The organism is Runella limosa DSM 17973 (assembly GCF_000482465.1).
GTDB lineage: Bacteria > Bacteroidota > Bacteroidia > Cytophagales > Spirosomataceae > Runella > Runella limosa.
The window spans coordinates 33,054-90,724 of sequence record NZ_KI519433.1 but is presented as its reverse complement, the minus strand read 5'-3'; the positions used below and the strand labels follow the sequence as shown (position 1 = coordinate 90,724).

Annotated in this window: 43 protein-coding genes and 3 tRNA genes (1 of these 46 only partly in view); 14 read left to right on the top strand and 32 right to left on the bottom strand. The window is 43.7% G+C overall.

Annotation, left to right across the window (positions count from 1 at the left end; all coding sequences use genetic code 11):
• The 4 genes from K339_RS0131755 to K339_RS0131740 all read right to left on the bottom strand — a co-directional run.
• On the bottom strand, nucleotides 1–998 hold the 5' end (the start) of the coding sequence (locus tag K339_RS0131755; protein WP_051398404.1) for a TonB-dependent receptor. 1,336 nt of this gene lie to the left of the window's left edge; 998 of the gene's 2,334 nt are visible here — the first part of the coding sequence; the start codon lies at nucleotides 996–998; the stop codon falls past the left edge of the window.
• A 10-nt stretch (nucleotides 999–1,008) separates the two neighbouring features.
• Nucleotides 1,009–1,692: an HAD family hydrolase gene (locus tag K339_RS0131750; protein ID WP_028527189.1), complete on the bottom strand. Its 684-nt coding sequence runs from the start codon at nucleotides 1,690–1,692 to the stop codon at nucleotides 1,009–1,011.
• 31 nt (nucleotides 1,693–1,723) lie between these two features.
• Entirely contained in the window at nucleotides 1,724–3,889 is a 2,166-nt protein-coding gene (locus K339_RS0131745) for a DUF5916 domain-containing protein (RefSeq protein WP_037302413.1), read from the bottom strand.
• A 111-nt stretch (nucleotides 3,890–4,000) separates the two neighbouring features.
• A complete protein-coding gene (locus tag K339_RS0131740; RefSeq protein WP_028527187.1) occupies nucleotides 4,001–4,855 on the bottom strand; it encodes a fumarylacetoacetate hydrolase family protein in 855 nt (284 codons plus the stop codon).
• Nucleotides 4,856–5,136: 281 nt separating this feature from the next.
• On the opposite strand from K339_RS0131740, the gene K339_RS0131735 reads away from it, so the two are divergent.
• Nucleotides 5,137–5,209 (top strand) — tRNA-Lys (locus K339_RS0131735).
• Nucleotides 5,210–5,266: 57 nt separating this feature from the next.
• Here the strand turns inward: K339_RS0131735 and K339_RS0131730 are convergent.
• Complete coding sequence (locus K339_RS0131730) at nucleotides 5,267–5,725, bottom strand: hypothetical protein (protein WP_028527186.1); 459 nt, start codon at nucleotides 5,723–5,725, stop codon at nucleotides 5,267–5,269.
• A 152-nt stretch (nucleotides 5,726–5,877) separates the two neighbouring features.
• Between K339_RS0131730 and K339_RS0131725 the strand changes: the two genes are divergently transcribed.
• Nucleotides 5,878–7,419, top strand: a complete 1,542-nt coding sequence (locus K339_RS0131725; protein WP_028527185.1) for an alpha-N-arabinofuranosidase — start codon at nucleotides 5,878–5,880, stop codon at nucleotides 7,417–7,419.
• Nucleotides 7,420–7,570: 151 nt separating this feature from the next.
• Here the strand turns inward: K339_RS0131725 and K339_RS36455 are convergent, their stop codons facing one another.
• The 8 genes from K339_RS36455 to K339_RS0131685 form a co-directional block, all read right to left on the bottom strand.
• Nucleotides 7,571–8,833 carry a DUF11 domain-containing protein gene (locus K339_RS36455; RefSeq protein ID WP_051398402.1) on the bottom strand — a complete coding sequence of 421 codons (1,263 nt, stop codon included), beginning with the start codon at nucleotides 8,831–8,833 and terminating at the stop codon, nucleotides 7,571–7,573.
• A gap of 71 nt (nucleotides 8,834–8,904) precedes the next feature.
• Nucleotides 8,905–12,672, bottom strand: a complete 3,768-nt coding sequence (locus K339_RS0131715) for a beta strand repeat-containing protein (RefSeq protein ID WP_028527184.1) — start codon at nucleotides 12,670–12,672, stop codon at nucleotides 8,905–8,907.
• A gap of 40 nt (nucleotides 12,673–12,712) precedes the next feature.
• Nucleotides 12,713–21,469 carry an Ig-like domain-containing protein gene (locus K339_RS37415; RefSeq protein ID WP_169731925.1) on the bottom strand — a complete coding sequence of 2,919 codons (8,757 nt, stop codon included), beginning with the start codon at nucleotides 21,467–21,469 and terminating at the stop codon, nucleotides 12,713–12,715.
• Nucleotides 21,470–21,545: 76 nt separating this feature from the next.
• Nucleotides 21,546–23,186, bottom strand: a complete 1,641-nt coding sequence (locus K339_RS0131705; RefSeq protein ID WP_084332386.1) for a fused MFS/spermidine synthase — start codon at nucleotides 23,184–23,186, stop codon at nucleotides 21,546–21,548.
• 121 nt (nucleotides 23,187–23,307) lie between these two features.
• Nucleotides 23,308–25,848 carry a SprB repeat-containing protein gene (locus K339_RS0131700; RefSeq protein WP_037302409.1) on the bottom strand — a complete coding sequence of 847 codons (2,541 nt, stop codon included), beginning with the start codon at nucleotides 25,846–25,848 and terminating at the stop codon, nucleotides 23,308–23,310.
• 418 nt (nucleotides 25,849–26,266) lie between these two features.
• Entirely contained in the window at nucleotides 26,267–27,322 is a 1,056-nt protein-coding gene (locus K339_RS0131695; RefSeq protein ID WP_157607846.1) for a hypothetical protein, read from the bottom strand.
• 242 nt (nucleotides 27,323–27,564) lie between these two features.
• Nucleotides 27,565–29,661, bottom strand: coding sequence for an ATP-binding protein (locus K339_RS0131690; RefSeq protein WP_028527179.1), 2,097 nt, complete (start codon nucleotides 29,659–29,661; stop codon nucleotides 27,565–27,567).
• A gap of 48 nt (nucleotides 29,662–29,709) precedes the next feature.
• Nucleotides 29,710–31,599, bottom strand: a complete 1,890-nt coding sequence (locus K339_RS0131685) for a tetratricopeptide repeat-containing sensor histidine kinase (protein ID WP_169731924.1) — start codon at nucleotides 31,597–31,599, stop codon at nucleotides 29,710–29,712.
• Between the two features lie 385 nt (nucleotides 31,600–31,984).
• On the opposite strand from K339_RS0131685, the gene K339_RS0131680 reads away from it, so the two are divergent.
• The 3 genes from K339_RS0131680 to K339_RS36450 all read left to right on the top strand — a co-directional run bounded on the left by K339_RS0131680 (nucleotide 31,985) and on the right by K339_RS36450 (nucleotide 34,264).
• Entirely contained in the window at nucleotides 31,985–32,716 is a 732-nt protein-coding gene (locus tag K339_RS0131680) for a LytR/AlgR family response regulator transcription factor (protein ID WP_028527177.1), read from the top strand.
• A 109-nt stretch (nucleotides 32,717–32,825) separates the two neighbouring features.
• Entirely contained in the window at nucleotides 32,826–33,671 is an 846-nt protein-coding gene (locus tag K339_RS0131675; protein ID WP_157607844.1) for a helix-turn-helix domain-containing protein, read from the top strand.
• Nucleotides 33,668–34,264 (top strand): helix-turn-helix transcriptional regulator, encoded by a 597-nt coding sequence (locus K339_RS36450; protein WP_028527175.1) that lies wholly within the window; start codon nucleotides 33,668–33,670, stop codon nucleotides 34,262–34,264. Before K339_RS0131675 ends, K339_RS36450 begins: the two co-directional genes overlap by 4 nt.
• Before the next feature lie 121 nt (nucleotides 34,265–34,385).
• Here K339_RS36450 and K339_RS0131665 read toward each other — a convergent pair.
• Nucleotides 34,386–34,459: transfer RNA gene (locus K339_RS0131665), tRNA-Pro, on the bottom strand.
• Nucleotides 34,460–34,536: 77 nt separating this feature from the next.
• Nucleotides 34,537–34,893 (bottom strand): winged helix-turn-helix domain-containing protein, encoded by a 357-nt coding sequence (locus tag K339_RS0131660; RefSeq protein ID WP_028527174.1) that lies wholly within the window; start codon nucleotides 34,891–34,893, stop codon nucleotides 34,537–34,539.
• Nucleotides 34,894–35,184: 291 nt separating this feature from the next.
• Between K339_RS0131660 and K339_RS0131655 the strand changes: the two genes are divergently transcribed.
• A tRNA-Glu gene (locus K339_RS0131655) sits at nucleotides 35,185–35,256 on the top strand.
• An 80-nt stretch (nucleotides 35,257–35,336) separates the two neighbouring features.
• Here K339_RS0131655 and K339_RS35560 read toward each other — a convergent pair.
• Nucleotides 35,337–36,134: a polysaccharide deacetylase family protein gene (locus K339_RS35560; protein ID WP_084332384.1), complete on the bottom strand. Its 798-nt coding sequence runs from the start codon at nucleotides 36,132–36,134 to the stop codon at nucleotides 35,337–35,339.
• A 136-nt stretch (nucleotides 36,135–36,270) separates the two neighbouring features.
• Here K339_RS35560 and upp point away from each other — a divergent pair, with 136 nt between their 5' ends.
• Nucleotides 36,271–36,915 carry a uracil phosphoribosyltransferase gene (upp, locus tag K339_RS0131645; RefSeq protein ID WP_028527173.1) on the top strand — a complete coding sequence of 215 codons (645 nt, stop codon included), beginning with the start codon at nucleotides 36,271–36,273 and terminating at the stop codon, nucleotides 36,913–36,915.
• Nucleotides 36,916–36,992: 77 nt separating this feature from the next.
• The gene (locus K339_RS0131640; protein WP_028527172.1) at nucleotides 36,993–38,066 is read left to right on the top strand and encodes a phosphotransferase family protein; all 1,074 of its coding nucleotides are present in this window, start codon (nucleotides 36,993–36,995) and stop codon (nucleotides 38,064–38,066) included.
• Between the two features lie 61 nt (nucleotides 38,067–38,127).
• On the opposite strand, the gene K339_RS35555 is transcribed toward K339_RS0131640, so the two are convergent.
• Nucleotides 38,128–38,793: a murein L,D-transpeptidase catalytic domain family protein gene (locus K339_RS35555; protein ID WP_229598858.1), complete on the bottom strand. Its 666-nt coding sequence runs from the start codon at nucleotides 38,791–38,793 to the stop codon at nucleotides 38,128–38,130.
• Nucleotides 38,794–38,942: 149 nt separating this feature from the next.
• Nucleotides 38,943–39,284 carry a hypothetical protein gene (locus K339_RS0131630; RefSeq protein WP_028527171.1) on the bottom strand — a complete coding sequence of 114 codons (342 nt, stop codon included), beginning with the start codon at nucleotides 39,282–39,284 and terminating at the stop codon, nucleotides 38,943–38,945.
• Between the two features lie 102 nt (nucleotides 39,285–39,386).
• Between K339_RS0131630 and K339_RS0131625 the strand changes: the two genes are divergently transcribed.
• The 3 genes from K339_RS0131625 (at nucleotide 39,387) to K339_RS0131615 (ending at nucleotide 40,988) form a co-directional block, all read left to right on the top strand.
• A complete protein-coding gene (locus K339_RS0131625) occupies nucleotides 39,387–39,845 on the top strand; it encodes a hypothetical protein (RefSeq protein WP_028527170.1) in 459 nt (152 codons plus the stop codon).
• 21 nt (nucleotides 39,846–39,866) lie between these two features.
• Nucleotides 39,867–40,346, top strand: coding sequence for a response regulator transcription factor (locus tag K339_RS0131620; RefSeq protein WP_028527169.1), 480 nt, complete (start codon nucleotides 39,867–39,869; stop codon nucleotides 40,344–40,346).
• A 114-nt stretch (nucleotides 40,347–40,460) separates the two neighbouring features.
• On the top strand, nucleotides 40,461–40,988 hold the full coding sequence (locus K339_RS0131615; protein WP_028527168.1) for a DUF4199 domain-containing protein: 528 nt from the start codon (nucleotides 40,461–40,463) through the stop codon (nucleotides 40,986–40,988).
• 60 nt (nucleotides 40,989–41,048) lie between these two features.
• On the opposite strand, the gene K339_RS0131610 is transcribed toward K339_RS0131615, so the two are convergent.
• From K339_RS0131610 to K339_RS0131595, 4 genes are all read right to left on the bottom strand, one after another.
• On the bottom strand, nucleotides 41,049–41,951 hold the full coding sequence (locus tag K339_RS0131610; protein ID WP_028527167.1) for a sugar phosphate isomerase/epimerase family protein: 903 nt from the start codon (nucleotides 41,949–41,951) through the stop codon (nucleotides 41,049–41,051).
• 7 nt (nucleotides 41,952–41,958) lie between these two features.
• Nucleotides 41,959–43,242 (bottom strand): Gfo/Idh/MocA family protein, encoded by a 1,284-nt coding sequence (locus K339_RS0131605; protein WP_028527166.1) that lies wholly within the window; start codon nucleotides 43,240–43,242, stop codon nucleotides 41,959–41,961.
• Between the two features lie 163 nt (nucleotides 43,243–43,405).
• On the bottom strand, nucleotides 43,406–44,248 hold the full coding sequence (locus tag K339_RS0131600) for an amidohydrolase family protein (RefSeq protein ID WP_028527165.1): 843 nt from the start codon (nucleotides 44,246–44,248) through the stop codon (nucleotides 43,406–43,408).
• A gap of 323 nt (nucleotides 44,249–44,571) precedes the next feature.
• Nucleotides 44,572–45,516 (bottom strand): Kelch repeat-containing protein, encoded by a 945-nt coding sequence (locus K339_RS0131595; protein WP_051398400.1) that lies wholly within the window; start codon nucleotides 45,514–45,516, stop codon nucleotides 44,572–44,574.
• Between the two features lie 170 nt (nucleotides 45,517–45,686).
• Between K339_RS0131595 and K339_RS0131590 the strand changes: the two genes are divergently transcribed.
• Nucleotides 45,687–46,250, top strand: a complete 564-nt coding sequence (locus K339_RS0131590) for a T9SS type B sorting domain-containing protein (protein WP_028527163.1) — start codon at nucleotides 45,687–45,689, stop codon at nucleotides 46,248–46,250.
• Between the two features lie 149 nt (nucleotides 46,251–46,399).
• Here the strand turns inward: K339_RS0131590 and K339_RS0131585 are convergent, their stop codons facing one another.
• From K339_RS0131585 to K339_RS0131565, 6 genes are all read right to left on the bottom strand, one after another.
• Nucleotides 46,400–46,849, bottom strand: coding sequence for a nuclear transport factor 2 family protein (locus tag K339_RS0131585; protein WP_028527162.1), 450 nt, complete (start codon nucleotides 46,847–46,849; stop codon nucleotides 46,400–46,402).
• Between the two features lie 58 nt (nucleotides 46,850–46,907).
• Nucleotides 46,908–47,492, bottom strand: coding sequence for a c-type cytochrome (locus K339_RS0131580; protein ID WP_028527161.1), 585 nt, complete (start codon nucleotides 47,490–47,492; stop codon nucleotides 46,908–46,910).
• Nucleotides 47,493–47,548: 56 nt separating this feature from the next.
• Complete coding sequence (locus K339_RS37410; protein WP_157607842.1) at nucleotides 47,549–47,731, bottom strand: hypothetical protein; 183 nt, start codon at nucleotides 47,729–47,731, stop codon at nucleotides 47,549–47,551.
• Nucleotides 47,709–48,743 carry an acyltransferase family protein gene (locus K339_RS0131575; RefSeq protein ID WP_028527160.1) on the bottom strand — a complete coding sequence of 345 codons (1,035 nt, stop codon included), beginning with the start codon at nucleotides 48,741–48,743 and terminating at the stop codon, nucleotides 47,709–47,711. Before K339_RS0131575 ends, K339_RS37410 begins: the two co-directional genes overlap by 23 nt.
• A 183-nt stretch (nucleotides 48,744–48,926) precedes the next feature.
• Nucleotides 48,927–49,604, bottom strand: a complete 678-nt coding sequence (locus tag K339_RS35550) for a LytR/AlgR family response regulator transcription factor (protein ID WP_169731923.1) — start codon at nucleotides 49,602–49,604, stop codon at nucleotides 48,927–48,929.
• Nucleotides 49,605–50,068: 464 nt separating this feature from the next.
• Nucleotides 50,069–50,479 (bottom strand): VOC family protein, encoded by a 411-nt coding sequence (locus K339_RS0131565; RefSeq protein ID WP_028527159.1) that lies wholly within the window; start codon nucleotides 50,477–50,479, stop codon nucleotides 50,069–50,071.
• A gap of 208 nt (nucleotides 50,480–50,687) precedes the next feature.
• On the opposite strand from K339_RS0131565, the gene K339_RS0131560 reads away from it, so the two are divergent.
• Nucleotides 50,688–51,746 (top strand): hypothetical protein, encoded by a 1,059-nt coding sequence (locus K339_RS0131560; RefSeq protein ID WP_028527158.1) that lies wholly within the window; start codon nucleotides 50,688–50,690, stop codon nucleotides 51,744–51,746.
• Between the two features lie 3 nt (nucleotides 51,747–51,749).
• On the opposite strand, the gene K339_RS35545 is transcribed toward K339_RS0131560, so the two are convergent.
• The 4 genes from K339_RS35545 to K339_RS0131540 form a co-directional block, all read right to left on the bottom strand.
• Nucleotides 51,750–52,319 (bottom strand): DUF4956 domain-containing protein, encoded by a 570-nt coding sequence (locus tag K339_RS35545; protein WP_037302407.1) that lies wholly within the window; start codon nucleotides 52,317–52,319, stop codon nucleotides 51,750–51,752.
• 24 nt (nucleotides 52,320–52,343) lie between these two features.
• Nucleotides 52,344–53,090, bottom strand: a complete 747-nt coding sequence (locus K339_RS35540) for a polyphosphate polymerase domain-containing protein (RefSeq protein WP_051398398.1) — start codon at nucleotides 53,088–53,090, stop codon at nucleotides 52,344–52,346.
• A gap of 141 nt (nucleotides 53,091–53,231) precedes the next feature.
• Nucleotides 53,232–55,757, bottom strand: a complete 2,526-nt coding sequence (locus K339_RS0131545) for an ATP-dependent Clp protease ATP-binding subunit (RefSeq protein ID WP_028527157.1) — start codon at nucleotides 55,755–55,757, stop codon at nucleotides 53,232–53,234.
• Between the two features lie 163 nt (nucleotides 55,758–55,920).
• On the bottom strand, nucleotides 55,921–56,547 hold the full coding sequence (locus K339_RS0131540; RefSeq protein ID WP_028527156.1) for a WbqC family protein: 627 nt from the start codon (nucleotides 56,545–56,547) through the stop codon (nucleotides 55,921–55,923).
• A 199-nt stretch (nucleotides 56,548–56,746) separates the two neighbouring features.
• Here K339_RS0131540 and K339_RS0131530 point away from each other — a divergent pair, with 199 nt between their 5' ends.
• Nucleotides 56,747–57,589 (top strand): lysophospholipid acyltransferase family protein, encoded by an 843-nt coding sequence (locus K339_RS0131530; protein WP_028527155.1) that lies wholly within the window; start codon nucleotides 56,747–56,749, stop codon nucleotides 57,587–57,589.
• The last annotated feature ends 82 nt before the right edge of the window (nucleotides 57,590–57,671 follow it).

Here is a 57,671-nt window from a genome sequence, read left to right as displayed (position 1 = left end):
AGTCCTCCCATTCCCCACAACGATAAAGTACTATTTTTAGAAGTAGGAAAAAAGAATTTAAACGCGCCATCCTGAAAGTCGGGAGCCGCATCTCCGACAATCTCAATTCCTGCTCGTTTTATCATTTCGAGCGTCGAATAGCGGTAATTCACCAAGTAAGAAGATTTCCCCGACGGCTTGAAAGGGCCTTCAGCGGCAATATCCGCTCCCAGCACCCCTACCTGCACCGAATATTCGCGTTTTTCGTGGTTTCCTTTACGTAGTTTTAGGTCAAAAACCCCTGATGTGGCATTGCCGTATTCGGCAGGAAACGCCCCCGTAAAAAAATCCGAATTGCTCAACATATTGACACTCAAAGCGCTAATTCCCCCTCCCGTTGCCCCTTCTTCGGCAAAGTGATTGGGGTTTGGAATCTCCACACCTTCCATCCGCCACAATACACCTTTGGGGCTATTCCCTCTGATAATGAGCGCGTTGCTTTGTTCATTATTATTAGCCACTCCTGCGTAAGTAAGCGCCATACGTGCGGGGTCATTAATGGCTGCCGCATAGCGTTTTACTTGTTCTACCGAAAAAGAACGTGCCGAAACGGTAGCCATTTCGTTAAGCGCAGTTCCGTTTTGCGGTGAAGCTTTTACCGTAACCGTTTCCAATTGCTGAAGCGATTCGGTTAGCCGAATAGTAAGGTCAATTTCCTTCCCAGCTCCCACAACTAGCTCTTGAATGAGGCCATTTTCGTACCCCAAAAAAGATACTTTTAGCGTATGACGCCCCACGGTGACACCCGTAATTTTGAAAAAACCATTAGCGTCGGTTTGCCCTCCCAGCAGCGGCTGTGTGGTCACTACCACCACACTTGCCCCCACCAAAGGCTGTCTGGATTCTGCATCAATCACCTGGCCTTTAATGGTTTGAGAAATATTTTGTCCCAAACCATTCATTGACCAGCATTGCAGTAGAAATATACAACTTATGACCAACCAGTATCTTTTAGCCATTGCTTTTACATTACAAATGTGCCAGCACTTCTTTCAATGAAGTAAACTCCTTGAAATTAGCATGTTCGATGCGATGGTCGATTTGTTCAAAAGCCCAAGTCGTATGAAACGGCACGTGAAATCCGTGTCCTCCCATGGTCAAAACTGGCAATACGTCAGATTTGAGCGAATTACCTATCATCACAAATTCTTCGGGGGCAATGTCGAGGTGTTTGATGAGCTTTCGGTAATCGGCTTCGCGCTTTTCGCTCATGATTTCGATGTGGTGAAAATAGTGCTCCAAGCCCGATTTTTTCAATTTCCGTTCTTGGTCTAGCAAATCGCCTTTGGTGGCCACCACCAGCCGATACCGCCCCGAAAGCGAATGTAAAACATGTTCAACGTCGTCCAGAAGTTCAATCGGTTTTTCGAGCATTTCTTTGCCAAGCCCAATGATTTTTTCAATCACATCTAAACTAATGGTTTTCTCCGATACCGACATGGCCATCTCTATCATACTCAAAATGAAACTCTTCACCCCGTAGCCGTACAGCGGCAGGTTCTGAATTTGCATTCGATACAACTCTTGAGAAACCGTGTGGTGGGGTAAATAATCCTCCAATAAGGCACAGAGTTTTCTTTCTGTTTCGTAAAAAAAAGGCTCATTTACCCACAATGTATCATCTGCGTCAAACGCAACAACTTTTATGCTCATTTACGTATTTTTTTGCAAAAATACACAACCATTAGATATTCCACCAATACGTCAGCTTGAGCACCAACGCCCGATTTTTTACCATGAGGTTTTCGGGTAGATAATTATCGGTATAAACGATAAACAAATCAGACGCAGGCTGATAACGCCACTGCAAACGCGTGTTTAGGTTGACATTATCTGCTTGATTGTTGTATTGCACAAAAGTCGTCCAGAAAAGATTGTTGCGGAATGTCACATCCACCCGTGGCCCTAGCAACAACAACTCCACAGGTTTTTGCAAATAAGGTACTTTGATGATGTTATAATCCACCGAAAACTTGGTAGCTACGTACGGCTGAAAGCGATAGCCCAGCGTCGTTCTTAAATTGAGGCGAGTTCCATCGGCATAAAAGCCACCATAGCGCGTGCCAAACGAATACGTAAATCGGTTTCGAGGGCTTGACGTAAACTCCGTTCCAAAAGAATTCCAATAATGCTTCGTCCCTGCGGCCAATTTTTCACGGCCAGTGTTGGTTGGGTCAAAAGGTGCCAGTAGTTGCACGTAATTCGTAGCCACCCAAGCCATTCCTGTTGCACGGTTGCGAAAATTGAAATTATAGGCCATAAACGTCTCATTATCTGTCAAACGGCCTGATTTGTTCCAAAACAATGTTGACTGTAGCAAAGGCCCGTGACTGATTAATAGCGGGGAATTTACAAAAAACAAATACCCCACGTTCGGGGCCATCATCTGATACCCACGACGAGCGGCATTGGGGACATAACCTACTTCGGCATTGTAATTTTCTCCCACATATTCCTGGCGCCACTGCCAAAAGAAATTGGCTTTGTTGTAGTTCAAAATGCTTGCAATAGCTACGTCATTGCCTGAGACGTTTGGACTGAATGATTTCAAAACGGTGGCTTTCCCCGTCCAGATATTATTGGCCGAGGCTAAGTTAAACTCCGCTCCTACGTTTCGATTAAACGCCGATGCGCCTTTGTGAACACTTTCATCGAGGTTTAACGACTGTTTATTCACCATCAGCAAGCCTACGTTCGAGCGGGCAAACACTTTTCGTTGCAAGGCCACCACCGCAAAGTTTTGGGCGGGTGTTGCACCGTCCTCTTTGGTTTGCGTGTCCAACACACCAATTCGCCAATTTTTATCCAATTTCCCGCTCAAACGCGCTCCAAATAACAACGGTACCCCTAACCCTATCCGACGCGAAAAGAAAGGCCGCAACGTGGCAAAACCGAAGTTGGCGAACAAATCCGCGTTTTCGAGGAAAAACTGACGACGTTCAGGGAAAAACAACTCAAAACGGTCGAGGTTGGTTTGTTGCACGTCCACTTCTACTTGAGAGAAATCAGGATTGACAGTCAAGTCTAAGTTGAGCGACGAATTGAGGGCAATTTTAGCATCACCCCCGATGTTTGGTTTAATATCAGCAGGCGTTTTGGCCAGTTGATTTTTAGAAATACTCGTCAAGGCGTAAGGAATCAAAGAAATATTTTTTCCAGCAGGAGGCAAAGGCTTATCCCACACCAATACTCCAGCATACCCTAAGTTAGCCGACTGAAACTGACGTGGAACGGGCGCCCAAGCCGATTTTTCGTTGGTCGCCAAGTCCAAACGACTACCGTTAATACCCCAGCGTAAATTATCGGGGCGATAGCGAATGGTTTTAAACGGAATAGCTGCTTCCCACACGTAGCGGTCTTCATAGTTCCGCGTTACACAATGCCATTTATTATCCCAGTTGAGGTTTATCATCGTTCCGTCAGCCTCTTGTCCGTCCCAAATCGCTCCTGCGGCACTTGCCCCAAACGAATAGCCATTGGTGAGGTCTTCAAAAGTATCAAGTACCACAAAAAAGTTATCGTTGAGCCCAAAATTAAAGTCCCGTTTTAACGATTCAACCACAAAAGAACCTTTTACGGCCTTGTAGCAAACCGCAATGATGTACAAATTGTGCTGATCGTAGCAGAGACGCATTTCGGTTTTGTTACGCGCTAGGCTCGTGTCCATGGGAGTCACCATGTAAAAATCTTTCGCCAGCTCTGTCTGCTGCCAAGCGGCATCATTTTCTAAGCCATCAATTTTGATAGCTCCTTTGGCTTCAAAAATGTGGTATTGGAATTTTTCGTTTTTCTTTTGGGCAAACGTAAGAAGAGAAGTGCAACAAAGCAGTAAGCACAAAAACCGATACATGGTCTGATGATTGGATAGATAGGTTGAAATCAATGAAAAAATATGCGGCTTAATGGAGACCATCAAGCCGCACAAAATGAAAAAATAAAATACTAAGGTTTTTTACTCGTCTTACTGATACGCTTCTGCCACTTGGCGTTGCGTCCCGAGCCCGTCGATGCCTAATTCGACAACATCGCCTGCTTTGAGGTATCTTGGCGGCTTAAAGCCTAGCCCTACCCCAAACGGCGTTCCTGTTGAGATAACATCGCCAGGAAGCAAGGTCATAAATTGGCTTAGATAGCTTACCAAGGTTGGAATTTTAAACACCATGTCATCGGTATTTGAATCTTGCAACATCTCATCATTCACTTTCAACCAAAGGCGAAGTGTATGAGGATCAGCGATTTCATCTTTGGTTGCCATGAAAGGCCCAAGCGGGGCAAAAGTATCATTGCTCTTACCTTTTACCCATTGACCACTGCGTTCGAGTTGAAACTCACGCTCCGAGTAATCGTTGTGTAAGATATAACCCGCTACATAATCCATGGCATTGGCTTCATCCACGTAGCTGGCTTTTTTACCAATCACGAAGGCCAACTCTACTTCCCAGTCGGTTTTGACAGAATTGCGCGGAATAATTACGTTATCGTTCGGGCCGCACAAAGCGGAAGTTGATTTAAAGAAAATAACGGGTTCTTTTGGCACATCCATCCCCGACTCTGCCGCGTGTTTGGCATAGTTCAAACCGATGCAAACAATTTTTGAAGGGCGCGCGATGGCCGAACCAAGGCGAACATCCTCCGAAACCTCAGGGCAAGTGTCTGCATAAATGGTGAGCCAATCGGCCAAGCGAGAAAGGCCATCGTTGGCAAAAAATGCCTCGTTAAAATCTTCGCCAAACGCTGCTACGTTTACTTTACGGCCATCCGACAAAATAACTCCCGGTTGCTCTTGTTCAAATGTGCCAAAACGAAATAGTTTCATTATGGAAGTGGAAATAAATGAGTGATGATTGATTAACTTTCAATACTACGAATTTATAAGCATTTCGTACCAAGAATCTAACCACAAATCGGAGTCGCAAAAAAAAGTTAAAAATATTTTCAACTTTAACTCACTCACTGTCTGACATTTAAAAAATATTTTAAAAATATTTTCACATCAGCACTTGCGTCGTATTGTCAAACCACGTACTTTTGCACCACGATTTCAGAACAACGCAGACAACGAAACGAAAAAAGTTGAAAGCAGTAATGAAAAAGTAAGATTCCGTAGCTCAGTTGGTAGAGCAATACACTTTTAATGTATGGGTCCTGGGTTCGAGTCCCAGCGGGATCACAAAAAGAAAAAAAAGCCTCAAAACGCACTGTTTTGAGGCTTTTTTGTTGCATTATTTCAGCGCCCGCCTTGGTACAATACCTTCTTTTTTTCTTCCAAAGTATATACACCTTTCCATTGCGTTAGAAGATAATTGCCATTGCTCCAAGTTCCTGCACCGTTGTCTTTGAGTGGCGACAAAATAATGGAACTATCTGCCAGCGTTGGCAAAAATAATTCCACCTCCCCCGCATTTTCTTTGGCATCATCTGCAAAAATCACAAAGGCCGAAACCGTCTGATTTAGCGTCGTATCTTGAGGGTTAAGGCGAACACCTTGCTCAAATAATCGCACACAATTATTTTTTACCGACGACCAAGTATAGCCTGCCGAGCCTTTGCAACCATGTTTGTCAAGATCACCGCCAACAATCGGCACCTCCGCTACTTTGGTTGTATCATTTTGGGTACTTTTATCTTGCTGCGTTTGGCACGCACCTAAACCCATGAGTAGCGCCCAACAAATTGTCTTCTTCATTTTTCTTTTTGTTTTGATAAGCAAATTAGGTTCTCCCTAGCGAAGTGGTAAAAAAAATAAATCTTCTTGATTTCAGGGTATAGAATCAAGAAAATATCATTTTCATCTAGTAATAGTAAAAATAACCATATTCTAATCTACCAAGTAAATCAATGAAGAAAATACTACTATCGTTGGTCGCCTGTTGGCTGATACTTGAGGTAACAGCCCAGACAAAAATTACGCTCAATAGTGACTTAGCCAAAACTCAAATCAACAAACACATTTACGGGCATTTTGCCGAACACCTTGGGCGTTGTATTTATGGCGGCATTTATGTAGGCGAAGGGAACACAAAAATTCCTAATACAGCAGGGGTTCGTAACGACATCATTCAAGCCTTAAAAGACCTCAAAATCCCCAACCTTCGCTGGCCTGGGGGATGTTTTGCCGATACATACCAATGGAAAGATGGAATTGGTCCAAAAGAAAAACGTCCTAAAATGGTAAACGTTTGGTGGGGAGGCGTAACAGAGGACAATAGCTTTGGTACGCACGATTTCCTCGACCTCTGCGAGCGCATTGGCGCAGAACCTTACTTGGCAGGCAATGTGGGTAGCGGCACTGTCAAAGACCTGGTCGATTGGGTGGCTTATGTTAATCACCCAGGCGGTAGCCCTATGGCCGAACTTCGCAAACAAAACGGCCGTGAAAAACCTTGGAATGTTCAACTCTGGGGAGTTGGCAACGAAGCCTGGGGCTGCGGTGGCAATATGACTGCTGAATATTACGCGAATATTTACCGCCAATACGCCACCTTTATGGCCGACTGGAACAACACTGGCAAACTCTATCGGATTGCCTCAGGAGCAAGTGACGGCGATTATCAATGGACAGAGACGTTGATGAAAAATATCCCTCACAATATGCTTTCAGGCGTTGCATTGCACCATTATTCCGTCATTAACTGGAATGACAAAGGCCCTTCGGTTAATTTCAACGAGCAGGAGTATTTTAAAATCATGGATGAGGCTTGGAAAATGGAAGAACTTGTGACACGACACAGTACTGTCATGGACAAATACGACCCCGAGAAAAAAGTGGCCTTGATTGTCGATGAATGGGGCGGCTGGTACAGCGTAGAACCTGGTACTAATCCTGGGTTTTTGTACCAACAAAATACCATGCGCGACGCGATGATTGCAGGTCTAACGCTCAACATCTTCAATAATCACGCTGATCGTGTACGAGGAGCCAACCTCGCCCAAATCGTCAACGTGCTTCAATCGGTTATTTTAACCAATGAAGAGAAAATGTTGCTCACCCCAACGTACCACGTGATGAAAATGTATAACGTTCACCAAGATGCGCTGTTGGTACCTATCAGCATTGAATCATCATCTTACGAGTTTCAAGGAAAAAAACTGACGGCAGTTTCTGCTTCTGCTTCAAAAAATGCCGCTGGTGCCATGACAATCTCTCTGACGAATATTGATTATAGCAAGCCACACGAAGTAACCATCAACCTACGAGGTGACGAGTTTTCAAAAGTATCAGGTCAGATACTCGCTTCTGCTAAAATCAATGATTATAATAGTTTTGAACAACCCAACAAAATCACAGTAAAGGAATTTGCAGGCGCGAAACTCGACAAAGGAGTGTTAAAACTTACGATTCCTGCTTATAGTGTTATTACGTTAACACTCAAGAAATAATTTTTTGTAGTTAAATCAATCAAGTTAAAGTCCCCATCAGCATCGCTCATGGGGACTTTTGTGTTATATAACAGGGCATCTAATGATTCCGTGTTATGATATATTACTTACCCTTATCTATTAAATGTTGTCAATTGCATTGCGCAACAACCTACTTCCTTACTTTTTTTATCGTGAAAGGCACACATATTGGCTTGGTAGGACAGCAGTCTCCTTCAAAGAAAATAAATGAACAACACCCTGCCGTTGGACAGGCAACATTGGTCGCTGTAAAGCGATAAGTACCTGCTTGGGTCACTTGAAGAACGGAGGTAGTTGCATTCTGAATAGGTTGGTTGTCTTTGTACCATTGAATGTTGGTATAACCGTTCGGAATCGAAAGTTCAAAGATTTGTCCTGCACAAATAGGAGCGGGCACCGTCACGCAAGTTCGGTCGAAATCATCTTCAGTTTCGATACTATTGTTGGGAGTAGAATCGATGTCACCTTGGTCTGCTTTAGACACTTCTGCGGTAAAATATTGCACGCCAGTCTGTGTTACTTGGACTCCAATAGACAATGTTACTGTTTGGCCTACTGCGATATTCCCAATGGTCCACGTACCCGTACCTGAATTATACGTGCCAGTGGCTGTCGCAAATGTCTGGAAACTCATACCAGCAGGCAAAATATTCTTTACTTCTACACCTGAAGCAGGATTTTGCCCTTCATTTGTGACACTTACGGTCAAAGTAATGTTTGCATTTAAGCCTGGTTGCTGATTACTGGTGGCCACCGTCAATGCCAAATCAATCGGTGGATTACAACTGGCATCAGGCCCCAATTTATCTACAAACTGCTCTAAAGGAATTACGTTTCCACTAATAGCCTGCCCAGAGCGTGAGTAAAAACTACAAGCGGTATTGAGTGAGGCTAACGCTTTAGATGCTGCCACAAATGGATCCGTTTTTGCTAAAATTCCTACTGGCCCCTGGCAAGCATTTCCCCTAAAAGTGAAAAGTGAAACGGGCGTACCATTGGCAAAAGCACCATAATTTACTTCAGTGGGGGTTTTGCCAATAACATAATATAGGTAGTTCGGGTCTAAATTGGCCGAAGCAAACACGGCTTGATTCCCGAGCTTCAAAGGGCTTTTTCCCCAAGTTCCCCGTATGTCTGTAATGTTCTGAATCACAAAATCTTTAGGGACTTTCAAGGAGACTTGTGCTGTCGCGCCAAACTCATTGGCATCGCCGTTATTGGTATTTGGTGTAGCGTACCTAGGCACTACCCAGGCCGTATAAGTCTGACTAGAAGCATCGTAAGTCAATTGATAATTGACTTGATTTGTCGAGAGTTGTTGCGCTACTACGGGCACAAAGCAATGAACCCAAATAAGCCCAACCCAAGCGAGTGTAAATAATCCGTTTTTCATTGTAGTCTGTGTTTATTGCGTTGAATTTTTTAGACTATCCAGGGGCATTACGCCCCTGGATGGATCCATGCTTATTTAGGCAACTGTTCCTGAATGATAAAGAAGTTTTGTTTGAGCGAGTTACCATTATGGTTGTTGATGACGTTTTGATAGATGTACTCTACGTCATTGGTTGTCCCTTGGAAAATTACTTCTCCGTCCATGTTGATATCACCCGTGTAGTATCCTGCCAAAATGTAGAAAGGCAAAAAGAACGGATTCCCAGTTGCGGCAATGACCTGTTGATAGATGACATTGACGTCGTTGTCTGTACCTTGATAAATTATTTGATCATCATAAAGGGCATTTCCCGCCCAAAGAGCTTTGCCCTGAGCTACATCCACTTGTGATTGGTGTATCGGTGAATTAGCCAAAACATAAGTAGGTGTGGTTGCCGAACGAAAATCAATCGTAGAAACGACCTGCGTTAATGGCAGAGCAGTTTGCGACATAACTCCCAAGTGGTTTCGGTGACGAACCGATACAAAATAGTCGGCTGATACAAATGTGTTGAAGGTAATTGGTGACGTTCCATCAACTTCCACAATGTCACCGTCACGTTGTAGTAAGGCCGAACGGCTATCGACCACAATTGTAGAGTCATCGGCGTCGCGCAGCTCAACAAAAACCCAATCCACAATGGCATCGGCTCCTGTAACGCTCAGAACTGTGTTTGAGGTAATGGTATCGGCGGCTGTCACTGGGTTCCAAGCTACGTATGGCGATTTTCTAGGAATTAGGTTTTTCACCCGCAGGTCATCGCGCATCAACTGCCCAGAGAACACTCCAAATAATGAACCTTGCAGATACACTTTAGGCAACAACTTTATCGAGCAATCTTGGGCATTAACAGTTGCTATTACTCTGCTGGTACTGATAGCCGTTGGACAAGTAGGGTCAGTACTACGAGCTTGAGCGTAGAAGACCGTATTGGCCGAAACATTACCCGAGGGTTTAAAATTGAGGCCCGTGAATACTGGTGTACCTCCTGTTTCCTGAGTAAACCACTCTACTGTAGCCAGTCCAAACACCGTCGATTTAATCGTTGAGAAAGTATCTCTAATACAAGATGTTATGCTTGTCGTAAGTAATATTGGTAAAGCTGGGGTACAGTTACAATTCGGCCCCGTAATTAAGGTATCAAATTTACAAACCGCACTTAAGCTATCGGTAATTTTAATCGTCGCTCCCGAAGGAATGCCCACTACTGTGTAAGGATTACTGCCAGTCAAAACTCCTTTATTGGCTTTTAAAACTCCTACTTGGCCCGCAACACTGAACGTGATGCTATAAGTCTGAATATCTGCCGAACAAACCGCTGTACCTGTTAGGGTTACTTTTGATTTTATACATGGAATCAACAATACCGTCGGGTCGTTGGTGGGGTCATTGTCGGTCGTACCGTCTAGCTTCGGTGATTCTATCACCTCTGGGTTGGTAATCGGAGTGGCGTTACCGTCCGTACCTGCATCAGATACATCCGTTACTGGCGTTGCTGGGTTACCATTTGGCAAGTTCGGTGGTGTACCCGTTGCTGTGGCCGTGTTTTGAACTCCACCCGCGACAATGTCGGCTTGGGTAATTGTATAAGTACCTTTGAAAGTCGTGGCATCGGACTCACCGATGGCCAAACTGATTGGCCCTCCCGTCAGGTTAGCTCCCAACAAAGGATCGCTGATACTTACCGCCGTCAAAGGCACATTACCTGTATTGGTAACTGTGAAAGTATAGTTAATCACATCGCCCAATACATTCACTGGGCCTGCTGAGGTAACCGAAGCAATGCTCTTGATAACTTTAATTGAAGGTGTTGGGGTAACTACCAAGACAGTCGGGTCATTGGTGGGGTCGGTATCGGTTGTTCCGTTCAATTTTGGCGATTCGGTTACCTCGGGATTTGTGATGACCACGGCGTTGTTGTCCGTTCCTGCATCAGAAACGTCAGTAACAGGCGTGGCTGCATTGCCATTGGGTAAATTCGGGGGCGTGCCCGAGACAGTGGCCGTATTCTCAATTCCTCCTGCGTTGACATCCGCTTGCGTGATTGTATAAGTAGCAGTAGCTGTTCCTGTTCCACCTGGCAATAACGTGGCAGGACTCACCGCTGCGTTGCTCAAGCTGAGTTTAGCATCAGTCAAAGCCACTCCCGTGAGCGTCACATTACCCGTGTTGGTAACGGTGAAGGTATAGTTGATGACATCACCTACTCCGCGGCCAGTAGCACCGTTGTCAGTGATAGAGGTAATGCTTTTTACTAACTTAATTGAAGGTGTTGGGGCAATCAACAACACTGTTGGATCATTGGTCGGATTGGTATCAGTCGCTCCGTTCAACTTTGGCGACTCAGTCACCTCGGGATTTGTGATGACCACGGCGTTGTTGTCAGTTCCTGCGTCAGAAATGTCAGTAACAGGCGTGGCTGCATTGCCATTGGGTAAATTCGGGGGCGTGCCCGTCACAGTCGCCGTGTTCTCAATTCCTCCCGCGTTGACATCCGCTTGCGTGATGGTGTAAGTAGCAGTAGCTGTCCCTGTTCCACCTGGCAATAACGTGGCAGGACTCACCGCTGCGTTGCTCAAGCTGAGTTTTGCATCAGTCAAAGACACGCCTGTGAGCGTCACATTTCCTGTGTTGGTAACAGTGAAGGTATAGTTGATGACATCACCTACTCCGCGACCCGTAGCGCCGTTGTCAGTGATAGAGGTAATGCTTTTTACTAACTTAATTGAAGGTGTTGGGGCAATCAACAACACTGTTGGGTCATTGGTCGGATTGGTATCAGTCGTTCCGTTCAACTTTGGGGACTCGGTCACGTCGGGGTTGGTGATGGCCACGGCGTTGTTGTCTGTTCCTGCGTCTGATACGTCAGTGACGGTTGAAAGAGGCCCACTTGAGGGCGTACCCGTGACAGTCGCTGTATTTTCAATTCCTCCTGCATTTACATCAGCTTGCGTGATGGTGTAAGTGGCAGAAGCTGTTCCTGTTGCTCCTGGAGCAAGTGTACTGGGGCTCACCGCTACGTTGCTCAAACTGAGTTTAGCATCGGTCAAAGTCACCGCCGAGAGTGACACGTTACCCGTATTAGTGACAGTAAAAGTATAGTTGATAACATCACCTACTCCACGGCCCACTGCACCGTTGTCGGTGATGGAAGAAATGCTTTTGATTAGCTTTATCGAAGGCGCACTACAATCAACGTCAGGACCTAACTTGTCCACGAACTGCTCTAAAGGTATCACATTCCCGCTTGTAGCTTGTCCCGAACGTGAATAAAAACTACAGGCTGTATTGAGGGATGCTAAGTTTTTGGCTGCCGCCACAAAAGGGTCAGTTTTTGCTAAAACCCCTACTGTTCCATAACAAGCATTGCCTTGAAAGGTAAAAAGTGAAACAGGTGTACCGCTACTAAAAGGGCCATAGTTGACTTCCGTTGAGGTTTTACCAATCACATAATAGAGATAATTGGGGTCTAATCCAGAAGTTGTAAATGCTGACTGATTTCCTAATTTTACTGGGCTTTTTTCCCAAGTTCCCCTTATGTCAGTAACATTTTGAATGACAAAGTCTTTGGGAACTTTCAAAGATACCTGCGCCGTCGCTCCAAGCTCATTGGCTTCGGGATTGTTTGGGTTGGGCGTATTATACTGTGGTACGACCCAAACCGTATAAACCTGAGTGGTGGGATTATAAGTCAATTGGTAATTGACTTGGTTTGTTGACAGATCTTGCGCAATTGCAGGAATAATTCCTAAAATCCACACAAACCCAAACCAAAGGAGATGATGTAATTGTTTTTTCATGGGGTAAGACTATTAAGTAGTTACTTTTTAGGTTTTGTATTTACTTAGGCAACTGTTCCTGAATAATGAAGAAGCTCTGTTTAAGCGAGTTACCACCGTGATTATTGACAACGTTCTGATAGATGTACTCTATGTCATTGGTTGTTCCTTGGAAAATCACCTCCCCGTCCATGTTGATATCACCAGTATGGTAGCCTGCCAAAATGAAGAAAGGTAACCCAATCACGTTGGCTGCTGCTCCAATAACTTGCTGATAGACAACATTCACGTCGTTGGCAGTACCTTGGTAAATCACTTGACCGTCATACAGTGCATTACCTGCCCAAAGTGCTTTCCCTTGTACCACATTCACCTGCGACTGATGAATGGGGGAATTAGCGAAAACATAGGTTGGTGTTGCTACTAATCTGAAATCGACAACCGTACTAATGTGTGTTAATGGAAGTGCATTCTTGGTCATGACACCCAAGTGATTACGGTGTTTGACAACCACAAAGTAGTTTGCTGGAATTGCACTGGTGAAAACAATAGCGGAGGTACCATCTACATCTACAATATCTCCGTCTCGTTGTACAAGCGCCGAACGGCTGTCGATAACCTTAGTAGAATCTGTTGCACTTCGAAGTTCTACAAATACCCAATCTACAATGGCATTTTGTCCAGTAACTGTCAACACTGTGTTTGAGGTAATGGTATCGGCAGGCGTAATCGGATTCCAAGCTAGGTAAGGTGATTTTCTTGGAATCAAGTTTTTCACCCGCAAATCATCGCGCATCAAATTACCCGAGAATACCCCAAACAACGAACCTTGTAAATACACTTTTGGCAAGAGTGCCACCTTCGTGACTTGCAAAATCGTGATATAAACCGTGGCAGTATCACACAGATTCGGCGTTCCGTTGTCGCAAACCTTGTAAATGAATCGGTCGGGGCCTACGTAGTTAGGATTTGGCGTGTAAGTATAAGTACCGTTAGGATTGAACACAACTGTACCATTCGCAGGATTGGTCAGTTTGGTGAACACAAGCGGGTCGTTGTTAGGATCGCTGTCGTTTGTCGCTACGGTGCCACTCACTGGTACATTGACTTGGGTAACGTTGGCATCGTCCACCGCTACTGGTGGGTCGTTGCCTGGAATTGTTGGCAACACATCTACCGTTACTGTCGCCGTATCACAAGCGCCTTTCACGTCGCACAACACATACTTGAAGCGGTCTTTACCCACAAACAAGCCCGTTGGCGTGTAAGTAAAACTACTGTCAGCTGGGTTATAAACCACCGTTCCGTTGGCCGGATTAGTGATTCTAGTCACCGAAGCAAACTTGTCGCCTTGCGGGTCAAAGTCATTGGCCAACACCCGTACTTTCACAGGAACGCCTACTTGCGTTTGACTCGCGTCGTCGTTGGCCACCACACTGTTGATGGTGATGATTGGTAAGATGTCAATGGTCACTGTTGCCGTATCACACAAACCTGCACTGTTGCAAACCACGTAACAGAAATTGTCTGTGCCTACGAAGTTGTTTGTTGGTGTATAAGTATAATTACCGTTTGCTTGCATCACCACTGTACCGTGTTTCGGCGGGCAGATTGTCGGTATCGACGTGTTGACCGTCAGTGGTAATCCTTGCGGGTCATCGTCATTGGTCAACACGTTGCCCGTTACAGGAGTGTTGATTGGCGTATTGTTAATATCATCAGTCGCGATTGGTGGTGATACCAATACCGTGATATAAACCGTGGCAGTATCGCACAGATTCGGCGTTCCGTTGTCGCAGACCTTGTAAATGAATCGGTCAGGACCTGCGTAGTTGTTATTTGGCGTATAAGTGTAAGTTCCGTTGGGATTGAATACCACCGTACCGTTTGCTGGATTGGTCAGTTTGGTGAACACCAGCGGGTCGTTGTTAGGATCGCTGTCGTTCGTCGCTACGGTGCCACTCACTGGCACATTGACCCGTGTAACGTTAGCATCGTCCACCGCTACTGGTGGATCGTTGCCTGGAATTGTTGGCAACACATCTACCGTTACTGTCGCCGTATCACAAGCGCCTCTCACGTCGCACAGTACATACTTGAAGCTGTTTTTACCCACAAATAAACCTGTTGGCGTGTAAGTAAAACTACTGTCAGCTGGGTTATAAACCACCGTTCCGTTGGTCGGATTAGTGATTCTAGTCACCGAAGCAAACTTGTCGCCTTGCGGGTCAAAGTCATTGGCCAACACCCGTACTTTCACAGGTACGCCTACTTGCGTTTGACTCACGTCTTCGTTTGCCACCACACTGTTTTTGGTCACCAATGGTAAAATGTCAATGGTCACTGTTGCCGTATCACACAAACCTGCACTGTTGCAAACCACGTAGCAGAAGTTGTCTGTGCCTACGAAGTTGTTGGTCGGTGTGTATGTATAATTGCCGTTGGCCTGCATCACCACTGTACCATGTTTCGGCGGGCAGATTGTCGGTATCGACGTGTTGACCGTCAATGGCAATCCTTGCGGGTCATCGTCGTTGGTCAACACGTTGCCCGTTACAGGGGTGTTGATTGGCGTATTGTTAATGTCATCAGTCGCGATTGGTGGTGATACCAATACCGTGATATAAACCGTGGCGGTATCGCACAGATTCGGCGTTCCGTTGTCGCAGACCTTGTAAATGAATCGGTCAGGGCCTGCGTAGTTGTTATTTGGCGTATAAGTGTAAGTACCGTTAGGATTGAACACCACTGTACCATTCGCTGGATTGGTCAGTTTGGTGAACACCAGCGGGTCGTTGTTAGGGTCACTGTCGTTTGTCGCTACCGTGCCACTCACTGGTACATTGACCCGTGTAACGTTAGCATCGTCCACCGCTACTGGTGGATCGTTGCCTGGAATTGTTGGCAACACATCTACCGTTACTGTCGCCGTATCACAAGCGCCTCTCACATCGCACAACACATACTTGAAGCTATTTTTACCCACAAACAAACCCGTTGGCGTGTAAGTAAAACTACTGTCGGATGGGTTATAAACCACCGTACCGTTGGTCGGGTTAGTGATTCTAGTCACCGAAGCAAACTTGTCGCCTTGCGGGTCAAAGTCATTGGCCAACACCCGTACTTTCACAGGTACGCCTACTTGCGTTTGTGTAGCATCGTCGTTGGCTACCACACTGTTTTTAGTCACCAATGGTAAGATGTCAATGGTCACTGTTGCCGTATCACACAAACCTATGCTGCTGCACACTATGTAGCAGAAGTTGTCTGTACCTACGAAGTTGTTGGTTGGCGTGTAGGTGTAGTTACCATTGGCCTGCATCACCACTGTTCCGTGTTTCGGCGGACAGATTGTCGGTATCGTTGTGTTGACAGTCAATGGTAAACCTTGTGGGTCATCGTCATTGGTCAACACATTGCCAGATACAGGGGTGTTGATTGGCGTATTGTTGAAATCATCGGTGGCAACTGGAGGACGGGCACTTACGGTGATGATTAAATTTGCGTCATCACACAAACCCGTTGGATCACACACTTTGTAAGGAATAGTAATAACTCCCACAAAGTTTAATGCTGGGGTAAAGGTAAATGAACCATTGTTTGTCGTATCCCATACTATGATTCCTTGGCTTAATAACGGAGAATCCAAAGGATCAAATAATAACTCAGACAACGCATTGTCAGGGTCGGAATCATTGGTAGCGACCGTTCCATTGAAAGGCGTATTGAAAGGAGTCGTGTAGGGGTCATCAACTGCTACTGGCGGCTGACAATTCGGGGCAATCAACGTACCAGAGGCAGTAGCTGTACAATTATTGGCATCGGTTACAGTCACTGTGTAAGTGCCTGCTGGTAAACCCGTTAAATCTTTAGTGGTAATACCCCCAGAAGACCATGAGTACGTGAATGGCCCCACTCCACCTGTTACTACTGAAAATGCTTTACCATCAATTGCTTGGCAACTTTGATTTTCAACTGTTACGCTAACGGAAAGCGCAGGAGCACTACCCACGGTAGCGGATATGCTACGGCTACAACCCAAAGCATCAGTTACGGTGACAGTATAAGCACCTGATAGTAAGTTGAATGGATCTTGAACATTCCCGATAGCGGTTGGCCCAGTCCATACGTAGGTGAATGGAGCAACGCCGTTTTGAATAATCAAATCAATTGCACCTTTGTTGACACTGCACGAAGAGTTATTTGTAACGTTGACAAACAGTTCTATTTCGGTAGTCGGTTCAGTGATAACGACAGAGGCAGTAGCCGTACATCCATTGGCATCTGTAACGAATACGTTGTATGTGCCTGCCTGTAATCCCGTTGCGGTCGCTGTCATCGCTCCATTAGACCAATTGTAGGTATAAGGAGCCGTTCCGCCACTACCTGTAACGGTCGCTTCACCATCGCTTCCCCCTTTACAGCTTACGCTTTTTGTTTGTGCAGCAGAGGCAGTTAAAAGCGTAGGTTGAGTAACGGCGCTTGCCGTCAATGTTTTGACACAACCAATCGCATCCGAAACAGTCACTGAATAAGTCCCTGCTGACAAACCCGAAATATCTTCGGTAGTAGCACCATTTGACCAGCTAAACGTAACGGGTGATACGCCACCAGTAACGATGAGGTTTACCCGACCGTTGTTGTTACCAAAACAGCTGATTGGCGTAGTGATTGACGAAATAGAAAGACTGGAAGTATTGTTGACAGTAAAGGTTTTAGAAACTTTACATCCTGTATTATCGGTCACTTCTAAGGTATAATTACCCGCTATTAAATTGATGCGATTTTGTGAAGTAGGCCCATCTATCCACTTATAAGTGTAAGGAGCAGAGCCCCCCGTTACTGATACTGTGATAGCGCCCGTTGCACTGCCAGAACAAAGGGCATTGGTGATTGCCCCCGTTATGATAATTTGGATGGGTTGTCCAACCGAGGTTTGGAACACTTCCTTACATGCGTTTGCATCGGTCACTGTCACCGAATAATCTCCTGCCGGCACATTAGACAGGTTTTGTCCGGTCGAACCGTTACTCCACAGATAGGTATAAGTAGGGGTACCACCACCGCTTATAAGAGAAATCTGGCCGGTGGATGCACCGAAACAATCGGCATCAGTAGGCGTTATGGTAGCAGATATTGGGGCAGTTGGGCCAGAAATTGTAAATATGTTTGAAGTAACCGAACAGCCACTGGCATCCGTCACCACTACATTGTAATCCCCAGGATTCAGCCCACTAATGTCTTGAGTAGTGGCACCAGTGTTCCACCCATACGTATAAGGCGGCGTACCGCCAGAAGCGTTAATATCTATACTTCCATTTCCGTCTCCAAAACACAACACGTTGGTTATGTTAACTGGAGTTACAGAAATCAAAGAGGCAGGTTGTGTAATCTGCATATTTACCAGCGGGAAGGTACATCCCTTTGCATCCGTAATGGTCACATTGTACGTACCAGCTGGGCGATTAATAATATCTTTTGTGGTTGCGATGAAGCCACTTGGCCCCGTCCAAGCGTATGTATAGGGCGCTGTACCACCAATTACCGTCAAAACAATTTGCCCATTTGAGCCATTTCGACAGCTTACGTTGGAAATAACCCGAGTGGCACTTAAAGCGGCACTTGGCTGCGTAATTACAATGGTTTGCGTTGCGGTACAGCCGTTGGCATCAGTAACCGTTACTTGGTAAGTACCTGCTCCAATAGAAGATTGGTCTTGGATATTACCAGAAAAGGCAATTGAGTTACGCGTCCATGCGTAACTGTACGGTGAAGTACCACCCGATACGCTCAAGTCTATACTTCCCGTTAAGCCTCCAAAGCAATTAACATCCGTTTTAACATGATCAAGCACAATACCTGCCGGCTGTGTGATGGTAGCGGTTGTCGTACTTTTACATCCCGTGGCATCTGTCACAGTCACACTGTAAGTTCCAGCCACTAATCCCGTTCTGTCTTCGGTAGTAGCCCCATCAGACCACAAGTAGGTGTAGGGAGCTGTGCCGCCCGTCACCGTTACATTTATAGTTCCCGTGCTGGCACCGTTACAGGTCACGTTGGTTGTTGTTCTTGTAACAGTTGGACCGTCTGTGCTGATGACGGCAACGGTGGTCGTCTGAAAACAGCCTTTTGAATCCGTAACCGTCAGGGTATAACTACCACTGCTCAAATTAGTTAAGTCTTCGGTCGTGGCTCCGTTATTCCAATCGTAATCATAAGCGGGTGTTCCGCCCGTCACTGTGATATTAATGGCTCCGTTTGATTGGTTACAAGTAGCATTCGTGACCGACGCCGTGGTCAGCACCGGGTTATCTTCTACCGTAACGTTGACGGTAGCGGTAGCCTGGCAACCCGCAGCATCTGTAACCACCACTGTGTAAGTACCATTGTGGAGGGCCGCGTTAGCGTTGAGTATGGTAGGGTTAGCGCTGGATGAGGTAAAGTTGTTTGGCCCCGTCCAAGCATAAGAAACGCCACCAGTAGCCAGCAAACCGATTGTTCTGTCTTTACAAATCGGCAAGACAACGGAAGCTTGTGCCATTGGCTGAATCACATCTACATCAATGCAGGTCTGAGCACTTTCGTTACAATTATTCACCGCCACAACACACACTTGGTAAGTTCCAGGCGTAACACCAGTCCAGTTCACCGTAATTTGCGGCGTACCTTGTCCTGATACAATAATTGCCCCAGAAGGAACCGTCCAAGTATAGGATATATTGGCAGGATCGGGGGTAACCGAGAATACTTCAGCGACACTGCTCCGACAAATATCAATGGGGTCGCAATTGCTAGGAGCATTCAACACAATGTTGCCGCTCGCAACCGTACAGCCTTTAGAATCGGTAACGGTCAGATTATACGTACCAGCGGCTAAACCCATTCGGTTAGTGGTATTGTTAGTACCAGGTATGTCCGCCCAATCGTAGGTATAGGGAGCTGTTCCTCCGATGACGGTAGGTGTGATGCTTCCTGCGGCAAAACATTGTGGCTGTACGGTTGATTGGCTAACGGCCAAAGCTGCCGAAGGCTGCGTAATGGTAACATTAACTGTTTCTTCACAACCACCATTATCCTTAACAGTAATCGTGTAAGCGCCCGCAGTTAGGTTGGTAAACGTACCAGAACTCACAAAAGCGCCGCTTCCCAGTTTGTAAGTGTAGGGTGCAAGCCCATTTGCACCTGCAACCGTGACCGCACCAGTAGAAGCACCAAAACAATTGATATTGGTTTGTGATGTTACGGAGGCAGTGATACTACCACAGAATAAAGTAAGCGCCGCTGAACGTTTGAGTCGAACGCAATCATTGGAACTATGCGTAACCACCACATAATAATTATTTCCGTATAACCCCGTACTGTTCGATATAGTTAGCGTAGCCGTTGTTACACCACTATAGACACCCGTATTGGCCAGGGCTGTTCCACCAGCATCAGGATCTCCCAAATACCATTGGTACAATAGACCCGCGTTGGAGTTACCTGCGGTACCGTAGCTGGGTGTACCGCTACTGTACGAGGTAGCGTTATCACCACGAGCTGAAATGCTGAAAGTGGCCGATGCAGCCGCAGCCACCGATTGATTACTCGGGTTGGTCACAATCACAACCCGCGTAGCCACCTGACTGCCTCCAAGGGTTTGCCCCCCACCCGCAGCTGTTGGAACTCCGTTTGAACCAACTCCTCCAGTCAGTCGGCCATTGGCATCTACACTGGTAAGAGCAGCCCCTCCTTCGATAGCATCGAAGCATCCATCCCCGTCAGAATCGTTATCCAATGAATTAATCAGGCCATCTCCGTCTATGTTGCCAGATCCCTCCACTGTATCCAATATGCCGTCGTTATCATCGTCTAAATCACAATCGTTCGAAATATTATCCCCGTCGGAGTCGGGTAAATTGCCTATGCTTTGGGAGGAGAGCGTTGTTTGGTTCGTTATGTTATTCGCGTCTCGTATCTGCACTGAATAAGTTCCCGCCGTAAGTCCATTAAACACATTACTACTCTGCCAAGTGCCTGAGTTGATTCGGTATTGGTACGTACCGCTTCCTCCAGTGGGGTTAGACACGGTGATTGAACCGTTGGCCGTACCGATACAGGCATCCGTTTTACTGGCTGTTCCGCCTACTGGTGGCAGCGAATAGTTGACAATAAGCTGCGGACGGTTATTCGGGTCAGTTGCATCATCGCTGTACATGTAGTACCATGATTCTTCCTTGTCACCTACAAGACTGGAAGGTACTATACCCAAACCATGATTCGGAGAGGTACCATTATACCACTCCTGAACTAACGTCGTAATGGTAATATTATAAACTGTACCCGTGGCATCAGACGCGCCAGCCGTTAGGGTGCCATAGTTGGTACCTGCATAACTCCCTCCCGTCCAACTACCGCTTCCGGAGCTACTCCACGTAGCTGACCCTGACTGAGTTGTGTTACAGACACTACCTTCTACCCAAGCAGTGGTAACCCTCCTGATGATTGACGTGAAGGCTGAACCTGACTCGTTATCCCACCCAGTACCATTCGGTGCGTGAACCATTCGGAGGGTGGCCGAGGTGATGGTTGCCCCAGCTGGGATAGTTGACAAATCAAACTCAAGGAGGGGATTTTGCTGGTAATTGGAAGCGTTATCCGGGCCGATTCCTTGGCATGAGCCAAAGTTTCGGGAAGTTTGCCCTTTGTAAACCTGCGTTGCTTTGGTTGAGGTAATGGTCGCAGTCTGGGCTTGGACAATTACTGTACCACCCAAAAACAAGCATAAAACAACCGTGATTCGTGACAAATAATAATAAATCTTCGCAGATCTTATCATTATTTGATTAGTTGTATAAATTGTTTCCATAATATTGATTTTAATTCGATTAAGACATAAAATACGTGGTTGACGATTAGTAAATAGGCACCCCTTTTTTGATGAGTCCATTTACGGTATATTCAATTTTATTTTTCCTCCAATTCAAAACAGTTGGAGTATTCAATAATTCTAAGTTTGGTTTATCATCAGTCATCACCTCTACGTCCCCTAATTCATACCCTGCTATTGGGACATAATCTGCCGCTGAAAAATGGTCATTGGGTAGAATATCGTTATATCTTAAATTTTGGCTAAGTGCCTCTTTGATATTCAATGAGCCAGGAGTACCATAGATTAATAAATCAGCAGATATTGATTTTTTTTCATTCTTAACCGCAAACATTTTGTACCCAATGGATTCAAAAGTTTTGATGACGGAACGCGGCGCACGTGAAAGTGCTAAATCATCTGTATCCAGTTGACCCTGAAAATTCACAATCACCAATGCGTCTTTATTCAATGCAGCCTTTAACTCCTTTAGACCTTCTATTGTAAACATGTGGGAGGGCTGTACCTCTCCATTGACAATATCCAATATGACTACATCGTATTTTTTGGTGGTATTCCGAATGTAATGACGTGCGTCATCAATGACCAGATTAGCAGAGGTAGGATTATATCCAAACCATTTTTCAGCGATAAACGGAATCCGTTCGTCCAACTCCACAATATCAAGCTCAAATCCGAGTCGAATCAAATTATGGGCAATGCTTCCGCCCCCCATTCCCAATAGCAGTGCCTTGCTTTTAGCTGGCTTTATTCCTGCTAAAGCCGTCACTTTATGGGGATACCTCCATACCGAAAATGGCTCAATACCCACATTGGTAAACGTTTGGTCTATTCCATTGAGCAACAATTGCCTTGTGTTCACTGGACGACCGTCTTTGGCAAAACCTTTGTGATCTACCACGGTCCACTCGCCCAAGATACCGCTTGACTGATACTGTACCGTAATGGCTGGATCAGCGGTAGGTTGGCTATAGACAAACGGAACGAAAAAAACAAAAAGGCCAAAGGTGAGAACAGCTTGCATTTTTTGTTTTCGGCTGAACATACCGATTGCCGAAAAACCCATTAGTACAAGCCCAGTAAAAGTGGCAGTGGTTTGAATACCTAGTTCGGGGATGAGTACAAAGCCCGCAAGAAACGTAGCGAGTATGCCCCCAACGGTAGAAATGGCATAGATAGTACCAGCGGTTTGACCCGCATTTTCCTGCGATTGATTAATAAGCTGTATGATGATGGGAGACACCATCCCCATGCAAAAAATAGGCGGTAATAGGTAGATTGAAACCGAAATTAATGAGCCAATACGCACCCCAAGATCGGCCGTAGCTGTCATTATAGTTGGTGCAATTCGTGGAGCTATGATTGTTAATATTGCCCCCATAGCAAGTATGGCAAACAGTGGGCTTTTGTCTTTGTATTTATTAGAAACACTACCCCCAACGAAATATCCGCCAGAAAGCGCAATGAGTGTTATTCCCAATACAGAAGCCCAAACATACATCGATGTCCCATAGAACGGCGCAACAATTTTTGCACCCAGTAACTCTATAATCATAACCACAGCCCCTTCCACAAAGGAAACTATTAGTAGCAGCTTCCTTTGACTTTGAGGTAGCACATCAATTTGAATAGAAGTACTAGATTTGATATTTAGTTTTCTTTCCATTTGAAACTTTTTTTAACATTTCCATTTTTTATCCTACACTACACCTAGTTTATACAATCAATTGATGTGCTTTTAAACGCCACTTTTTGGGTGTCACTACCTCGTTGGAGCGGTTTAAAAATTAATTATTGTTTATGGTTACTGGCTTGACAGGTGAAGGGTTTATTGCAATAAGTGTCACTGAAGTACTTGCTGTACATCCTACGGCATCCGTCACGGTTACGTTATAAGTTCCAGTGGACAGACCTGATTGATCTTGAGCTGTTGGCACAAGACCTGTTCCATTTGGGGTTGTCCAAGCATAGGTAAACGGTGCTGTACCACCACTCACCACCAAATCAATGACCCCATTTTCGCCCAAAGGTGCATTAGAACCTGGTGGGCAAGTTGGAGGTGTCACATTGGTAGTCAATACCATTGTGGCGACGTTTGATAAAGTGATGGTAGCAATAAAAGTACAGTTTCTGGCATCGGTGATAGTGACCTGATAATTCCCCGAGGCCAAGCCAGTGATGGTAGCGGTTCCGTCGCCCGTTGGCGTACCGTTCCAGTCGTAGGTATAAGGAGCCGTGCCACCCGATACCGTCGCCGTCACACTTCCGTTGGTGGCTCCGCAGGTTGGCTCTGTTTTTGACAAAGAAGCCGTAAGGGCGGCAGAAGGCTGCGTAACGGAAATATTGGTTACTGTTCCAGTACAGCTTCTTGAATCAGTGATGGTGACACTGTACGTGCCCGCAGGGATATTGGTACGGTCTTTGGTGGACGCCCCATCGTTCCATTGGTAGGTATAGGGAGCCGTTCCGCCATTGACTGTCAGGGTGATAGCCCCCGTAGATTGCCCAAAGCAAGGTACATTTGTTACGGATGGGGTAGCAGTTATCGCTGCGGGTTGGGTTACGCTGATGCTGTTTGCCGTAGCGGTACACCCTTTGGTGTCGGTGACAGTCACGCTGTAGTTGCCAGCCGTTAGACCACTGCGGTTTTGGGTGGTGATACCACCGCCCCAATTGTAAGTGTAGCCTGGCGTACCACCCGAAACCGACAAACTAATAGACCCCGTAGCACCGCCATTACAAGCCACTGGAGTGACTGTTGGTGTAATGACAATGGCAGGGTACGTACCCACTATAGCAGTAAACGTATTGGCACATCCAGTAGAAGAGGTAATCGTAACGGTATAAGTACCAGTGGCGAGGCCCGAAATGGTAGTACCGTTGCCCGAACCAGTGCCACCGCCCGAGCGAGTCCATGTATAGGTAAAGGGTGCAGTTCCACCCGTGACAGTCATACTGATGGCTCCCGTATTGGTAGCACCCACACACAACGGTGTTACCGATGAAGTAACCGATTGAGTACAGGGTTGAATGGTAATAGGCGTGGCAGTGGAGGTTTGTCTGCCGCAGGCGTCGGACACTGTGACGGTAATCATACAGGAAGTGACACTACCCACATTGGGAGGGGTAAATGTAGTACTGGCAGCCGAAGCATTGGCAAAAGTACCGCCGCAGCTACTCGTCCATTGATAGGTAAGCGGAGAAGATACAGGAGAGTTAGCCGTAACACTAACGGCATAACCAACACCAATTGACATGGTTGTAGGAACATTTGCCACACTGATAAAAGGTACTTTATCTACAGAAGACAATAGACTAAAATTAAAAAAGGCACGAATGGCGGCAATGCTGGCCGTACCACCTGCTTTTTTGATGTCGTGGCCTGCTTCGTACATCACATAGCCTGAAGTGTTCAGACCAAAACCACGACCGAAGACAATCACGGCCGCTGGCCCAGGCGATAGCCCAGGTACATTGGATTGGCTAGGGTCGAAAGCAATCACTTGGGTTGTAGGCCGCCAACCGCCCCCCGCCTTGGGAAGGTAGATTTGCTCGGCACCTCCAGGGTGAGCGGCGTCGGTCGAGCCCATGTATTGTGCAGCAGGGCTGCTTGGGTTAAGACGAGTGTAAGGAGGGCTTCCGTCGCTGTGCGAGCCAGAAAACACCAAGGCATTGCCAACACCCCCTACGTTGGTAGCTAGGAAGTTTGTCTGCAAACTACCATTGTTCATGTTCTCCAATTCCGAAACGGCTTTACAACCCGCCCAAATCGCCCCAAACTGTGTACGGTTCCAGTTATACAGATTGCTGTGGGAACTCCACTTGGGATCGGCGTGGGGCATCACAAAAATATCATCGCAGCCTCCCAATGATTGGGGATCTTTAAAGTTGTAAGCTGAGGATGGAATCCCCGCCTGACTGAAAAAACCTTCGGCGATTTTTCCATTCTGGTCGTCCAACGTCCAGCGGGGCGCTGACCTGAGGGTATAAGTTACGTTCACCGTCAAAGGGCTCGTCGTGGTTATCCCCGAAACGCCATAGCTGCTAATTTTGCCATTCACCGATGCGTCTCGGAAAGCGGCAGGGATGATGAACGTCCCGCCTCGAAAATCTACCCCTTGGTGGCTAAAGTCTATGCCATCAATGCCTTTGGTTTGGCTAATGACCCATTTGACAGGAATTTTGTTGTTTTTCAACAAATCATAAATCAACCCGTAGGGCCTCAGGGCATTGGATTGAGTTTGCGGGGTAATCCCCATGTTGATGATATACGAGCCCGAAGGAAAGGTTTCGGTCTGTGCATAAGACCTCAATATTCCAGTCAGCATACACAACTGAAATAGAAGTGTTGTCAAGAGGTATTTGGAGCAACGGAGGTGTAAAAAAACAACCATACGATTTCAGAATAATTTTGTTCGAAAAAACTATGAACTACCTAGCTTTTTTGTAACAAGAACTAATCCGACGATTTAGCCAAATCGGTATATCGGTTATCGTTTTGGTTATTTTGGGTATATGAAGTAATTAATCCAGTTGGAAGAAATAAAGAGACCGATAAATGCGCCTACTTTTTAGAAATATAGCTTTGTTTTTTAACTTTTATAAAGATAAAATGGAAGTAAAATATTTCTTTGGATGACAAAAATAGGAAGATTTCTGGCACTTTAAAGGAGCATATCCTTTCACAATTTCCATGCCATATTTAAAGAAATGGGCAAATAAATCAACTACAGTAGTAGCAAGACATTAATGAGCAACATTGCCCCATATTTCGGACACCGACAGGCGTTTGACGAGTGGCGATTTGAGGAGTGTGGTATCGGTTTCAATTTTACCTATATATAAATACATCATGTTGGGTATTATTTCTTGGGTACTTGGATTGACGCCAGGCAGATGTATGGTATCCAAATACGCCCCCAAAGTATATTCTTTTGGTTTTGGAATTCGGTTCATCCCATACATTCTAACAACCCTGACGGTAGCATCGGGGGTGAAATAATAGGCTAATTGTTGTTTGATTTGCTGACGTTGAAGTGGGTCTTTATTATGCGCCAACGAATTAAGTAGCCCTCCCAGTACTTTGACAGAGACTGTGGAAGAATCAGAAGATACTCCTACTCCACTCCTAAAAGTGCTTCCTTCGCAAGATTTCATTTCCAAAACAGGGGTTTGGCTTATGGGTATCTCATTGAAATACCGATGTAGATACGAAGAGGAATAGGCATGGAACTGCCGAAAAGATACTTGATATAAATCACTGGAATCCAACGGCATAAGCATCCGTTCAAACGCACGAACAAGCGATTCGGTAAACAACGACGCACTGTGGTTCTCATTGACCCAAGAAGGCTCATCAGGCAACGAACTCCCCATTTTGACGATACCACAATGCCCTAAAAACAGTTTTTTAACTACCTGCTTACGATATGCCATCGACACTCCAAGGGTATCGATTACTCGTTGGGGAGAATGAATACTTTGCGCACTATACTCTGATACAATCAATCCCAAGTGCAGCTTTTTGGCTTTTTGCTTGACCTCCAGCCAACTAGCAACCTCATCTACTGATAACCCAACTGTTGGATTGTCTCGTAGTTTCCAGTGGGCAAAAAGGCTGCTTTTATTAGGAGGAAGAAGACCAAAGCCAGTATAGTATATGACTACGATGTCATTTTCACTAGTGGGCAGGCTATCAATGGTTTGATGAAGGTCATTGGCAGTAAATCTTTGCTTTGAAAGGTGGATTACCTCCATTTTATAATCCAATTCCCGCTCTACAATTTCTAAGATATAAAGCATATCTGATTCATTGCGTAATTGCAACAAACCAAAATTACTACCCTCATCATCAACAACAAAAAGTATATATAATTTTTGAGCATGTATAGACACAGAAATACATAACCCAAAACAAAGCAATAGTAAGTTTTTCATTTATTGACTATTAATATCGTTTCTTATCAAAAAACGAACCAGATATTTAGCCAAAACGTCATATTGTTTGCCATTTTTGTTTTTATAATGAAGTGAGTTATATTTCCTTATCCCTTCACATTCAATTCAAAAGAAGTACCTTTCCCGACTTCACTTTCGACGGATAAGGATGTTTTATTTTTCTGCACAAAATTGTAAATCAATACCATACCTAATCCCAGCCCGTGAATCCCTACGTCGGGTTTGACTTTCCCTGCAAATACTTGCTGTAAATAATGGAGCTGGTCAGGGGCAATACCTTTTCCAGTGTCCGTAATCGTGATTGTTAAATCATTGGAAGTCTTACCCACGGCAGGTGAACTGATTCGGATTAAAATCTTCCCCCCTTCTGCTGTGTTTTTGATGGCATTGTCTAGTAAGTTTCGCACCGTCATCAACAACCCTTTGGGGGCGATTTCTGTAACAAAACTTGCTGGCAACTCCGCTAACAAATCAATCTTTTGGGATTGCGCAATCGGAAGATAGGTTTGGTGTAGTTCCGCCAGCAAAGGTACTACATCCACCTGTTGACGAACTTCCGCCACATCTGGCGTAAAATACTGACTTTTGCCCCATTCAAACAGGTTATTGAGCAGTAGGTTGGTCTTTTGTCTCATGGATTCAATTTGTTGGATTACTCTCTCCAACTCTTGCTTTTTACCTTCTTGAATCAGGTGTGGCAACAATCCACCCATGTCATTGAGACTGTTGATGGGTGTACGTAAATCATGCGCTATAATGGTATAGAATTTATCACGGCCTTGCTGCAACTCCAACAGTTTTTTGTTGGTTTGCCGCAGTTTTATTGAAAAACCGAGAATCGTTCCAATCAACCCCAAAGCAACCAGCAAACCGCCAAACAAAAGTTCTTTATGGGATTCAGCTATTTGGAGGGTACGTTCTTTGCTTTGAACTTCTATCTGACTTTGGAGCAATTTGGTTCTGTTTTCAGTTGCCTGATTTTCTAAAGCTAGGTTTTTTAAAACAGCCTCGCGTTTTTCGGCTTCGTATTGAGCTTGAAGCAGTTGATTTCGGCTTTCGGCTACTTGCTTTTCTAAGGATAAACGTTTCAGTTCGGCCTCTTTTTCGGTAAAGGAGTACTTTTCCTTGATTTCATACACGGCCAACCTGCGGTCATTGTCACGAATCAGGTTATTATACTTGTCGTATTCGTCGTATGCCTTTATACCCGCTTTCCAATTGCCTATCTCAAAGTATGCGTTTTTTAAACGCCTGTTCATTCCCCGTAATGCCTTCATATTCTTAGGGTCTTCAATCTTGGCTCGCCTAATCGCTTCCTTCATATAGACAATAACACTGTCGTATTTTTTTAAATGTGTGTAAGTATTGGCTACATTTCTATAATCTGGGTAAGTGGCTTTAATGTCAGGATGGTTCAGTATTTTCAAACCCAATTCCAAAAGTTTATCAAATTTTTTGGAATTTAAGTAACCTTGTTGAGCAGCTCGATAAATTGCTTTTCTCAAGAATGATAAGTGCGGATTTTTATCCAGTATTTCATTGGCAGCTTTGAAGGCTTCCATTTGTTGTTTTTCAGTTATTTCTTGGGAAAAAGATGGATGGCTGTTCAAAACAGTACGATAGTACGTAAACCTGTCAATGACGTGCTTAGATTTTTCGGATAAGGCCACCAACTTAGCAAAATTCTCCTGATTCATTTTCAGTAAATCCTTTTTAATAAATGGGCCGTAGCTTGGGTCGTCTTGCGTAAATTGCCTCAATGACCAACTAAGGCACTGAATGATACCCGACGTATCTTTTTGTTGGGTAAACTGGGCCCGTGCTTTCATCATGTATTCATAAGCAACCTCTTCTTGCCAAGTTGAGTGATACATCCCCATGATATAATTTGCCATGGCAAGCCCCAAGGTTGATTTATGCTTGGTGGCCAATTTCACTATTCTATTGTACTGTTCTGTAGTGATTGAATCGTCCCGCTGTGACTTACCCAACTCAATGGCAATCAATAAATGCAGGTATTGGCTCGATTGAGGATTGAGTTTGCTTTTCCGTTCCACTTCTTCTAAACTATCCAAGCGAGACGCAGAAATGAGATAATCACGAAAAGATTTAAAGGATATATTTTGGGCATATACGAGCCCAATTGAAAGCAAGTAAAACGATAGAAAACTAACAAATCTCATAATTTGCTGATTTACGACAAGGTTTTGAAACTTAAAGTGCTTAACAAGTTAAGTCTTCCAAACTAATTTAAATGAAGTACCTACCCCAATTTCACTCATTACATAAATGTTGATATTATTTTTTCGGGCAAAGTTGTAAATCAAAATCATGCCTAATCCTAACCCTTGAATTCCTACTTCTGGTTTTGTTTTCCACAAAAATACCTGTTGTAAGTAGCTCAACTGAATAGGTTTAATTCCGTCTCCCGTATCAGAAATCACAATCGAGTAATGGCGAAATTTATAATCACTTTTATATGCCTTAATCAGAATTTTCCCACCAGGTGGCGTATACTTTAAGGCATTGTCTAGTATATTACTGATGGCTATTTCAAATCCTTTTTGGTCAGCTAAAAGTGGCAAAGAAGATGGTAGTGACAACTCTAAAGACACTCCTTTTGATTCGGCAAAAGGGAAGTAGTAATTATATATTGTTTGTAAAGGGATAATTGCTTCAAAGACAATAGGACGTGTTACAGATTGATTAACAAAATAGTCACTTTTCCCCCATTCAAATAGATTATTTAGGAGCAAATTCGATTGATACCTCATTTTTTCAATCTGCTTAATAACCCTATCTAACTCCTCAACTTTTCCTTCTTTAATAAGATATTGTAACAATATACCCATGTCATTAAGGCTTTTCATAGGTAAGCGCAAATCGTGCGCAATGATGGTATAAAACTTGTCTCTTGCTTGCTGAAGGCGCAATAATTTAATATTAGTTTTCTGAAGTTTTATTGAAAAAAAAAGTACAATTCCAACCATCGTAAGGGTCACAAGTAAGCCGCCAAACAAAAGCCTTTTTTGCGAATCGGCTATTTCCTTTTCTAAAGTAAGTCTTTCGAGTTTCGCTTCCTTATCGGCAAATGAGTACTTTTCCCGCAGGTGAAATAACGCTACACTACGGTCATTATTACTGATCACATAAACCAGACTGTCATACTTTTCGTCTATCTGTATGCTTGCTTTTAAATTTCCAGCTTCATAATACGCTTTCTTTAAGAATATATATATGTTTTTTAGTCGAATGATTGACTTGGGTCTTTCTATCTTTATGCGCTTTGCGGCTTCTTCCAAAGCTGCTATGGCCATGTCATATTTTTTTATTGACAGATAAGCATTGCCTAAATATTGATAATCCATAAAATCAATTTTTTTGCTTGTATGGTTTATCACCTTCAAGGCAAACTCAAGCACTTTATCATGCTTTTTCTTTCTTCTGTATCCTTCTTGAATGTTTTTATAAACATTGGCTCGGATATACTCAAAATAGGGGTACTTGTCAATAATTTTGAGCGTTTTTTGCAGAGCATCCTCCATTTGACGTTCTGTTGGTTGAGGGCCAAGATAAGGATCACAAGCCATGATAAGCAGGTAATACATATAATTGTCAATGGGATACTTTGATTGTTGACCAAGTGCTACGACTCTATCAAAGTAAAATTTGGGTAAATTTATGTCTGCTCTTCTTGTATGAGCTCGCAAAAGTTTGGAACAGTGAATTATTCCTGTCGTATCATTGATTGCTGTAAAAATTTTCTCAGCTTTTGTTAAATAACTGTATGACAGCGAATCATCTTGGTCAATGGTATGCTCTCTTCCAAGTATGTAATATGCCATAGCCAAACCAAGTTGTGATTTTTGTACTGAAGCTTGTTGTACAATCAGGCTCATTTTTTTTAAATCTATCGTATCATAATCGTTTTGTTTTTTCAGTTGATTTACAATCGATAAACTCAATAATTCACTTTTAGAATTTGACGCTAATTGTGTCTTATAGTTATCAAAATTGTACGTTAAAACGAGATAATCACGAAAAGAGTTAAAAGATTTATTCTGTGCATATCCTGTCTCAGAAATATACATCAATAAGAAAAGAAGAAGTGAGTATTTCATAAATCGCAAACACATTACATACAATAGAAGTGGCTCTCGTGAAATCTTGGATAAACGTCAACAAATCTATATAAGAAAGAATGACACAAAACCATTAGTTTTATTCAATTCCACGCAAAATTATATACTTGCACTATATACTATACTATAAAAACATACTAATTAATTTCTTACGTTATCAAAATTAATGGTTTATCTTTTAAAAAAGGCTACCTTGAATTAGCCAAAACGTTATCACACTTATCATATATGTTTTTTTTAAAAGGCATCATTGTTTCATTTCCTGCCAACTCTATTTTTGCTTCATTAATTCCACGACCAAGTTTTATATTGTTTGATATAACACTTACAGCAAATTATATGTTTGAGCATATAAACTATAGCTATGAAAGACATTGTGATTGTGATACTAGAAGATGACCCAATTGACCAAATTAAATTAGAAATTATGCTTACTGAGCGCATTTCTTCCAATTATACATTTCGGTTAGGGGGCATTTTTACAAAATTGACAGATTTAATCAAATATCTTGATAATCATGAAGTTGACTTGGTACTATCAGATATTATGATTGAAAACAAACCGATTGGTATTGAGCTTCTTAAAACTCTTAGAGACACCCTCGTTCCCATCGTACTGATGACCACGTCTCAAGACCAAAATCTATTTTTGGAGGCCCAAAAGAACCTTAGCGTTCAGTACCTAATTAAACCTTTTCATGCTATTACGCTACAATCAGCCATCGAAAAGACCTTGGAAGCACAAACGAAAAGCAAAGAGTATGATTTTATAGATAGAAAGTACATATACTTGAGTAGTAGGACAGGTCAACAAGAGCAGGTTAGGTTCACTGAAATTGTTTACATCGAAGCCGAGGATAGTCATTGTTACATACATACACCCGCTAAAAGGTATGTACTGAAAAAATCATTAACCAAGCTCCTGGAAGAGTTTTTGGATGCACAATTTATTCGCATCCATCACAAGTTTGCAGTCAATACACTACACGTTCAGCAATTAGAAGCCAATACAATTAAACTGACTGGATTGGTGATACTTCCCGTTGGAAGAAGCTTTAGAAAGGAGCTAAATCACCTTTTAAAAAGGCATATATAATCCCAAAATTGTCAGTTACCACCTAAAAAAAACCACTTACCTTACTTTAAGCCGTCACGTTTACAATGGGATACTATGATATACCATTTTTGGTATTATTTACATACCATTGCAATATCTCATGGCGAACATAAAGTTAGATTTTTGGTTAATGTGCTTCAAAAGACAAGCTTCTGAGGAATCAAGTGGAGCTCGGGCTAAAGCCAACTTTAAAATTTTCGATTTTGGTTCGAGCAACACTTACTTTTTCACCATACTACCTGAGCACAATAAAGATTTACGTACCCTCACTGATTCATTTCGGAGTACCCTTGAGGGTGATTATTGTTTAATAAGCGCTACTTATGAACATGCGCGGCCTTTTCTCGTGGGGGTTCGCACTGATTGGTTAATCAATCAAGTGGGGAGTCCCTACCCTGACTTGATTGATATTATTCCAAAAGTTCTAATTAATTGGAACAACCAATACAGCTTGTTTACTTTGAAATATGCTGCATTTCAGAAAGAGTATCAGCGGGCAGTCAATCCTGATTTGTTAGCCAAAAGCTACTTTCTTCAGTTCCTCCTTCTTTTTATCGATGATATTCAAACACAAATTCTGAGTAAAACTGAGAAAAACTTCCGAGAAATTGACTCCCGAAAGATCAAGGAAATCGAAGCACAAATAACGTCCGATTTTAAAAGATCGACTCCTTCCATCAGCGAGATGGCCAAAATGGCTGGAATGAGTGTCAGTAAATTCAAGATTTTATTCTACGAATTGTTTAATTCTAGCCCCCATCAATACATTTTAGATAAAAAGATGATGTATGCCCATGGCTTACTTCAAACTGGAAAATATTCGATAACACAAGTCGCTTATCAGGTTGGGTATCACCATCCTTCAGGCTTTACGCGTGTATTCAAGCAAAAATTCAACTATTCCCCCAACACTACTTACACCGAAAAACAATGATAGCGAAACATCACCCTTCGACTGTTGACTTTGTAGTCTCTACCGAATGTGTTCAGGCGGTAGTAGCATTATTACTCTCTCATAAAATCTCCTTTATTCTAACTCCTTCCAACAACCTAGAAATCAATCAGATAGATAATGAATTAAGAATAAAGCATTTTCATGGCGAATCAAAGCATGAAAATGTTGAAGCAGCCCAAGAAAGTGTTAAACCTTTGCGTATGAACAATATGAATATTTGGGATGATATAATAAAAAGAATATACCGAAAATACTTATTAGAAGGATTTGAGCAAGTTCCACCTACCGAACAACAAATCGCCGTTGAATATAATATCCCTTTGAATTTGTTTAAAAACAATTTCAAAGCAATCTACGGCAAGCCATTTTATCAGCTTTACATGGACAAGCGGATGGAACACGCTGCTAAACTCCTTAGAAATGGTTACAAAGCCGTAGAAGTTTCAAAATGTATTGGTTACAGCGACGGTTCTTGCATAAAGTTCAACAAGATGTTTCAAAAGCATTTTGGAATTACTCCTAAAAAATATCAACTGTTGCACATAGGTCGAATAGATAGAAGAGTGGTTTAATATACCTAAAAACCATTCAAAGGTTAGGCTTGCGGGTGATGGAGTCATAAAAGCCGTCTTTTTATATTGCTGTAAAAATGAAAAAGCACTTACGATTCGAACCGTAAGTGCTTTTTTGTTGTCGGGATAGCGGGATTTGAACCCACGACCCCTTGCCCCCCAGACAAGTACGCTACCGGACTGCGCCATATCCCGAAACTTTACCGTTAGCTTTCGCTAAAAGTGGCAGCAAAAGTATTTTATTTTTTGATAAGTGTCAACTCTTACTGAAATTATTCCCTTAAAAATTGACTTTCCTCCTCTAAAAAACGCTGAAAACGCTCCCGAATTTGACGATAAGCTGCGATTAACTCCCAGGCCTCCTCCGTTACAATCGCCCCTCCTCCTCTTTCTCCTCCCGTTTGGGTAACTACCAACTGCTTTTTGGCTTGCGTATTCAAAGAATTGACCATCTCCCAGGCTTTTTTATACGACATCCCCATTTGCTTGGCAGCTTGGTTGATGGAACCCGTCTCGGCAATGCGCTCCAATAGCTCTACCCTACCTGGCCCCAAAAATCGCTGCTCGTCACTTTCTATCCAAAGACTTCCTGATACCCTAAATGGGATTTCTTTTAAAAGATGCTTCACGTTCTACTTTTTTTCTTGACCCAAATCTACTGATTGTCAGTGATTAAAAAATTATTTCCAAAAAAATAATAATCTAACTGTTGACAGTGTCAAAAATCGGCGTACCTTTGCACCACGTTTCACAAACGCAGCGAACAATGAGACCAGTCGGCCCGTTCGTCTAGCGGTTAGATTCCTGGTCAGGCACTTTCAAGAAAAATAAAAATATTTTTTGTGCAAATGTTTTTTGTGTGAAATATAATCGTACCTTTGCACCACGTTTCACAAACGCAGCGAACAATGAGACCAGTCGGCCCGTTCGTCTAGCGGTTAGGACACGACCCTTTCACGGTTGAAACAGGGGTTCGATTCCCCTACGGGTCACAATCGCAGCGCGAAACGTAACGCCTCAAAACCACAAGTTTTGGGGCGTTTTTGTTTTTTAGCCTTCCCAAACGCGCCCGCTACTTGGCCGTGACCAATTCAAGCATTGTGTAGGATTTAAGCCCCATTCGTTGGCCGTCTTGCAAAAACTCTTCTAACAATTGTACCGAAAAAGCGTAGGGTTCTTCCGAAGGCGTAAACAGTGGACGATGGCCCAGCAACATTAGCACAGAATGGGTGTTTTTAGCCCGAATCAGACCATCTTTCAATTGGGAACGCGTCAGGTTCGTGTATTGGTCAATCAGCAACGCGTGAACCTTTTGTGAGCCATCAAACTGATAATAAATATCGTCGATGGCAAAAATGGGCTGGCGAATCGTAATAAAAGGCAAATGCCGCTCGGTCATCGAAACATCGCGCAACAGTTTAAAATAATCACGCAAGAGTCGTCGGTCAGTCCACCACGTTTGTTGCCCGCCGACGTGCGCAAACGTAACGGGTCGAAAACCTGCTTTGCGCATTACATTTAATTCGCCTTCTATTTCAAATTTGTAAAAATCGTCCAACGCTCCTCCCCCTCTGAGCCAATCCAATACCCTAATGTGGGCCGCGCCGTGCGCTCCAATTTCGTGCCCGTCTTGGGTAAGTTCATGCAGTAACTGTACTTCTTTCGGGCTTAAACTGTCAAACTGCGTTACGTAAAACGTCGCCTTTGCACCGTATTTTTTTAGCAGCGGCCGCAGCTTCGTCCATTCCTCCACATAACGGTCGTCAAAAGTCAGAGCATACCCTGCTCGATGCTGGTTTTCAGGCCGTTCGTTACACCCTATCATCAGGATACTCAGTACAGCAAACCATCCCAAAACGCTATTTTTCATCCCCAAGTTTTTTAACTTTTTTGCCTATCCCACCTCCCCTTTTTTTTGTTGGTAGAGGTTTTTGGTTTTCTATGAATGTCTTTGTATTATCGTCGCGGCAAATGTAGTGCCCTAAAACCAAACCACCTACTTACTCATGTTTGTTTTGACCCAACAACCCTCCGTAGCCAACCATTTTTTAGCCGAACTTCGTGACGTTGACGTTCAACAAGACCGCATGAAGTTTCGCCGAAACCTAGAACGGATGGGGGAATTATTGGCGTATGAAATCTCTAAATCGTTGCCATACCGTCAAGCGCAAGTGACTACGCCGCTGGGAGTTGCCCAAACTCGATTACTACGTCAGCCTCCCGTTTTGGCCACTATTTTGCGCGCAAGTTTGCCTTTTCACCAAGGCTTTCTCAATATTTTTGACCAAGCCGACAACGCTTTCATTGGTGCCTACCGAGGCCACCACATTGGCGAAGAAGACTTTCAAGTAGAAATGGACTACATTACCGCCCCTGATTTACAAGACCGTACGCTTATTTTGATGGATCCCATGCTGGCCACAGGTCGGTCGATAGAAAAGGTATATCATGCACTCCTTCGATTTGGTATTCCTGCCCAAACGCACATCGCCGCCGTCATTGCCAGTCCCGAAGGGGTAAAATACCTCCAAAGCCGAATGCCCGAATGTCGTCTTTGGATTGGTGCCATCGACGAAAAACTTGACCCTCATTATTACATCGTGCCAGGTTTGGGTGACGCAGGTGATTTGTCATTTGGGGCGAAAGTTTAAAAAACACATGAGCAGAGGCAAGTGGCACTGAGCGCTTCTCATAAAAAATACCATTTATTCCAACAATCAGCTACGTAATGTCCACCATCAAAAACGATACTCCAACCTCAGTACGGGAAGGCGAGCAGCTTGACTTAGCCCAACTCAACGCCTATTTTGGGACTCAAGCCCCTGCAATCGGGACAGTTACGGAAGTAAGTCAATTTCCAGGAGGCTATTCTAATTTAACCTACTTCCTAAAAACCGATACAGGGAAGGAATTTGTGCTGCGACGCCCGCCGTTTGGAGCTAAAAATATCAAAGGAGGACATGACATGGGGCGGGAGTTTCGGGTGTTGTCGATGCTGCACGCGGCAGGGTACACCAAAATTCCTACGCCTATTGTTTTTTGTGACGATGAAAATATCCTCGATTGCCCCTTTTACGTCATGGAGCGCGTGCAAGGTGTGATTCTAAGGGCACATTCGGCGTCCAAATTGGGTTTGAGCGAAACAACCATGCGGCAACTTTCGGAGGCATTGGTGGACAACTTGGTGGTTTTACACGGCTTAGACATTCAGCAAACAGGGTTAATCCAACTCGGGAAGCCAGAAGGTTACATACAACGTCAAGTCGAAGGCTGGTACCGTCGGTATCAAAACGCCCAAACCGACGATGTGCCCGCTTTTGAGCAGGTGTATCAGTGGTTGGTGAGAAATTTGCCTGCTGAAAACGCCCCCACCCTGATTCACAACGACTATAAATACGACAATGTAGTGCTCAATTCCCAGAATTTAAACGAAATTTTGGCGGTATTGGATTGGGAAATGACCACCATCGGCGACCCACTCATGGACGTAGGCACCTCGCTTTCTTATTGGGCCGAAGCAGGCGATGGGGCATTTGAGAAAAGTTTTAACCTAACGTGGCTTCCTGGCAACTTAACACGTCAAGAATTTGCCGACCGCTATGCCGAAAAAAGTGGCCGCGATTTGTCCAACATTTTGTATTACTACGTTTTCGGCTTGTTCAAAAACACAGTTGTCATTCAGCAGATTTATGCGCGCTGGAAAAAAGGATTTAGCAAAGATGAGCGTTTTGGCGCCTTATTGATGGGCGTACATGCCTTAACCAACTCAGCCTCTAAAGCCATCGAGCGCGGCAAAATATAGGAGTTAGATTTCCGACTCCGCGCTTCTGCGTGAGCCAAAAGGTAAGGCACAAAGGCTTACTCTAAAGCAGAAACGTGGATTTCTTCAAGTAGTTTTGATTGGGAGAGAAAACAAATAAGCAAGCTCCGTTTTTAAGGGTTTCGATAATGTCTTTGTGGATTCCGTACGGTACGGCTGGGCAACCGAAACTGCGTCCCAAACGGCCAATTTTACGAATAAAATCTTCGCTGACATAGTCGGCGCCGTGCATTACGACCGCACGGTCGAGGGCGTTGGTGTTAAAGCCATTTTCAAGCCCTTTGAGTTTCAGCGACAAGCCGTGTTTGCCTTGGTACGTCCCCAAAGTTTGGTAAAATCCCAAACTTGATTGCAGCGAAGAGACTTCATTAGAAAATTTTTGTGCAAACAAATCCCCCGAATTACGTCCATGTGCCACGTAGGTACGGAAAAGGAGCTTCCGTTTGAGCAAATCAATGACGTACAAACGCTTATTCACCGAAGGTTGGCTCAAATCCACAATGGCCAGAATGGCTTTGGCTGGGTTTACTTTCTGAACTCCGCGAATGGCATACTCAAAAACGCTGTGGCTGAGTCCTGCTTCGTCTAAGCTGAGTTCTTGGTAGATGGTTACCAAAGAACTGTAGGTGGTTAAGCGAGGTTTGGCGGTGACTGTCAGGGAAGAAAGTACGAATAAAAAAACAAATAGGCGGGCATGTAATGACTTCATAAACTCCATTTTCGAGATTCACGTTTCTATTTCACAAAAAAGCTAACGCCTAAATTAAAAAAAATGTTGCATTTTTTACGATTCTTTTTCCGATAAACTGATTATAATCAGGATAATAGAACAGGTCCTTCCCCAACGATTGCCTTTGTCTATTTGAATATTTTCCGAATAAAACTTCCTAAAAAGCTTCCTGTGAACGCAGGAAAAAACTGCAATAAAGCCGTGAATTGGGTTGCTTCGGCATCAAGTGGAGTCATAATTTTGAACGTATTGAACACCAAATAAAATAGCGCAATCAATACAGTTTGCTCAATCGCCAACAACCATCCTTTTTTGGGTTGAAGCCACCCCAGCCCCAACGCAGTAAGCATTCCAACAAAAAACGGTGTGTGAATAGTAGGGCCTATAAAACAGAAAATTGTTACTAGAATACTTGTTCCAATGGTGATGATAACGTCACGAATTAAGTTTTTTGTCCAAAAGAGCGTCATGGCTTTTCCATTAAAATTTTTGCAAAATTAACTCAAAACATCCCATTTATCAGGCATTGGTTTTACCTATCTTCGCATTTTCAAACCTCAAACCTATCTTCCATGAAAAAAATCGCCGTTTCTATTTTGTTATTTGGCAGTTTAATCGCCTGCTCGCCCGACCCAAATCAGTCAACAACTACTGAGTTTCCCATTGTTGGAACTTGGAAGCTACTGCAAGGCACCACCATCAAAGGCAAAGACACCACGCGTACCGATTACACCAAAGGGCAAGAAATGATTAAGATCATTAGCCCAACGCACTTTGCTTTTTTGCGCCACGACCTTCAACATGGCAAAGACTCTACGGCCGATTACAGTGCAGGTGGTGGCCGCGTGACCATTGGCGAAAAAAGCTACACCGAATACTTGGATTATTTCAATGTCAGAGAATGGGAAGGTGGAAAATTTGATTTTGAGTACGAAATCAAAGGGGACACGTTGGTAATTACGGGCATCGAAAAAGTAGAAAAACTGGGCGTCAATCACCTCAATATCGAAACCTACATTCGTCAAAAATAAACAACACCGTTGCGCTTCGCTATGAGCTTTTTCAAAGACTTATTTCTTAAAACCCGTCATTTTGCTTTGTACGGTTTTCTGATGGCGATTTTGGTATTTGCCCTGAAATGGCTGCAATGGAAGTTTTTAATCATAGACAATTCCATTGAGATTTACGTCGGAATCATTGCCGTCCTTTTTATGCTGCTTGGAATATGGGTAGCCAACCAACTGTTCAAACCCCAAGTGCAAACGGTGTTTATTGAAAAAGAAGTAGTACTCGAACCGCTCTCCGCTCCCATTGTTAACGAAACTGAACTTCAAAAACTGAATTTGAGCACGCGTGAATACGAGGTTTTACAGCTTTTGGCACAAGGATACAGCAACGCCGAAATCGCCGAACGGTTGTTTTTATCGCTGAGTACCATCAAAACGCACGTCTCCAATTTATTTGTAAAAATGGACGTCAAAAGCCGAACTCAGGCCATTGAAAAAGCCAAGCGACTGAATATCATTATCTAACGCCCTCTCCTACTTTAGTCTGAATTTGGCCTAAAAACACATTTTGGTACTTTAGTATGAGTCCCAAACCACCTGCTCAACCTAGTTTTGCCGAAAATAAAACCCTAAAAAACAATGAAACGCTACATCTTCATTTTCGGACTTGTTCTCGGCACTATCTTATGTGTCAACATGGTTTACATGGTCAACTTGTGCTACACCAACCCCGATTTCAGCGGCAACGAGCTCATGGGTTATGCGGCCATGGTGCTTATTTTTTCGCTTATCTTTTTTGGCGTTCGCAACTACCGCAACAAAGAGCTGGGCGGACATATCTCGTTTGGTCAAACTTTTAAAACGGGGGCTTTTATCGCCCTCATTGGCTCAACAATGTACGTCTTTGTTTGGCTTTTTTATTACTATTTGTTTGTGCCTGATTACCTCGACATTTACACTTCACACGTTCTCAAGGAGGTAGCCCAAACGGATACAGCGGCGTTGGCCGCCAAAACCAAAGAAATGGCGGAGTTTAAAGAAATGTACAAAAATCCCTTGTATGTTGTACTCATCACTTACACCGAAGTATTGCCCGTAGGGCTAATTGTGGCGCTGGTAAGTGCGCTTATCTTGAAGCGAAAAAACAATACCGAAGTATATTCGTAAATAAAACCTCCCGAAAGTTTTGAACTTTCGGGAGGTTCAAGGAGGTTTTAGCGAAGAATTTTATTCGGCCTTAAAAACGGCATCCATGCGTTCGCTGATCACTTGCAAACGCTTACGATCGCCGCCTGGTACTTCGGCCGAGCCCCATCCTGAGTAGCCTACTTTTGCCAAGGCTTTATTAACGACAGGCCAATTACAATCACCGTCCATCAACTCCACGTCAAACCCTTTCCAAAGGCCTTCATCTTGTTGTTTTTTACGGCTAAATTCTTTGATGTCAATTTTCATAATGCGCTTTCCGAGCGCCTCAATCCAATGCTCGGGCCAACCGTAACGAAGGATATTGCCCACGTCGAAATACCAGCCCACCAATGGGTGATTAATTTCATCGACAAAACGAGCCGCTTCTACTGGGCTTATCAAGAAATTATTCCAAACGTTTTCCAAGGCGATTTTGATACCCGTTTTTTCCGCTTCAGGAATCAATTTTTTTATTTCAACTTGAGCACGTTGATACGCATCTTGGTAACTTGTACCTGCATTGACGGCCCCTGGAACCAACAAAACCGTCGTTCCACCGTAGAGTTTACAGTCGTTCAATGACTTAATCATTGACTTTGAGCAAGTCTCTCTTATTTTAGGATCTGCATCCGTAAGCGGCGATTTCCAGTGTACCGAGTTGACCACCCCAGGAATCACTAACCCTGTCTTGTCACGGGCTTCTAGAATTTCTTTTGGGTCTAACTCATTGGGAGAATCAAGCTCCACCCCGTCGAATCCTAGGTCTTTGAGCAGCTTAAACTTGTCAAGCACCGAAAGTTTTTCGGTCACCATTCCGTATTTAAGGCTCTTTTTTATCAACGGGCGCGCTACGGGTTTTACCGCAAGGGCAGCACGATCTATACCCACCACCGCAGCCGTAGTTGCGATGGTGGAGGTTTTCAAGAAGTCTCTTCTTTGCATGAGGTGATTAGAAGAAAGGAGTAAAACCTGGGCGAGCTACTTCTACTTTTGGTGCAGGCATATCCCAGCTTGTAATGTCTGGTGCCAATACCTCGTTCGACTTAATCGCTTCGTCCCACGTAATTTTCTTCCCTGTGTAGGCCGCCATACGTCCCATAATCGCAAGCATGGTACTGTTGGCCATCCACTCACCGTTGTTGATAGGCTTGCTGTTACGAATCGACGCAAACAGTTCGTTGTGTTCTGTTTGGTACATATCGTTCTGAGCACCAGAGTACTCCCAAGGATTCGCGCCTTCAATTTTGTGCGTTGGGCGTGAGCAGTTGGCCATCGCACGTCCTTTCGTACCAAAGGTTTCTACCAAATAGCTACGCTCACAATTTTCTTGCTGACGCGAGAAGTGGAACCCTTTTGCTCCGTTTGGATAGTCGTACGTAATGGCAAAGTGGTCAAAAATATGTCCGTATAATGGGTCAACGCGTACTTGGCGACCTCCTGTTCCCACAGCACTTACTGGTAAAACGTCGCCCATTGCCCACGACATCATGTCGATGCTGTGTACGGCTTGTTCTACGATGTGGTCACCTGCCAACCACGTGTAATACATCCAGTTACGCAATTGGAATTGCAAATCGTTCCAGCCTTCTTGACGAGGGAATGACCATGCGCCACCTGTGTTGTAGGTGTTGTAAACCGACATTACTTCGCCAATTGCACCTTCGTTGATTTTACCAAATACGGCGCGTTTTGGCTCGTGAAAACGCCAGCAGAAGCCCGACACCAAAGAGACATTTTTCTCTTTGGCTAACTTGGCCAATTCCAATACTTTGCGGATACCTGGAGCATCAACCGCTACTGGTTTTTCGCAGAAAATATGTTTTCCTGCCTTAATAGCAGCTTCCAAGTGAAGCGGACGGAAATGTGGCGGTGTTGCCAAAAGAACAACATCCACACCCGAGTCGATTACTTTTTGGTAGGCATCAAAACCAACAAATTTACGGCCTTCGTCCACCTGTACTTTGTCGCCGTGTACTTTACGAAGACCTTCGAGGCAGGTATTAAAACGCTCTGGGAAAATTTCACCAAGGGCGTAAAGAACAACGTTGGGATCGGCTTTCAAAGCTTGCATGGCAGCTCCCGAGCCACGTCCACCACAACCAATAAGACCTACTTTAAGTGTTTCCGAATTCATACCAGCAAACGCTTTGTTCGGAATAATGATGGATGGAAATGCAGTTCCTGCTAAAGCAGCACCTGCCAATTTTAGCACTTCACGGCGAGTGGTGTTCATGAGAATTGAAAGGATTTAGAAATGAATGAGCTAACTGACTGAACGCTCGATTTTCAACAAAAATACAATTTTATCGAAAACCTTGCATCCAAATTTTAACTCAAATTTGATACTATTTTTTTAAAATATATAGCACAAATAATAATTTTTTTTAAAAACAAGCCTAGACTTCCTCCAAACGGTAAAAACGAGCGGCATTTTGACCCAAAACTTTGGCTTGGTCATTTTCCGAGAAACCCACGCGTTTCATGTACTCTTGGACGATGCCAAGTACTTGTTCGTACTCTGCCGCTACCAAGCAAACGGGCCAATCGGAGCCAAACATCAATCGATCCACACCAAAAGCTTCGAAAACCACGTCTAAATAGGGGAAAAAGTCTTCGGTTTTCCAGTTTTTCCAATCGGCTTCCGTCACCATGCCTGATACTTTACAATAAACGTGCGGGTAAGTCGCCAATTGCCGCATGTAGTTCGACCACGTATTGATTTTTTTGTCTTTGATATAGGGCTTCGCAATATGATCAACTACAAACTGCACCTCAGGCACCTCGCGCACCAACTGCAACGAGGCTTTCAACTGCGTAGGATAAATGAGGATGTCATAAGTATAGTCAAACGCGCTCAATTGCCGAATTCCTTTGATGATTTCGGGGCGCGCCAAAAAATCGTCGGGCTCGCCCTGCGCCACGTGACGAAATCCTTTCAACAATTCATATTGTGAATAATAATCAAGGCGGTCGTACAAATCACTTGCTTGCAAATCGACCCACCCCACAACTCCTTGCACAAACGAGGAATATTTTTCGGCCAACGCCAACAAAAACAAGGTTTCGGCGTCCGATTGGTCGGCCTGAACGGCCACACAACCCGTTACGCCATTGGCTTCATAAACGGGCTTCAAATCTTCGGGCAGAAAGTTTTGACGGATACGCGTCATTTGGTCGTTTATCCAAGCGTCGCGCTCGGCATCGTATATCCAAAAATGTTGGTGCGAATCGATAATCATTTGAAATCAAAAATTTAATTGGACGTTCGTTTGTTTACGCAAATCTACAAACGTTTCGCATCTCCGATGCACGGGATTTGTTTCTTTGTGCTACATCTACAAACGTTTTGCATCTCCGATGCACGGGATTTGATTATTTGCGCAACACTACAAACGTTTCGCATCTCCGATGCGCGGGATTTGTTTCTTTGTGCTACATCTACAAACGTTTTGCATCTTCGATGCTGGGATTTGTTTGTTTGTACGAAACTACATCTACAAAGGTTTCGCATCTGCGATGCGGGATTTGTTGTGCGTTTGGATTCAATCTTTAATTTTCCTATTTATTTCAAAATTTCCATGGAAGTCAATTCGGGGCCGCCACCTCGGTTGCCCGAACCTGCCGCTACGTACACCTTTTTCTTATAAATCGTCGCGCCTGTTCCGTGACGACCTTTATTCATGTTAGGCAACTTTTCCCATTTCATAGTCTTGGTATTCAACGCCTCCACGTCCGCGTGGGCTTCCACTTGAGCGGGGCTTTCTCCCCCCATAATCAACAATTTATACCCAAAAGGCACGGCCATGTTTCCTGCCCGCTGCGTAGGTAAATTTAGGTCGGCAGGTAAGGTCATCCACGTATTTGTTTTAAAGTCAAAGACATCAACCGCAGCCTCTGTCAAATTCAACACCTGATTGATACGAGCTGTCGAGCGACGCCCTCCCGCTACGTACAATTTGTCATCAATAACCGCCACCGAAACGTGGTCTCGCATGTGCGGGGCATCGGGAAGTTTACGCCACGTATTGGTTTTGGGATCAAATTCATCGAGCCAACCCACGTGCCCGTCGTAATGGCCATCTTGGATACCGCAAACGAGGTACAATTTATTCTTGTAATTCACTGCTCCCGTTGCTCCCCGCAAACGGTCAGCAGGAATCGGCGTTCCTTCACGCCATTCGTTTTTGGCAGGGTTAAAGATATAAATAGAAGTCAACGGTTTTTCGTGCGGATATTGTCCCATAAACGCCCCCATCACGTAGGCTTCGTTGTTGTATTCAATCGCCTGAAAGTGATTCATCTCAACGGGAGGAGCCGCTAATTGTTTCCACGAATTGGTTTTGGGGTCAAATTCATCAACGGGCCGCGTGCCGCGTCCACCAATTAGGTACAATTTATCCCCGACTTTGGTAAACGCATTTTCGTGCCGTGCTGTGCAGCTATTGGCGGTCTGCGCAGTTTCCCAGTTTTCAACCGACTGAGCGATTCCAAAGTGGGCAAGGGCCATTATTGAGCAAAAAAGGCCTGTTTTAAGGTGAGTTGAGTGCATATTTGGTAGTAAACATTTAAGGTATAAATCTGATGTGGTGCATTTTTTACTCGCTGAAACATTAATTGATTTTGGGAAAAATGTAAATTGCCAAACCAACTAAAATCCCCCATTTATCCGTAACAACCATGAAAACGTTTTCTCAACTATTGTTACTAGGGTTACTTCTACAAGCCTGCTTTGCCGATCACCGAGTGGATGTAGCCTTGCCCAAAGAATACGAAGCCTGCTGCGGCCTTCAACCCGTTGATTTTAAACACAGTAACGGGTCTATTTACATGCCCAATGTGTTTACCCCAAATGGAGATGGCATCAATGATTTGTTTTATCCTTTCATTAGCGACGAAATCCTAGAGGTACAAGGTTTTACCATTTTGAGTGCCAGTGGCGATACGGTCATTTTTTCACGCCCCACAGTACTTTACGACCGTTTGAATGAATTTGCTTGGAACGGTCTGCGAAGAGATGGAACTCTTTACCGAGGCCGTTTCAAATACGGGATGCGAGTAATCAGTAAAGATTTTAAGTTGCGTTTATTAGAAGGGGAAGCCTGTAGCGTAATTTGCGAGCCTGGCACAAGGGAATTGAAAGTCAAAAAGGGGTGCTTTTATCCTAGCCAAGCGGGAAGTAATGGCAAAGCTGGAAAAGTGGACAGTACACTTATGAATAAAGAAACAGACTGTCTTCGCTAACGCGAGACTCTACTCGTGTTAGCTATTAACAGGCTTCTAGCCCTGCTTGTAACCCTACAAAGGGTAAAACCTGACACTGATAGAACGAGCAGGATACTCGCTCTATCAGTGTCAGGTTAGTCATTTTTAAGGTGGTAAGCGTGGCTTATTTACTCCACTTTTATAATTGTTGCCTGTCGTCCAATCATAAACCAATGATTATTCGCGTATTTCCAGATATTGGTAAAACGACGGGTAACAGTCTTACCTGCATGTTGCTGCATTCCTTGTGGTTTAGTAATTTCCTCCCCCATTACCATCGCGATGTTGTCATTGAAAGTAATTTTTTCAATAGTTCGGACAAACGAAGCATACGCCAAATTTCCCGTACGAAGCTGCATTTTCGAACCTTCTACTGTACCAACACGATTCGCAGGGGTATTTACCACCATTTCGTTCGACCAAATTTTTCCAAACAACGTTGCTGAATCTCCACGCATCGTAGCCTCTCGTTCGATATTTTCAAGGCGACGGAGCTCCGCTTCTCGTGGGTCAGTTTGGGAAAATGAAATGATGAATGATGTAAGAGAAGTGATGAGAATGAGAAATGTTTTTTTCATGGTAATTTAAGTTTAATACAGAAACCGATGGGGAAAGAAGTTATTCTTTTGACCGATTTCACAACTTATCAGGACTAATCGGCTGTGGAACAACGTTTTCAACAGGCTTACAGCTTTTTAAATACGCAAAAATCGCTACCAAATCGTCTTTTTTGGCATGAACATAGTTCTGCCAAGGCATTGGCGGCAATAATGGACGGGCCGAGCGAATGCCCTTGCTTTTGCCCTCAGTCATGGCAATGATAAATTGTTCTTCAGTCCAAGTGCCGATACCCGTAGCATGAGGGGTAAGATTGGCCGAGAAGGTAGCTCCCCAAGGCCCTACAGCGATGGTGTTCATGGGATGGAAAAGTACCCAATCTTGAGTTTTCACCACTTTACCGATTGGAATGTGGGCAGGATGCCCGCTTAATCCCAAATCAGGGTCAGGAATTGGCCCTTGAGCGGTCATTTTCTTGGGGGCGTGGCAGTCAGCACAACCCATGATTCCGACTAAGTATTTTCCCTTTTCAATTTGGGCTTGGGTGTATAACTCCCCTGTCCCACCATCGGAGCGAGCCGTAGATACGGCTAGAGGACTGACAGACATTAAAACTGCAGTACCGAAAACTGCAAAAGCGAAGATTGAAATTTGTTTTTTCATAATACATTATTGGTTTAAAAAAGACTTAACAATTAAACAGGTAAACGCCTAAAATTCTATGCGCTAATAACTCGACCCGATTTGTTTATCCACCGCCGCGCGGGCACTTCTACAAACCGATAAGTGAAGTACGATACGACCAACGTAATACCGATAAATACCAAACATATCAGCCAGCCCGTGAGCATATCTGGTTTGGACGGCGGGCCTGTTGGATTAGGCGGGGCAGTCAGTGTCATAATGGCCTGAATGGTGTACATGAGCGGTTGATGTACCAAATAAATCGAAAACGACCGCTCCAGCGGCCTGGCAATCACCTAAGCGTTGTAAGGCATTGGTTGCCAAAAAAGTATTCAAATTTGGGCTTCCATAAGCAGCCGACAAAATCATCAGCGGAAAAAACGAAACCGTAAAAACATCTGGGATAGCAAAGTGCATACAGAGTCCCAAACCCAAAGTAAGCAGTAGAAATGAATAGCCGTTGGCAAGCCAATTTTTTCCCCAATCTTCCTGATAACCAGCATACATCACCATACCCAACACAAAGCCAAATAAACAGCGCAGAAAGCCGTATTGGTAGGATACATTGATACTCAGCAGCGCGGGATCAACTCGTACAAAAGGTATTGAAGCAGGCTCAGTAACCAGCGGAACAATCCAAAACGTTATGACCAAGTATCCCGCAAAGCAAGCCAATACAACCATAACTCTGCCCAGTGCGCCTAATTTCAAAAATGGTTTTACCAAAAACGGAAACAACATGTACATCCACCATTCGGTACTGATTGACCAAGAAGCATTATTCCACGTAAACCACTGGTTTAAATTCATGCTGTGAAGCAGCAACAAATGACTTGGAATGGTCGAAAAATCATTGCTGACGGTATCCATCGGATTGGCGGGGGCGTTGTTGGCCAACATGATAATTTTGAGACCAATACAATAGAGCAACGTAACAAAATGCAATGGATACACCCGCGCAAAACGCGCAGTAGTAAAACGTTTGAAATCACTACCCGATACCGAATCAGTAAACCATTTACCATATACGTGCATCATGATAAATCCACTCAATACAAAGAAAAAATCCACCATCAGATACATGCGGGTGAATAGAAGCGAGTCTTTGAATTTAAGGAGCATGTCACCTCCCATGCCGAGCATCAAATCAACGTGGAAAATAACCGTAAGCAAAGCAGCAATGCCGCGCAACGGGGTGAGGTTAGAAAGATAGGAGGTAGTTGTTTTCATAGTTTTTAAAGGTTTATATTTTCAAATATCGACTGAAGCCTGGAACGCTTGAAACACACTAAACCTTGCTGGCTTATAGACAGAACAAACGTAGGCGAAAATGCCATTTTATGCCAAAAAATGGGGTCAGTGTAAAGGCTTTGGGGTGAATAACAAAGCCTATAAGTAAAAATACGTGCCTTTTTAGGTCGCTAGTACCACTTGTTTAGCGTATCCTCTGGAAACGGGCAAGGGTTCGGCCACTTGCCAAAGATGCAGTTTATACCCTTGTGCATTGCCCGAAACCTTATATACTTTCTGTAGATTGACCATATAGGATCGATGACAACGCCGAATATATGTAAGTTGAATTTGAGATTCTACTTTGCTAAGGCTACTTCTCAAAAGCTCCTTTTTCAGTTTGCCACTTGGCTCCTGAGACACCACTGTTACATAGTTATCATCGGCTTCGATATAGCACAAATTTTGGGGAGTTAAAACAACTTTATCCTTTCCATTTTCAGCCATTAAAGTCAGAAAGTGATGTACAATTGCTGTTTCTTCATTCGCTGTTTGTAACTCTTCCGCTAGCTCGGTTTCCATCACTTTGGCTGGGCGGCTGTATTCATGATTCAGTCTATAATATCGAAACCACACAAAAGTAACTGCTGGAAAAAAGCTAATGATGGCTGTAAATAAAAGCATCATTCCGAATCCCTCCGCAGTGGCGGGAATTTTATCGGAGTGTTGAAGGACAACGTTGGTGAAATTGCAGATTGCAATTAATAAAATAAGCCCCATCACAAATAGAATTTCACTTCCTACAGTCCATCCTTTTTCGTGGTAAATTTTTGGGAAAATACGCCCCAATATTTCAATCATGAAGATGACGCAGAAAGGAGGCCCCGCAGCAAATCCTGAAATAAGGCTTAGTTTATAAAAAGGATCGGTAATAGTATATAAAGTAAAAGGCTCAAATATATATAAAAACAAAAACGGGAATATGCACGACCCTACTACCAACGGCCAATTGTGCCAGCCAATAGTGTAAGCCATGTAAGGCTGGAAAAGCCAATTTTTGATTCTTTGAAGCACTTTTAAGGGCAAGTGAGTTAGGTTCTACTACGCTCAAAAGTATTATTTGATGTGTAAAACTACAAACCCTCTGTACCTGAATTGATTAAACGGTAAAATCAACCGCATTTTCAATGTTTTTAACAAAAAATAGTAGCGCCCTATACCAGTGCGCTACTATTACATATCATGCTTACCTATCAGTTTTGGTGGGTTAATTAGTCCTTCCAAGTTTCGACTTCGGCGATAAAAAAACTTGGAAGGACTTTTTATTACAAAATCTGATTAAACTCCAAACGCTCGCCGTCGGGGCCTGTGATGTTGAAATATTTACAGCCTTTCTGCCAAAAAGCAAGAAAAACGGGCGATTCTTCGATGATGTTAAAACCTTCTTTTTTCAAAAGCTCAAATGTCGCATCAATGTCTTCTACGTCAAACGCGACGTGGTCGATGTGGCCGTCTTTGCGGGAACGAATCTCATTTAAGGCGGCGTCGGGCATTTGATAAATCTCAATGATGATGTCTCCTTGCTTCATCATGGCCACTTTCCCCTCCCCTCCTTCGTGCTGAAAAGTAGAAGACATCACATTTGTAAAGCCCAAGCTTTGATAAAATGCTTCCGAGCTAGCCAAGTCCACGACAGGAATACCAATATGCTGAATACGAGCTAAGTTCAATTTCATAGAAACAAGTGTTTTTGAGGTGATAAAACGAAAGGGCTGTTTGTCCACACCTTCAAACAGCCCATCGTTTATTGTTCATCACAGGTTAATTGTAAGACAAAGGTAATGCCTCTTTACACCTAAAATTTATTCTTCTCAGTTTGATTTTATTAAATTTATAACAAATAATTGAAATATATTTGGAATAATTTAGCACAAAATTTTCAAAATGAACATCAATAAAAACCTCTGCGAAAAACTGTACCTAGAAGTAAAAGCCAAGCTTCAGAATGAGTTTATCAGGCGAGGGATGACCTACCGAGGTTCTGAAACTTCTATTTGGAAATTGGTCAACCCAAACACGGACAAAACGTATTTTCAAACCATTTTAGAAGAACATACGCAGTTGTCGTTTTCTACCACTTTCAATACCATGTACCTATGGCGCAAAAAAAACGAGGTACAAAGTCGTGAAGTGGTTAATTTTCAGGAAGATTACTTAGAGTTATTTACCAAATTCTTGGGGTATCCCAACCCACAATCGTACATAAGCGAGTTCTCACTGACGTTGCACAACTATTTTGGCATCAAAAATGAAGGAAAAATTGTGGTCGTTCAACCCATTTTTGACGCCAATAAAGACGTACCACCGCCCGATATGCAAGGAAAATTTCCGCGTGCCAACGAGCAAACCGTCGATTCGCGGGACACAGAATGTTTGTTGGAGCTAATTCAATTGTTTCACAGCTACCATCAAATCCTTCCCCAGCGCGTCTATGATCAAGAATTAATTATCCATAAAAGCGATGGTTACGATTTTAACGAAACGATTTTAAACCTAAATAAAACAAATTGTATCTTTTCGATTGGCTTCTATTCCAATTACTTTTTCCGCTGGGTATTGGCAAACTACGCCTATCCTTACCTCGAATTTGACGAAAAAAACATCCGCTTTCGGATAAAGTATTTTCACCCCATTTTAGAACAGACCGTTTGGAGTGATTTTTACCAAGGAAGTGAAGATTTTGATGTGGGTTTTATTTGCAAACTCCCCATCCAGTTTGGCACGAGTACTGTCCCGTGCTACTTCTTCTGTGGACTCGAAAATAAAGCGACTCTCGCCATGACCATGTATCTGTGCCAAAATTGGAAAAACCTCTCACAAAAACACGATACTGAGCGCGACCTACCGATTGGAGATGCACCGTTTGTGATGGTGATGCGCGTCAATCGGAGCAATTTGAAGGAAATTTATTGCGAAAAAGTAGTGGTATTGGACTTTGAATAAAAGTTATTCGTAATAATACACCCGAAGATAGGCCATGTCGCGCAGAAAATCGAGTTTTTCTACCTCTACCCGAATGATTCGCAAGCCCGTTCGCTCTTGCAAATCTTCAATCAGCGCTTGGCGGTGGCACTTGGCTGTCAACGAGATTTTATCGTACATAATCTCTTTCGTCGATTGGCGACGGTACAAAAAATTGCTTTCCAGAATAAACGTCAACAACAGCAACAGCGTCGTTATGATGGCCGTAATACCTGCTGAGTTGGTCGAAATACCATGAATTAGCCCTAAGGCAATTACCAAAAACAGGTACGTCATATTCCGAGTCGAAATACCCTCCGTTCGATACCTTAGCATCGAAAACACCGCAAACAACCCAAAAGCCGCCCCCATCGATACCTCTACCTTGTTCAGTAAGTACGTAACCGAAAAGATAATAAGATTAAAAATGAGAAAAGTAAAGACAAACTCAGTGTTGCGATAGATTGGAAAATAAATCAAACGTAGCAAAATGGCCATGCTCATCAAATCAAGGCCAAGTTGAAAAAACAGTTCGTATGGTAAATCGTTCGACATAATGAGTTAGGTATCCGTGGTGTTTCAATATTCGTTTAGTCGATGGATTTTTGAGTACATGGGTTTGAAAAGATTTGCTTTTATGCCTGGTTCAACGCTCATCAAACCCAAGCAATACTTGCTCAATCCCCCCTCCCGAATGCCCATATCTCTCATCAACAGGGTAAAAGGACTTTGAAAATACGTACGCTGCTTCGCTTCTGCCACCACAATATGCGGGTAAATTCCCGATTGGTCTTGCCAACGAAACCACATATTGAGGTCAAACGTGACGCGCTCAGGGCAGGTTTTATTTACCAGCGTAAATCGGTGATAATACACCCAAACCGTTGGTTCTAGGGCCATTGCTGAAAAATCACCCGCTATATTATCCAAAAAATCTGTGCTGGTTGGGCACAAATCCAACGACAATTCTTCGATGGCTATCCGTTTTTTGATGGTTCGTCGCTTATTGTCCTTTAATTTTACTTCCAAAAACTGTGCGTCAGTATCCACATATCGCCTAGCTCGCACTTTGTATCGATTGAGCTTGCCGTGCAAATGTTGGTGGTAAAACAAGCGTTCGGGTGTGTCAAAATAAAGGGTATCGTAACGAAAAACCGTTTTGGAACTCATCCGCAAAACGTGGTAATAGGGTTGCAATTGTGTCAGTACATCGCCCAAATCATCTTTACGAAACATATATTTAAAGTCGATACGGTTCATCAAACGCGTTGATTCCATATCGTTGAGCGAAATCTTAGAAAATGAATCAAGAAAACGTTCAATCATACATTTAGTCATAAATCAATCAGGTTGTAAGCAACCTGATACACAAAAAACCAAAAAGGGTACAATCAAAGACCGTACCCTTTTTGGTTTTTTCACTATATATTTTTTAAGAAAATTGCGTTTCCGCTAAGATTCAAGCAATTAATTAATCACTTCTTCCTCTTTTTTCTTCACCGTAATCACGAGATTCTCGCTTCCATCTTCATGGTCAGCCAATAATGTGTCTCCTTCGCGAAGATCGCCCTTGAGAATTTCTTCCGCAACGGGATCTTCAAGGTATTTTTGGATGGCACGATTGAGCGGACGCGCACCGTACTGTTGGTCGTATCCTTTTTCTGACAAAAAGTCTTTTGCTTTCTCAGTCAACTCAACTTTATATCCCAAGGTAGTGATGCGATTGAAAAGTTTACCCAACGAGATGTCGATGATACGGTGAATGTCTTCGCGTTGAAGCGTATTAAACACAATCACATCGTCCAAACGGTTCAAAAACTCTGGAGAAAACGCTTTTCTCAAGGCATTCTGAATCGTGGTTTTCATCATATCGTCTTGGTTTTCGGTTTTTGCTTTGGTTGCAAATCCAATACCTGAGCCGAAATCTTTCAAATCACGCACCCCAATGTTTGAGGTCATAATAATAATCGTATTGCGGAAATCCACACGACGCCCCAAACCATCCGTCAAAATACCATCGTCGAGCACTTGGAGTAAAAGGTTAAACACATCAGGGTGTGCTTTCTCAATTTCGTCCAACAACACTACGCTGTAAGGCTTACGACGAATTTTCTCCGTCAACTGTCCACCTTCTTCGTAACCAACGTAGCCTGGAGGCGCTCCGATGAGGCGAGACACGCTGAATTTCTCCATGTATTCGCTCATATCAATGCGCACCAACGAATCGTCTTTGTCAAACAGGTAAGTCGAAAGAACCTTGGCCAATTCTGTTTTTCCTACCCCCGTTGGGCCTAAGAAAATAAACGACCCGATTGGTTTTTTAGGGTCTTTCAAACCAACGCGGGTGCGCTGAATCGCTTTGGTCAATTTTTCGATTGGGTTGTTTTGACCAATTACTTTCGCTTTGAGTTCATCAGCCATTCCCAATAACTTCTGACCTTCGTTTTGAGCGACGCGGTTTACAGGAATACCCGTCATCATCGCTACTACTTCAGCCACGTTATCGTCCGTTACAGTATAGCGACGTTTTTTGGTTTCCTCTTCCCAAGCAATCTTCGCGCGGTCAAGTTGATCAAGCAGTTTCTTCTCGCGGTCGCGGAGTTGTGCTGCTTCTTCGTACTTCTGACTTTTCACGACGAGGTTCTTTTGTTTTTTCACCTCCTCGATTTGTTGTTCCAACACCACGATGTCTTCTGGAACGGTGATGTTGCTGATGTGTACGCGCGCACCTACCTCATCCAATACGTCGATGGCCTTATCGGGCAAGAAACGGTCGGTAATATAACGTTCCGACAATTTCACTGCTTGCGCTATGGCCTCATCTGTATAGTTTACGTGGTGGTGATCTTCGTACTTATCTTTGATATTATTGAGGATTTCAATCGTTTCTTCTACGCTTGGCGCGTCCACCATTACAATTTGGAAACGACGAGCCAAAGCGCCGTCCTTCTCAATGTATTGACGGTATTCGTCGAGCGTTGTGGCACCAATACATTGGATGTCGCCCCGAGCTAACGCTGGCTTGAACATATTAGAGGCATCCAACGAGCCTGATGCACCACCTGCGCCTACAATGGTATGCAACTCGTCGATGAACAGAATCACTTCTGGCGATTTTTCTAATTCGTTCATCACGGCTTTCATACGCTCTTCAAATTGGCCACGGTATTTGGTACCTGCCACGAGCGAAGCAAGGTCAAGCGTCACGACGCGTTTGCCAAAGAGCACACGCGATACTTTCTTTTGTACAATTCTAAGTGCCAAACCTTCGGCAATCGCCGTTTTACCAACACCAGGTTCTCCAATAAGGACTGGGTTGTTTTTCTTACGGCGGCTAAGTACTTGGGCTACACGTTCAATTTCTTTTTCACGGCCTACAATCGGGTCTAACTTACCCAATTCGGCCATCTTCGTAAGGTCACGGCCGAAATTGTCTAATACTGGTGTACGCGACTTTTCGGCACTTTTGGGGTCTTTTCCTTGCTGCGAACCGCCGCTGAACATGCTCCGTTCATCGTCGTCCTCAGTATCGGGACCCGCGTGGGGTTTGGTGCCTGATGATTGATACTCTAACATTTCCTTAACGATTTCGTAGTTAACATTAAACTTGGCTAAAATCTGCGAGGCCAAATTATCGGGGTCACGCAGAATGGACAGGAGTAGGTGCTCCGTGCCAATGAGTGGGCTTTTAAAAATTTTTGCTTCTAAGTAGGTTATTTTCAACACCTTCTCCGACTGGCGGGTCAAAGGAATGTTGGCCAAGTTTTTGATATTGTTGGTCGCGGTTCCTTTGGTAACTTGCTCAATTGTCACGCGCAATTCGTCCAACGAAACGCCCAGTTTTTTTAACAGGGCCAATGCCACGCCCTCACCCTCTCTGATCATCCCCAAAACGAGATGCTCTGTACCGATATAATCATGTCCCAAACGGAGGGCTTCCTCACGGCTGAATCCGATGACTTCTTTTACGCGATTTGAAAATTTTGCTTCCATTCGTTGGAGTTAAGCTGTTGTGAAACGTAAGGTAGGTTAGTTTTTTTAGAAAAAAAAACGTAATCGACGACGTAATTCATTAAATTCTCCTTTTTTTCTTTTGTTTCCTCCTTTTTTTAACAGAAAATAGGTATTCAGATTATATACAAAAATAGTGTGTTTTTCATTCCACCTTTACCGACTGTTTCAGCAAACGCGTTGCATCTGCTCCTTGGCACATCAGCAAGTCAAGAATACTCAAATTAGGAACAAACTCAGTTCCGAAATTTTGTTGATAAACAACGGGTTTACTGAAAATGTTGTGCCCCGATGGATTTTTGGGGGAAATCTGTGACAGTGCGTCAAAATACCCCTCGGGAAGGCTCGTTTCAAACACCTCCGTCAGCCGTATTGTCGGTTTTTGCCGCAATAATTTCAGACAGATTGTCAGCAACTCCCAATTGAGGTCAAACAAATACGTTGGCTTTTTGAGATAGACCCGTTCAAAATCACTTCCAAAATACTCAAAATAGGGTGCTTTCCCATAAGCCGCCACAATTGCCCCCCAATGCCGCCGTACCCAACCTTGTGAATAATCAATTTTCACTTCACGAATCGGCATTTTGGGCGCTGAATGAATCACAGGAACAATAAGCGTATCAACACCATTAGCGGCCAAAATATGGCACCGATTTCGGTAAGTTTGCTTCACAAAATGTTCTTGTGTTTCGAGCGCTACCTCTCCATACTTTAATAAACAGGCAAAATACGCCACACTCGGCAAGTACTGTAACTCTATTCGTACTGACAATGCTTTTTACTTAAATAAATGTGATTATGTAAGTAAAGCAATTTGAGTAATATTATCAAAAAAATCACAAAAAAATTTACAAAAAGCCCCCAAACAGGCATAGTAAGTAAAGAAAGTACAAATTTTCTGTATTTGATTACGCAGTAAAGCTTTTTACATTTGCGACAACTAATCATGTTTCCACCTTATATTATTGGCCATGAGATTTTTGAGTTGGATAGGGTATTTACCGCTGTCGGTGTTGTATCTATTGTCAGATTTTGTATATTTTCTACTTTATTATGTGGTCGGTTACCGCAAAAAACTCGTTTTCAAGCATCTTCAACAGGCATTTCCTGAAAAATCGCCACAGGAAACCAAGCAAATTGCCCAAAAATTTTACCAACATTTAGCCGATATTTTCGTAGAAACGCTCAAACTTCCTCATCTTTCCGTAGCTGAAATTCAACAGCGGGTAGAAGTTCAAAACATTGAGCTATTACAGGGTTTTATTGCTAATAACCAGCCTTTTTTGTCGTTTGGCGCACACACCGCCAATTGGGAATGGGTCCCCGCAAGTTTGACCACGCGCGGCATTCCTGTGGATGCCGTTTATAAAACGTTGACCAATGAAAAATCTGATAAATTTATGCAGTCATTGCGGGCCTCTTTTGGGGTTCATCTGATTCCGATGCCTCGGTTAATGCGCGAAATTGTTACCAGAAAACACCTACCAAGACTCATTGGGCTTGTAGCGGACCAATCGCCCCACTCTCCTGAGCACGCACATTGGTTTTCGTTTTTGCACCAAGATACCGCCTTTTTTCCTGGGACGGAGAAGATAGCGCGGGCCACCGAAATGCCCATCGTTTTTGCTGATATTTATCGAATACGGCGGGGGTATTACGTTGCTTCGTTTCAACTCATTGCCCTGCCGCCCTATCAGTCACTTTCGGAGGGAAGTATTACTGAAAAGTATAAAAATATCTTGGAAGAAAGTATCAAAAAACATCCTGCTGACTGGCTTTGGTCGCACAATCGCTGGAAGCACAAACGAAAATAAAAACCCTTCCAAGTTTGCGTATTCGTTAAAATCGAAACTTGGAAGGGCTACCGTGAAAAGGGTTGCTCACAACCCGAAAAAA

What these genes read in the sequence shown, in the direction of transcription:
- K339_RS0131750 (WP_028527189.1), bottom strand. Translation starts at nt 1,692, where the DNA reads ATGAGCATAAAAGTTGTTGCGTTTGACGCAGATGATACATTGTGGGTA.
- K339_RS0131745 (WP_037302413.1), bottom strand. Translation starts at nt 3,889, where the DNA reads ATGTATCGGTTTTTGTGCTTACTGCTTTGTTGCACTTCTCTTCTTACG.
- K339_RS0131740 (WP_028527187.1), bottom strand. Translation starts at nt 4,855, where the DNA reads ATGAAACTATTTCGTTTTGGCACATTTGAACAAGAGCAACCGGGAGTT.
- K339_RS0131730 (WP_028527186.1), bottom strand. Translation starts at nt 5,725, where the DNA reads ATGAAGAAGACAATTTGTTGGGCGCTACTCATGGGTTTAGGTGCGTGC.
- K339_RS0131725 (WP_028527185.1), top strand. Translation starts at nt 5,878, where the DNA reads ATGAAGAAAATACTACTATCGTTGGTCGCCTGTTGGCTGATACTTGAG.
- K339_RS36455 (WP_051398402.1), bottom strand. Translation starts at nt 8,833, where the DNA reads ATGAAAAACGGATTATTTACACTCGCTTGGGTTGGGCTTATTTGGGTT.
- K339_RS0131715 (WP_028527184.1), bottom strand. Translation starts at nt 12,672, where the DNA reads ATGAAAAAACAATTACATCATCTCCTTTGGTTTGGGTTTGTGTGGATT.
- K339_RS37415 (WP_169731925.1), bottom strand. Translation starts at nt 21,469, where the DNA reads ATGATAAGATCTGCGAAGATTTATTATTATTTGTCACGAATCACGGTT.
- K339_RS0131705 (WP_084332386.1), bottom strand. Translation starts at nt 23,186, where the DNA reads ATGGAAAGAAAACTAAATATCAAATCTAGTACTTCTATTCAAATTGAT.
- K339_RS0131700 (WP_037302409.1), bottom strand. Translation starts at nt 25,848, where the DNA reads ATGCTGACTGGAATATTGAGGTCTTATGCACAGACCGAAACCTTTCCT.
- K339_RS0131695 (WP_157607846.1), bottom strand. Translation starts at nt 27,322, where the DNA reads ATGCTTTATATCTTAGAAATTGTAGAGCGGGAATTGGATTATAAAATG.
- K339_RS0131690 (WP_028527179.1), bottom strand. Translation starts at nt 29,661, where the DNA reads ATGAGATTTGTTAGTTTTCTATCGTTTTACTTGCTTTCAATTGGGCTC.
- K339_RS0131685 (WP_169731924.1), bottom strand. Translation starts at nt 31,599, where the DNA reads ATGAAATACTCACTTCTTCTTTTCTTATTGATGTATATTTCTGAGACA.
- K339_RS0131680 (WP_028527177.1), top strand. Translation starts at nt 31,985, where the DNA reads ATGAAAGACATTGTGATTGTGATACTAGAAGATGACCCAATTGACCAA.
- K339_RS36450 (WP_028527175.1), top strand. Translation starts at nt 33,668, where the DNA reads ATGATAGCGAAACATCACCCTTCGACTGTTGACTTTGTAGTCTCTACC.
- K339_RS35560 (WP_084332384.1), bottom strand. Translation starts at nt 36,134, where the DNA reads ATGAAAAATAGCGTTTTGGGATGGTTTGCTGTACTGAGTATCCTGATG.
- upp (WP_028527173.1), top strand. Translation starts at nt 36,271, where the DNA reads ATGTTTGTTTTGACCCAACAACCCTCCGTAGCCAACCATTTTTTAGCC.
- K339_RS0131640 (WP_028527172.1), top strand. Translation starts at nt 36,993, where the DNA reads ATGTCCACCATCAAAAACGATACTCCAACCTCAGTACGGGAAGGCGAG.
- K339_RS35555 (WP_229598858.1), bottom strand. Translation starts at nt 38,793, where the DNA reads ATGAAGTCATTACATGCCCGCCTATTTGTTTTTTTATTCGTACTTTCT.
- K339_RS0131630 (WP_028527171.1), bottom strand. Translation starts at nt 39,284, where the DNA reads ATGACGCTCTTTTGGACAAAAAACTTAATTCGTGACGTTATCATCACC.
- K339_RS0131625 (WP_028527170.1), top strand. Translation starts at nt 39,387, where the DNA reads ATGAAAAAAATCGCCGTTTCTATTTTGTTATTTGGCAGTTTAATCGCC.
- K339_RS0131620 (WP_028527169.1), top strand. Translation starts at nt 39,867, where the DNA reads ATGAGCTTTTTCAAAGACTTATTTCTTAAAACCCGTCATTTTGCTTTG.
- K339_RS0131615 (WP_028527168.1), top strand. Translation starts at nt 40,461, where the DNA reads ATGAAACGCTACATCTTCATTTTCGGACTTGTTCTCGGCACTATCTTA.
- K339_RS0131610 (WP_028527167.1), bottom strand. Translation starts at nt 41,951, where the DNA reads ATGCAAAGAAGAGACTTCTTGAAAACCTCCACCATCGCAACTACGGCT.
- K339_RS0131605 (WP_028527166.1), bottom strand. Translation starts at nt 43,242, where the DNA reads ATGAACACCACTCGCCGTGAAGTGCTAAAATTGGCAGGTGCTGCTTTA.
- K339_RS0131600 (WP_028527165.1), bottom strand. Translation starts at nt 44,248, where the DNA reads ATGATTATCGATTCGCACCAACATTTTTGGATATACGATGCCGAGCGC.
- K339_RS0131595 (WP_051398400.1), bottom strand. Translation starts at nt 45,516, where the DNA reads ATGGCCCTTGCCCACTTTGGAATCGCTCAGTCGGTTGAAAACTGGGAA.
- K339_RS0131590 (WP_028527163.1), top strand. Translation starts at nt 45,687, where the DNA reads ATGAAAACGTTTTCTCAACTATTGTTACTAGGGTTACTTCTACAAGCC.
- K339_RS0131585 (WP_028527162.1), bottom strand. Translation starts at nt 46,849, where the DNA reads ATGAAAAAAACATTTCTCATTCTCATCACTTCTCTTACATCATTCATC.
- K339_RS0131580 (WP_028527161.1), bottom strand. Translation starts at nt 47,492, where the DNA reads ATGAAAAAACAAATTTCAATCTTCGCTTTTGCAGTTTTCGGTACTGCA.
- K339_RS37410 (WP_157607842.1), bottom strand. Translation starts at nt 47,731, where the DNA reads ATGACACTGACTGCCCCGCCTAATCCAACAGGCCCGCCGTCCAAACCA.
- K339_RS0131575 (WP_028527160.1), bottom strand. Translation starts at nt 48,743, where the DNA reads ATGAAAACAACTACCTCCTATCTTTCTAACCTCACCCCGTTGCGCGGC.
- K339_RS35550 (WP_169731923.1), bottom strand. Translation starts at nt 49,604, where the DNA reads ATGATTGAAATATTGGGGCGTATTTTCCCAAAAATTTACCACGAAAAA.
- K339_RS0131565 (WP_028527159.1), bottom strand. Translation starts at nt 50,479, where the DNA reads ATGAAATTGAACTTAGCTCGTATTCAGCATATTGGTATTCCTGTCGTG.
- K339_RS0131560 (WP_028527158.1), top strand. Translation starts at nt 50,688, where the DNA reads ATGAACATCAATAAAAACCTCTGCGAAAAACTGTACCTAGAAGTAAAA.
- K339_RS35545 (WP_037302407.1), bottom strand. Translation starts at nt 52,319, where the DNA reads ATGTCGAACGATTTACCATACGAACTGTTTTTTCAACTTGGCCTTGAT.
- K339_RS35540 (WP_051398398.1), bottom strand. Translation starts at nt 53,090, where the DNA reads ATGATTGAACGTTTTCTTGATTCATTTTCTAAGATTTCGCTCAACGAT.
- K339_RS0131545 (WP_028527157.1), bottom strand. Translation starts at nt 55,757, where the DNA reads ATGGAAGCAAAATTTTCAAATCGCGTAAAAGAAGTCATCGGATTCAGC.
- K339_RS0131530 (WP_028527155.1), top strand. Translation starts at nt 56,747, where the DNA reads ATGAGATTTTTGAGTTGGATAGGGTATTTACCGCTGTCGGTGTTGTAT.